The organism is Ketobacter sp. (genome assembly GCF_003671495.1).
Lineage (GTDB): Bacteria > Pseudomonadota > Gammaproteobacteria > Pseudomonadales > Ketobacteraceae > Ketobacter.
Window position 1 is genome coordinate 56,798 of sequence record NZ_RCHN01000022.1, and the last position, 57,671, is coordinate 114,468.

A 57,671-nucleotide genomic window follows, 5' to 3' on the forward strand; every position below is an offset into this window, starting at 1 on the left:
CGGTGACATCGCCGGCGGCAAACACCCCTTCCACGTTGGTGGCAGTGGCGTTGCCGTTAATGCCGCTCTGGATTTTCAGGTAGCCATTTTCCATTTCCAGTTGACCTTCGAAAATGCCGGTATTGGGGGTGTGGCCGATGGCGATGAAAACGCCCTGCAGGTCAATCTCCTTAGTGGCGCCGGTCTCGACGTGCTTGATGCGCATGCCGGTGACGCCCATATCATCACCCAGCACCTCATCCAGCACATAGTTCAGTTCCAGGGTGACGTTGCCGTTCTCAGCCCGATCCAGCAAGCGATCCCGCAGAATTTTCTCGGAGCGGAAAGTGTCCCGACGGTGAACCACCACTACTTCCTTGGCGATGTTGGCCAGATAGAGGGCCTCTTCCACCGCGGTATTGCCTCCGCCGATCACCGCGACCCGTTGATTGCGGTAGAAGAACCCGTCGCAGGTGGCGCAGGCGCTGACGCCCTTGCCCTTGAAGGCTTCTTCGGAGTCCAGCCCCAGATAGCGCGCACTGGCACCGGTGGCGATGATCAGCGCATCACAGGTGTAGGTGGCGCTGTCCCCATAAAGGGTAAAAGGGCGTTTGCTCAAATCGGTCTTGTTGATATGGTCGAACAGGATCTCGGTTTCGAAACGCTCCGCGTGTTGCTTCATTCGCTCCATCAGCTCTGGGCCCTGTACGCCGTTCTGGTCCCCTGGCCAGTTATCCACTTCTGTCGTGGTCGTCAGTTGGCCGCCGGGTTGGATGCCCGTTACGATGACGGGGTTGAGATTGGCGCGGGCGGCATAGACCGCGGCAGTGTAGCCGGCGGGGCCAGAACCCAGAATCAATAGACGACAGTGTTTGGTTTCGCTCATTACTTCAATGTCCGGTTGTATGGCACGGGAGTTGCCATGGTGAAATGGTGGATTAGATCAATTGCACACTTATACTTAATTTACCATGGTACAGGCAAATAGTTCCTCTGTATCAGCCTGATAGGAATCGACACCAATTGCATATGAGGACAAGGGGTAGCGCATGAACAAGATGTTGAAGGTGGGTGTTCTCAAGGAGATCAAACCCATGGAGGCCCGGATCGCGCTGGTACCCCATGCGGTGGCTGAGTTGGTGGCGATGGGCTGTGAAGTCTGGGTGCAGAGCAGTGCCGGTGAGCTGAGTGGGTTCAGTGATGAGGCGTATCTGAAGGCGGGGGCCAGGCTGGCCACAGGCGCGGAGGAACTGTTTGCCAAAGCGCAGCTGATTGTGAAAGTGAAGGAGCCGGTGCAGGGGGATCTGGATCTGTTGCAGGATCACCATCTGTTGTTCTGTTACCTACATTTGGCACCAAATCCGACACTCACAGCTGCCTTGTGCGATATCGGTTTGACCGCGGTGGCCTTCGAAACCGTGCAGGAAGGCAAGCGCCTACCATTGTTGGCGCCCATGAGTGAAATTGCCGGTCGGGTGTCCGTGCAGGCGGGCATCCACTACCTCCATAGATCCATGGGCGGCAAAGGCATCCTGCTGGGTGGGGTGCCTGGCGCGGAACCGGGCAAGGTGGTGGTCATCGGCGCCGGCGTGGCCGGGCAGAATGCGGCGATGGCCGCGGCGGCCAGCGGTGCCCAGGTGGTGGCGTTTGATCGCTCGGCGGACGCATTGCGCAGTATTGAGGCTCTGGCTCCCAACATTACTGGTGTGTACTCCTATCAGGGCGCGATCGCCAAAGCCATGGAGGACGCTGATCTGGTGGTGGGGGCCGTGCTGATTCCGGGCGCCAGGGCTCCCAAAGTGGTGAGCCGAGAGATGGTCGCTGCGATGCCTGATGGCGGAGTGATTGTGGATATTTCCATTGATCAGGGAGGTTGCATCGAAACCATGCGGGCCACGGATTACCGCAACCCGGTATTCACCGAGGAGGGTGTGATTCACATGGGGGTCACCAATATGCCCGGCGCGGTACCCCGAACGGCCTCCGAGGCACTTTCTGGTGCTATTTTGAGCTATGTCCAGCGACTGGCTGCGGGCCAGCTCCGCGAATATGGTCCATTAAGTGACGGAATCAACGTTTCCAACGGTAAGATTGTGCTGCCGGCTCTGTTAGAATGAGCGGACGTTACGGCCGTAGTCTGCAGTTGTACTAATCTCTTAAGGCAGTTTTTGCAAAGTTTGTGCAACTGGCTGATTTGCCGCTAAAATAAAGTTCGTCTCATTTCCGTTGACAGGGTGGCCTTTGAAAAAAGATCAAGCCCAGAGGCAGGTGGAACCTGCTCCCTGGATCGTGTTGCTGGTGCGTGGTGTCCGCGAGGGGGCCATGATCCTGCTGTTCTTCCTGTCGCTGTATCTTATGGTTGCGCTGGCGTCCTTCGATGTCCACGATCCGGGCTGGAGCAGCCTGGGCAGCGGTCGCAGTATCCATAACCTCGGTGGCCGCGCAGGGGCCTGGTGTGCCGATGTGTTGATGTCTCTGTTCGGGTACCTGTCTTACCTGTTTCCTCTGTTGGTAGCTTACCGGGCCTGGTTGGTGTTCCGCGATGTAGACAAGCACTGGAGCTGGCTCATGGCGGGGCTGCGTTTTCTGGGTTTTGCCATGACCATGGTGGCGGCCACCGGCCTGGCCTATATCCACTTCGACGTGACCCCTGGCTCGTTGCCCGAGATCGACTCCGCCGGCCGCAATTCCGCCGGCGGTATTCTGGGAATCGAGGTGGGCAGCGCGGCGCTTCATGGGTTGAGCACATTAGGCTCCACCCTGGTGCTGTTGGCGGTGTTTCTGATCGGTCTCACCATGTTTGCGGATGTGTCCTGGATCAAGGTCATTGACGGCACCGGGAAGCTGGCGATCGGTTTCTATGAATGGTTGGGGGCTTTGGGCGCGCGCTGGGCAGAACGCCGTGCCGCCCGCGAGGAATTGAACCTGAAGAAGGCAGAGGAGAAGGCTGTCAAGAAGGCCGTCAAACAGCGTCAGGATGCCCTGAAGAAAGAGCAGGCCAAACAGGAAACCCGCAAGCCGCCAGTGATTGAGTTACCCAAACCCAAGAAAGAGCCCAGTGTGCGGGTGGAAAAAGAGCGGCAGAAGAGTTTGTTCGACAGCCCTGTCACCGGGGATCTGCCGCCATTTGGGCTGTTGGATGCGGCCGATAAGCACAGCAAGAGAGGGTTTTCCGCAGAGACTCTGGAGAGCATGTCCCGCCTGCTGGAGATCAAACTGCGGGATTTCAACGTGGAAGCGGAAGTGGAAAACGTGATGCCCGGCCCCGTGGTCACCCGGTTTGAGATTCAGCCGGCGCCCGGGGTCAAGGTCAGCCGCATCACCAATCTGGCGAAGGACCTGGCCCGGTCACTGGCGGTGATCAGTGTGCGGGTGGTTGAGGTCATTCCCGGTAAAACGGTGGTGGGGATCGAGATTCCCAATGAAGACCGGGAAATGATTCGGCTGGGTGAGGTGGTGTCTTCCCAGGAATACGAGCGCGTCCAGTCACCGCTCGCCCTGGCGTTGGGCAAGGATATTTCCGGAGAGCCCGTGGTGGCGGATCTGCAAAAAATGCCGCACCTGCTGGTGGCGGGAACCACCGGCTCCGGTAAATCGGTGGGCTTGAACGCCATGCTGCTGAGTATGTTGTTCAAGGCCACGCCGGAAGAGCTCAGGCTTATCATGATCGACCCCAAAATGCTGGAGCTGTCGGTCTATGACAATATTCCCCACCTGTTGACGCCCGTGGTCACGGACATGAAAGAGGCGTCCAACGCCTTGCGTTGGTGCGTGGCTGAAATGGAGCGCCGCTATCGCCTGATGGCCGCCATGGGGGTGCGGAATCTGGCTGGTTTTAATAAGAAAGTGAAGGATGCCATCAAGGCCGGTGAACCGATTGCGGACCCGTTGTTCAAACCGGAACTGGACAGCCAGGAGCCGGAAGATCTGGAACCCTTACCGTTTATTGTGGTGGTGGTGGATGAATTTGCCGACATGATGATGATTGTGGGCAAAAAGGTGGAAGAACAGATTGCACGGATCGCCCAGAAAGCCCGGGCTGCCGGTATTCACCTCATTCTGGCTACCCAGCGTCCATCGGTGGATGTCATTACCGGCCTGATCAAGGCCAACGTACCCACCCGCATGGCGTTCCAGGTGTCCTCCAAAGTGGATTCACGTACCATTCTGGACCAGGGTGGTGCGGAGCAGCTGCTGGGTCATGGTGATATGTTGTACCTGCCACCGGGCACCGGGTTGCCGATCCGGGTTCATGGCGCGTTCGTGGCGGACGAAGAGGTGCATCGTGTATGCGATGACTGGCGACGCCGGGGGGAGCCGGATTACCTGGAAGAAATTCTGGAGGGCACCCACGAAGCGGGGCCGGCCCCAGGTGATGAAGATGGCGGCGGGGATGGTGACTCCGAATCCGATCCGCTCTATGATCAGGCGGTGGCGTTTGTCACCGAATCCCGGCGGGCGTCCATCTCCTCGGTACAGCGCAAATTGAAGATCGGCTACAACCGGGCGGCCCGCATGATTGAAGCCATGGAAGAAGCCGGAGTGGTTACCGAAATGGGCAGCAATGGTCAGCGGGAAGTCATCGCGCCGCCTCCACGTTAGTCTTATCATTCATCCACGGTTCAGCTCCCGGTGTTACACTGGGCAGCGGTGGTTGCCATATTGGTTTATACGGAAGCATTCTATGTTGAAATACATTCTGGCCTGCTGGATGACCTGCATGAGCCTGCCGGGTTTTGCCGGTGAAGTGGAGCCGGCAAAGGCACCACAAAAGCTGACTGAGTTTCTGAACGGTATCCAATCCATGGAAGCCACGTTTGAGCAATGGGTAATGGATGCCAAGCAAAATGCCCTTCAGCATGTGACCGGCACTATGTGGATTCAGCGCCCCGGCCAGTTCCGCTGGAACACCGATGATCCATACCCACAGCAGATTGTGTCCGATGGCGCAGAGCTTTGGATCTATGACGAGGACCTGGAGCAGGCCACCAAAAAAGTGCTGGATAAGCAGGTGGGCAACACCCCGGCGTTGTTGCTGAGTGGCGATCCGTCCCGTATTTCTGAAAATTTCACTGTCTCCGGCTATCTGTTTGATGAAACGGGGGAGTGGCGTTTCGATCTCAAACCCAAAGACAAGGACGCCATGTTCGCGCTGTTGCGGGTTCACTTCCTCAACAAGCACCTCCGCGATATGTACCTTGAGGATAGCCTGGGGCAAACCACCCGTATCGAGTTCAAACCCGTTACGGTCAATAAGCCGATTCCAGAGTCCAGGTTCAAGCTGGAGCTGGATGACAGCGTCGACGTGATTGAGGAAAGCTGAGCCGGTGGCCGGTTTGTTCGAAGAGGAAAAAACCTGGCAACCCCTGGCTGCGCGCATGCGCCCTACGACGCTGGACGACTACGTGGGTCAGCAGCATCTGTTTGGACCGCAGCAGCCTCTGCGGCGCTCCATCGAGGCGGGGCATGTTCATTCCATGATCCTGTGGGGACCGCCCGGGGTCGGCAAGACCACCCTGGCGATGATTCTGGCCAGCTATGTGGATGCCCAGTTTCTCTCAGTGTCCGCGGTGTTGAGCGGGGTCAAAGAGATCCGCGCCGCCATCGACCAGGCCAAGGAACAGCAGCGCTTCGGGCGCAAAACCATTCTGTTCGTGGATGAAGTGCACCGATTTAACAAATCCCAGCAGGATGCATTTCTGCCCTATATTGAAGACGGCACGGTGATCTTTATCGGCGCCACCACCGAAAACCCTTCTTTTGAGCTGAACAATGCGCTGCTCTCCAGGGCCCGTGTTTACGTTCTCAAAACCATCGCCGATGAAGACATTCAAACCCTGTTGCAACAGGCCTTGGGTGATAAGAGTCGGGGTTTGGGGGAAGAGGGCGTTGCCGTGTCCGAGGACGTGATTGCCCGCATGGCAGCCGCGGCAGACGGCGATGCCCGCCGGGCGTTGAATCTGTTGGAAATCTGCGTGGAGCTGGCCAAGTCCGAGGGCAAGGGCCAGGTGGACGATGGCATTGTTGGGCAGGCGCTGGGTACAGAACTCAGGCGCTTCGACAAAGGCGGTGAGGCCTTCTATGACCAGATCTCTGCGCTCCATAAGGCGGTGCGGGGGTCATCTCCCGATGGCGCACTGTATTGGTTTGCGCGCATGCTGGACGGGGGTTGTGACCCTTTGTACATCGCTCGGCGGGTGGTGCGCATGGCCAGTGAGGATATCGGCAATGCCGACCCCAGGGCCCTGCAGATCGCGCTCAACGCCTGGGATGTGCAAACCCGGCTTGGCAGCCCGGAAGGGGAGCTGGCCATTGCCCAGGCCGTTGCCTATATGGCGGCAGCCCCAAAAAGCAATGCTGTTTACGCCGCTTTCAATCAACTGCGGCGGCAAATAGCAGAACAGCCCAGCTACGAGGTCCCGCTGCATTTGCGGAACGCACCCACCAAGCTGATGAAGCAGCAGGGCTATGGTGAGGAATACCGCTACGCCCACGATTATCCAGAGGCCTATGCAGCCGGCGAGAACTATCTGCCGGAGGCCATCAGCCAGCAGCACTGGTATGAGCCGGTTCCCCGGGGTCTGGAGATCAAGATCGGCGAAAAGCTGAAATACCTGAAAACGCTGGATCAGGCCAGTGCGTGGCGCCGTTATGGGAGAAAACCCTGATATGCACTGGACTCAGTTTTTGTGGGTGGGCCTGGGTGGGGCTTTGGGTGCAAGTGGGCGCTTCTGGCTCTCCGCCTGGTTGAATGATCTGAATCGCACCCAGTTTCCCCTGGGCACCTTTGCGGTCAATGCCATTGGATCGTTTCTGTTCGGCGTTTTCTTCGTGGTGGTGTTATCCGGCACCAATCTCAAGGAGCCCCTGCGACTGTTGGTGTTGGTGGGTTTTTTGGGGGCATTCACCACGTTTTCCACCTTCTCTTTTGAAACCGTAAGGTTACTGCAGGAACAACAGGTCATGATGGCGGCTGTCAATGTGGTTGCGAATTGCCTGGTCTGTTTTGCCGGCGTCTGGCTGGGTTCGGTGCTGGCGAGAGCCCTGTTTTAAAAACCGCTAATTGGCGCAAAGGGGCGGCTTCCCGCAACGGTTTCGGGTACAATTCCGCTCATCCTATGAATTCCCCAGAACAAGAGAAAGATACACGTCATGCTAGACCCCAAATTGTTACGGAACGAGCTGGAAACCGTGGCGCAGGCACTGAAGACCCGTGGTTACGAATTGGATTCTGCCGCTTTCCAGGCCCTGGAAGACCGTCGCAAGGCACTGCAGGTGGAGACCGAGAACCTGCAGGCGGAACGCAAGCGCAAGTCCAAGGAGATCGGCATTGCCAAAAGCAAAGGGGAGGATGCTTCTGCCATTCTGGCGGAGGTGGAAACCTTCGGCGCTAAGCTGACGGAGTGTGAGCAGCAACTCAATGCGCTGCAGGGCGAATTGCGTGACCTGCAGATGGGCATCCCGAATTTACCCCATGCGTCGGTTCCCGCCGGTGAAGGCGAGGAAGACAATGTGGAGATCCGTAAATGGGGAGAGCCCGCCGAGTTCGGGTTTGAGCCCCTGGATCACGTGGATCTGGGCAGCAAAGTTGGTGGGATGGATTTCGAGACCGCCGCCAAGATCTCCGGCTCGCGCTTTTCCGTGATGTACGGACCGTTGGCGCGAATGCACCGGGCCCTGATTCAACTGATGCTGGATACCCACACTCAGCTACACGGCTACAAGGAAGTCTATGCACCCTATCTGGTGAACCCGGAATCGCTGCAAGGGACCGGTCAGTTGCCCAAGTTTGAAGAGGACCTGTACAAGCTGCGGGGCGATCGCGAACTCTACCTGATCCCCACGGCGGAAGTACCGGTGACCAACATCGTGCGGGATGAGATCCTGCAGGAAGCGGATTTACCCCTGCGCTTTACTGCTCATACGCCTTGTTTTCGCAGTGAGGCCGGTTCCGGCGGACGCGATGTGCGCGGCATGATCCGGCAGCATCAGTTCGAGAAAGTGGAAATGGTGCAACTGGTCAAACCGGAACAATCCTATCAGGCGCTGGAAGAGTTGACCGGTCATGCGGAAGCGATTCTGCAGAAGTTGGGATTGCCCTATCGGGTGGTCGTGCTGTGTACCGGCGACATGGGCTTCTCCGCCGCCAAGACATACGATATTGAAGTCTGGCTGCCAGGGCAGGGTAAGTACCGCGAAATCTCCTCCTGCAGTAACTTCGAGGATTTCCAGGCCCGCCGCATGCAGGCCCGTTATCGTCCCGAAGGCAGTAAGAAGCCGGAATTGCTGCACTCCCTGAACGGCTCGGGGCTTGCGGTGGGTCGCTGCCTGGTGGCGGTGATGGAGAACTATCAACAGGCAGACGGAAGCATCCGGGTGCCGGAAGCGTTGCAGCCCTACATGGGCGGCGTTGAAGTGATTCCCGCTGTGTGAGAAAACCGATGGACTATCTACCGCTTTTCTATCAATTAAAAGGCCAAACCTGCCTGGTGGTGGGCGGTGGTGAGATCGCCTCGCGCAAGGCCGCCATGTTGCGCCGGGCGGGTGCCCACGTGCGGGTGGTTGCCCCCGATATATCACCGGTGATGCAATCGCTGTTGGATGAAGATGCCGCCTCTGTGGCGCATGTTCGTCAGTATGACAGCCGAGATCTGGATGGCGCGCTGCTGGCCATCGCTGCCACCGATGATCAGGCGCTGAACGCCTGCGTCTCGCAGGATGCGAAAGCCCGCAACATTCCCGTGAATGTGGTGGACAACCCGGCCCTGTGCACCTTTATCCTGCCTTCAATCGTGGATCGCTCGCCCATAGTCATGGCCGTGTCCAGCGGGGGACAGTCACCGGTGCTGGCCCGTTTGATCCGCGCCAAGCTGGAGTCCACCATACCGGCTAGTTACGGTCGTCTGGCGCACATCGTTGGCCGCTTTCGTGACCAGGCCAAAGCCCGGTTCAGCGACGTTAATCAGCGTCGAGGGTTCTGGGAGGAGGTACTCACCGGCCCCATCGCCGAATTCGTATTTGCCGGCAAGGAGCAGGAAGCGGAACAGATGCTGGCGCGACAGTTGGCGGCGGCCAGTGCTGATCGCCCCGCTGTAGGTGAAGTGTATCTGGTAGGGGCAGGACCCGGAGATCCGGATTTGCTGACTTTCCGCGCCTTGCGCTTGATGCAACAGGCAGACGTGGTGTTGTATGACCGTTTGGTGAGCCCTGGGATACTGGACCTGGTGCGTCGCGACGCTGAGCGAATATACGTAGGCAAGGCTCGCAGCGAGCACGCGGTACCGCAGGACCAGATCAATGAGTATCTGGTGAAACTGGCGCAGGAAGGTAAACGGGTGTGTCGCCTGAAAGGCGGTGACCCTTTTATTTTCGGACGCGGCGGAGAAGAGATCGGTCGGCTGGCCGAGGCTGGAATCCAGTTTCAGGTCGTGCCAGGCATCACGGCAGCATCAGGCTGTGCCAGTTATGCCGGCATTCCTTTGACTCACCGGGATCATGCCCAGTCTGTGCGTTTTGTAACCGGACACCTCAAGGATGGCTCTCTGGACCTGGATTGGGAGACCCTGGCCAAAGAGCGCCAGACGCTGGTGTTTTATATGGGATTGGTGGGGCTGCCGACGATTTGTACGCAATTGATTGGCCACGGCCTGGCTCCTGACACGCCCATCGCTTTGATACAACAAGGGACCACCCGACACCAGAAGGTGCTCACGTCCACTCTGCAGAACATGCCAGAACAGGTTAAAAAACAAGAGGTTAAGGCGCCAACGTTGATTATCGTCGGCTCTGTGGTGACGCTCCACGATCAACTTTCCTGGTTTGATCCGGAAACCAGTCGATCCGGCTGAGCTCGAAGTCACTTTAAAATTGCCGGCTTAACTTTCCAAATAACTCCCTTCGGCTAATCTTAATACAGTATATGAGATTTCCATATGGTGGGAGCTTTGAGGATGAATTGGTTTAATCGGATCTCAATAAAATACAAGCTGCTTTTTATACCGTTGGTGGGTGTTTTAGGATTCGGTGCCAATTTGGCATACAACTTTTCAGTGAATACCGAGACCAGCGTAAGTCTGGAATCCGTGAGGGACCAGTACTACCCGATTCTGGAGAAGGCCAACAATATGATTGTGTTGTTGGACCGGACGACGGAAACCCTGAACTCCGCCGTCAGTGCCGGTGAATTGGATATCATCAACACCGCGGATGAAAATGCGGATAAGATGCGGGCACTCGAAGATGATATTTACAAGCTGGAGCCCAAGCGCAAAGCCGAGGTGGAACAGCTCAAAATTCAGTTCGATAAGTACTATTCAGCGGCCAGGGCCTTGTCGGAAGGGATGATCACCGGTGCTATTGACTTTTCCACACTCAATGACAAGGTTGAGGAAATGGGAAAACTGCAGTCGACCCTGAAAACCAACCTGCAGGATTTCCGAGACGAAAGTCATCAGTTGTTCACCTCCAATATCTCCGATTCCATCGAGAAAGCCCGTGAGGCGCTCACTGTGGGCGCGGTCATCGCGCTGATCATTACCATCCTCCTGATTGCTGTGGCCATGTACATCACCGCGTCCGTGACCTCGAATATCGCCCGGGTGGTGCGTTCGCTCAAGGACATCGCCAGTGGGGAAGGGGATCTTACCAAGCGCATCAAACAGTCTTCTGAAGACGAAATGGGCGAGTTGGTGTTCTGGTTCAATTCCTTTATTGAAAAGCTGCAGAGCATCATCAAGGAAGTGGTGGACAGCATTGGACCACTCACCAGCACCAGCCGCGAACTGGGGTCATTGGCGCATGAGAGCGAGAACGTCTCCAACGAACAACTGGAGTCCACCGTCAGTGTGAACCGGTCTATGAACGAGATGTTCGAAAGCCTGAACGAGAATGCGTCAAACACCGCCAATGCCGCGGAAGCCGCCTCCTATGCCAATGAACAGGCCAAGACCGGCCACGGCATCGTGAAAGACACCATCAAAACCATCAACGACCTGGCTCAGGAAGTGGCCAAGGCCGGTGAAACCATTCATCAACTGGAAGCGGACACCGCCAATGTGGGCGCGATTCTGGATGTGATTCAGGGTATCGCCTCGCAAACCAATCTGCTGGCGCTGAATGCGGCCATTGAAGCAGCCCGCGCCGGCGAGCACGGTCGTGGCTTCGCTGTGGTGGCGGACGAAGTGCGTACCCTGGCTTCCCGCACCCAGGAGTCCACAGAAGAAATCCACGGTGTGATCGACCAATTGCAGAAGACCGCGCGGGTGATTTCTGAAGTGATGGCAGCCGGACAATCGAAAGCAGAGCAGAGTGTTGCCCAGGCGGGCAGTGCCGGCAATTCGTTGGAGGCGATTACCACCCGCGTGGAGGAAATCAACGTGATGAACACTCAAATCGCATCCGCTTCCGAAGAGCAGCAGCAGACGTCCCAGTTCATCCAGCAGGCCATTGATGAAATCAGCAATTCCGCCAGGCTGGCAGCAGAAGGGTCCGCCAAGGTGGCGTCATCCACCGAGCAATTGCAGAGTGTGACGCAAAGGCTGGACACCGTGGCCCGTCAGTTCAGGGTGTAAAGCCGGGGCCTAGAGCATGCTCTTGTTGCGCTGGGCCCAAAGATCCGATGCCATCTCAAAGGCGCGGTCTTGCTGGTCTGCCTGGCCCAGCAGCTTAAGCGCAATCGCCGTAGTGCCCACCACGGCAGCCTCACCATACTCGTGTTCTTGATCACCACGCCATACGGCTGCAAAATCCCTGAGATCCAACTCTGATTCCTTGACATGGCGTTTGCCGAACAGCGGCGGCCAGGTCTCGTCAAACAGCTCACCATCGCGAACGGATTGCACCAGGCACTCGATGTCCGGGTTACGCTCGATCTCACCAGCCTCACCCTTGATCACATCCACCCGGGCATAACCCAGGGCCTGCGCCGCCAGCTGGTGGACAGGGCGATACCCGGGGTGGAAGATGCCCTGAATGACGGCTGGCGCGTCACCGGGGTTCAGTAGCCTGGACAGGGTGTGAACCGGAGACCGCAACCCCATCACATTACGCAACTCGATGATCCGGTGCAGGGTGGGGCAGAGGTGCTCAAGGGGAAAATAGGTAAATCGGTGCTCGCGGATCTGGCTGGCGCACTCGCTCCAGCTGGAGGCAACGCCCAAGCCCAACTCCTGTAATACATCTTCGGTGTAAATCCGGTCGATGGTGTGGCCGCTGGCGCCGTGGATGAATACCGAATGGCCCTGTTCAGCCAGCAAAAATATGCTGAACAAATACCAGGGAAAATGCCGTCGTTTACCGGCATAGGAGGACCAGTCCAGGTCCACCTCGATTTTGACTTCCGGTACGATGGATTCCCGTACCGCTTTTACGAAACCGAGCAACTCTTCCGGGCTTTCCTCTTTCACCCGCAGCAACATCAGGAATGCCCCCAGCTGCACATCCTGCACTTTGCCCGCCATGATCATCCGCATGGCATCATAGGCTTCCACCTCAGTAAGGGAACGGGAGCCCTTTTTGCCTTTCCCCAGGATGCGTACGTACTGCGCGAACGGGTGCTCGTGGGAGGGCGGTATGCTGGTCTTCATGGGTGTGGTCATGGCTACTACAGACAGTTGGTTGGTCGAGGTAATCCGGCCACCTTCGCAGCAAGCTTGGCGGGGCTGCCGGGGAACAGATGCATCAGGTAGATACTGTTGCCCTTGTCTTCTCCTAGCTTCTGTTTCACATACTTTACCAGTATTCTCATGGCGGGAGAATGCTCAAATTCGCTGTGGAATTGTTGCAGTAACTCGATGATTTCCCAGTGGCCTTCCGTTAATTGGATGCCTTCTGAGCGGGCAATGGTTTCGGCGACCGATGCGCTCCAGTGGGTCAAGTCCTGCAGGTACCCTTCTTTATCCACCGGGATGCTCTGTCCGTCCACCAGCATGATCCCCATGGTCAGAGCCAGCTCATGGTTTTCTGGTGCTGTGTCACCAGCTCGACGAACTGCGGAAACCCGACTGCAGTAGCAATATCCGGATCAATGCCAAGGCCGCGGGCATCAGCATCCGGCTGCAAAGCAAAAAGCCGGACGGCTGGGGGCAGGTCAGGGGTGAAAGCGGGGTTGGTGAGCAGCAGCACGCCGTCCTCAATCAGGATCAGGCTGTCCTCTGGCCCGAACGCACGCAGGCATTGGGTGAGCGCAGTATGCGTGAAAGGGCTCTGGTTAACGATGTGCAGAATCATTCCCATGGTGTGTATTTCAAAAGCTCAGCAGGTTGTCATAGGAAGCCAGCAGAGGGGCAATCTGGCTGGCCGGCAGCAGTGTGACATCGATCAGCAGGTCCTCCTGGCACAGGCCCCGGCTATGCAGATCCTCTTCGCATACATAAACGTCGGAAATCTCATAAAGCCCCAAGGACTGGAAAATGGGTGCCGTTCGTTTCAGGTCTGCGGTGCTGGGTTGTTGCCCCTGTTTGAGCTGGAAAACCCCGTCTTCCAGGAACAATAACCCCACCGGCACCCCAAACGCCGCGCTGGCCAGGGCCGCATCCAGGGATTCCCGGGTGGCCTGGCTGGAATGAGGGCCCTTGGTGTTAATAAAAAGTGTGCTGCGCATGGGAGTACTGCTCATATTGATTATCCGATTCAGGCGCCAAAGGTAACCAGGCGATCTGATTCCAGGCCGGCTTCCACCAACTGCCCCAGACCCGAAAGCAGGAAGCCCTCAGCCAGATTGTGGGATGACTTCTCATAGCGTTCCGCTTCGCTGGCGTTGATGATTCCCCGGCGCAGGCAGGCGGAAATACAGACCACAAGCTCCACCTGGTGGGTGTTCGCCAACACCTGCCACTCCCGATAGAGATCGGCTTCGTCCTGGGGTGGCACTGCCAGCCGGGTGCCCACCAGCACGCCATCCCCGGAGAAAAATACCCGCTTGATGCGGTGCCCGGCGGCCAGGGTGGCCTGGCAGAAGCGCAAGGCAGTGAGCGCGCTTTGGTGGCTGTAAGGGGCTGTGATGACGTGAATGGCGAATATCATGGGCTGGTTCGAGTCGGTGTCCGATTTTGGCGGTTTACGTATCCGGGATCTTTTCCGTTCTGCCATAATAGGTTCCGGAAATTTGAAATCAAGAGTGAAGACCAGGCTCCCTGGACTGTAAAGCACCGGAATTTAAAGTTTTCCTTCACAGAATCATGGGTTTGCTATATTATTTGCGCCTCCTCACCGGTGAGCTGGCTGAGTGGTTGAAAGCAGCGGTCTTGAAAACCGCCGTAGGTTAATAGCCTACCCGGGGTTCGAATCCCTGGCTCACCGCCATTTTCCTTTCTTTCGTTGTCCATAAATCCAAGTTGACTATACTGAAATCTGGTCACCCCGTTTGATTTTGGGGTGTATTTGCTCGCTAAGTGTCTGCCCTGGCTGAACTTTACCGGTTCTTGGGTAAGACCTGCCAAATTGGGTGCATGGATTTCCGGTAGTATGACCCATACTTTCGCTGGCGGTTGCCGGCTCGCGCTTCTATTCAGCCTGATGGGCTGGCTCAGTGCATCGGCTGCGTTTGGCAGTGCGTTGCATGTGGACACCACTGCACAGCAATACGCGGTGGAATCCCACGTTGATTACATTCTCGATGAGGGGTGGGATTTACAGAGTTTTCGGGCGCGCGAAGGGCAACTGTCATTCTCACGCAGCTCCACCGGTGCCCTGACCTTCGGCTATGTGAACGCGGCTTACTGGATGCGACTCCGATTGCATAACGACGATCAGCTGGATCATCGCTGGTTGTTGGAGCTATCCGGGCTGAGCCGTGCCGTGGACCGGATTGAAGCCTACATTCCTGACCGGTTCGGCGTGTATCAACGACATCTTTCCGGCGATACGGTACCGTTCCACCAGCGCACCATCCGCCACCACAGTGTGCTGTTTCGGGTTGAGTTGCCGGCAGAGCAAACCCGCACCGTCTATCTGAAGGTGACCACCAACGGCACGCTGCAGTTACCAATGACGTTGTGGTCAATGGATGCTTACCTGGAGTCCGAACACCACGATACGCTGATGGAAGGGATGTTCTACGGCATCCTGGTGATCATGCTGTTTTACAACGGCTTCATTTATTGGTCGGTGAAGGATCACAGCTATCTGTACTATGTCTGTTATCTGGTGTGCGTGCTGGGGTTCTCTCTGTCCATCAAGGGTGTGGGCTATGAATATCTGTGGCCGGACTACCCGCTGTGGAACAACAAGAGCAATCTGATTTTTGCCACGGTTGGGATCTGGTTTGTTCTGCTGTTTGCCCAGAGTTTTTTGAAAACGGCGGAATATACGCCCCACATCCACACCGCTATTCGGGTGCTGCTCTATACCGGCGCCAGTTGCACCATTTCCCTGGTGGGGTTGAGCCACTATCACGCGGCGGCGATTCTGGCAGTGCAATGCAGTGCTTCCATCATTGTGGTGATCGTGGCGGCGTCGCTGTCGCTGAAGCGGGGCTTTACGGCGGCCCGCTATTATCTTCTGGCCTGGCTCAGCGTGCTGGTGTCCATTCTGTTGTGGATTCTGAACAGCGCGAATGTTTTGACCTCCTATTGGGCGGGGGCCTATCTGTATCAGATCGGTATTACATTGCAGGTGCTGCTGTTTTCATTCGCGTTGGCGGATCGAATCAACCTGATGCGTTCGGAGCGGGAGGCGGCCCTTAAGCTGCAACTGGATCATTCCAGGAAGCTGGTCTCCATGTCGGAAATGTTCGAGCGTTTTGTTCCCAAACAGTTCCTCAACAAGATCGCCCGTTCGGGAATCGAAAATATCGAATTGGGGCGAGCGGATGTGGCAGAGGTGTCCATCCTGTTCGCCGATGTGCGGGGTTTCACCGCCATGTCGGAAGCGCTGCAACCCCAGGAACTGTTGAATTTCCTGAATGCCTATCTGGAACGGATCGATAAGGTGATTCACGATCACGATGGATTCATCGACAAGTTCATCGGTGATGGCGTGATGGCCCTGTTCGAGAATGAACAGAGTCAGGTGGGTGCGCTCAACGCGGTGAATGCCGCCATCCGAATGCAGAAAGCGGTGGAACTGTACAATGAGCATCGGGCCAATTGTGGCTATCCGCCCATACGTATCGGCATCGGCGTGAACACTGGTGAGGTGGTTTATGGCACGGTGGGTTCCCATGACCGTATGGATTCCACCGTGCTGGGAGACAACGTGAATGTAGCCGCCCGCTTGCAGGACCTGACCAAGCTGTTGCGGGCGCGGGTGGTGATCTCCGATCACACCCTGGATATGGTGGGCAAAGGTCATGGCCTGATTGTGCGCGAGGTGGGGGACGTCCGGGTAAGGGGGCGGCGGGAGCCGGTGCACATCTTTGAGGTGCTGAATGCGGACAGCGAGCAGGATAAGGCTGCCAAGCTGCACACCCTCAGCGACTACCGGCTGGCGTATGACAATTATCGGAACGGTCGTTACAAGGAGGCTGAACGGCTGTGGTTGGATTGTCTGGACATCAACCCTACCGATACTGTTGTGCAGTATTTAATTGAACAATGCCGCACCAAAATGGGCTAAACCACTAAGGCTGTTACGGTGCAATCATCCGAATCACCAATAATTAAGCAGTCCGATTGTGACTTTTTTACTAAAGCCGTGACACCTCCATCGTTATGATTTTTATTGCCCATTGGGACTGTGTCAGGTGCTACAGTCACCACGCCGGTATTCGGCAGCGGATGAATTTTAGATTACAATTATCGTAATTGAACCGGTTAAGGATACCGGGCTTGTTGGTGTGGGGTTAGTGTGTGATTAAGGTTTTTATCGTTGATGACCATGATCTGGTGAGGACCGGCATCTCCCGAATGCTGGCAGACGTGGCGGGTATCAAAGTGGTGGGTGAAGCCGCCAGCGGCGAGGACGCCCTCAAGGTAATTCGGGACCTGAACCCGGATGTGGTGCTTATGGACGCCAAGATGCCCGGCATTGGTGGCCTGGAGGCGACCCGGAAGCTGTTGCGGCAGAATGCCGATGTGCGTGTAATTGCCGTGACGGCCTGCGGTGAAGAGCCATTCCCAAGCCGGTTTCTGCAGGCAGGGGCGTCAGGCTACCTGACCAAGGGCGCGGCTATGGATGAAATGGTGAAAGCCATCCGGCTGGTGCACTCCGGGCAACGTTATATCTCCCCGGACGTGGCTCAGGAGCTGGCCCTGAAGCCATTCCGTAATGATTCCGCGTCGCCCTTTGATCAGCTCTCGGAACGTGAGATGCAGATTGCAATGATGATCGTCAACTGCCAGAAGGTTCAGGAGATCTCAGACAAGTTGTTCCTGAGTCCGAAGACCGTGAACAGCTATCGTTATCGCCTGTTTGAGAAATTGGGCATCAATAGCGATGTGGAATTGACCCTGTTGGCTGTTCGCCACGGTATGCTCGATGTAGAATCCCTGCCCAACAGCTAGTTGGGGCAGCCTCATTAATATCGACGCTTTTCTAAAATCACTGACAACCCACCCCGGGGTCTATCGCATGCTCGATAGCGATGGGGAGGTGTTGTACGTGGGCAAAGCCAAAAACCTCAAAAACCGCGTCACTTCCTATTTCCGCAGCCGCCAGCAGAGCCCGAAGACAGCAGCCCTGGTGGAAAAAATCGTTCAGATAGAGGTGACCGTCACCAACAGTGAGACGGAAGCCCTGCTGCTTGAGCAGACGCTGATCAAGTCGCTGAAACCCCCTTTTAATATCCTGTTACGGGACGACAAATCCTATCCCTATATCTATCTGTCGGACCAGGAGTTTCCCAGGCTCGCGTACTATCGAGGCGCGAAAAAGCTGCCCGGCCGTTTTTTTGGTCCTTACCCCAGCGCCGCATCTGTACGTGAAACCCTCAACCTGCTGCAGAAGGTGTTTAACGTCCGCCAGTGTGAAGACAGTTTCTACCGCAATCGTTCGCGCCCCTGCCTGCAGCACCAGATCGAGCGCTGCAAGGCGCCCTGCGTAGGATTGGTGTCTGCGGAGGAATACGCTGAAGACGTACGCCATACCATCATGTTCCTGGAAGGCAAGAGCCGGGAGATTCGCGGGGAACTGACCCGGGCCATGGAGGCGGCATCCCAGGCCCTGGAGTTTGAAAAGGCGGCCAAATACCGGGATCAGTTGGAGGCCTTGACCCACATTCAATCCCAACAGTTCGTGGAAACGGACTCGGGCAATGCGGATGTGTTTGCGGTGGCGCTGAAGTCCGGGTTGGCCTGCGTACAGGTGGTGTACGTGCGCGGTGGGCGTGTTATGGGCAACAAAACCTACTATCCGGGCCTCAAGGCTGAGTTGTCTGTCGCGGAGATCCTGGATGAATTTGTACCCCAGTATTATCTCGGTGGCCAGGGGGGGCGGGATTTACCACAGACCATCATTGTGTCCGAGCCTTTTGAATCACAGGGTGCACTGGTGGATGCGTTGCGGCAGCAGCAAAACGTTAACATCAATGTCAGTACCAATGTGCGTACCGCCCGCCGGGGCTGGTTGCGTCTGGCTCAAACCAATGCCGAACAGTACCTGTCCAGCCACCTGGCAAATCGGGAGAACCTGTTCAAACGCTTCGAGTCCCTGCGCGATGCACTTGCTTTGGATGAAACGCCGCAACGTCTGGAATGTTTTGATATCTCCCACACTCAGGGCGAGCGCACCGTGGCCAGCTGCGTGGTGTTTGAGCACAGTGGCCCGGTGCGCAATCAGTACCGTCGCTTCAACATTGAGGGCGTCACCGCGGGAGATGACTATGCTGCCATGGAGCAGGCGCTCACCCGGCGTTACACCCGTCTCAAGAAGGGTGAGGCCAAGCTGCCGGATATTCTGATCGTGGATGGGGGTAAAGGTCAGCTCAAGCAGGCCAGGGGGGTCCTGTCCGATCTGCAGGTGCAAGGGGTGCTGCTGCTGGGTATCGCCAAGGGAGAGACCCGTAAGCCGGGCCTGGAAACCCTGTTTCTGGAGGATTCCGGCCCTGGATTCGAGCTGGAACGGGATTCCCCGGCACTGCACTTGATTCAGCATATCCGGGATGAGGCCCATCGTTTCGCCATCATGGGGCACCGCCAGCAGCGGGACAAAAAGCGCACCCGCTCGGTATTGGAGGATATACCCGGGATCGGCCCCAAACGGCGCAAGGAACTGCTGACGCATTTTGGTGGTATGCAGGGCCTGGCGCGGGCCAGCCAACAGGAAATTGAGAATGTGCCGGGCATTAATAAGAAAATTGCAGAAGACGTTTATGCTGCGCTCCACAATGTTTAGAATGCTGTGTTCAATGTGATCAGAAGAGACCAGTTAATGCAGCAGGTTGCTGGAAAAGCTACATTACTTACCATTCCTAACCTATTGACTTTGCTAAGGATTGCATTGATTCCGGTGTTTGTGGTGGTGTTCTATCTGCCCTATCACTGGAGTGCCCTGGCGGGGGCGGTCATCTTTGCCCTGGCCGGTATAACCGATTGGGTAGACGGTTATCTGGCCCGTAAAATGGGGCAGAGCACCAAGTTGGGAGCGTTTCTGGACCCGGTTGCTGATAAGTTGATGGTGGCGGCCGCCCTGGCGCTGTTGGTGGAGGCCCATGCCACTGCGCTGTTGTCCATTCCCGCTATCGTGATCATCAGCCGAGAGATCACCGTCTCCGCCTTGCGCGAATGGATGGCGGAAGTGGGGAAGCGGGCCAGTGTGGCGGTGTCGTTCGTTGGCAAGGTGAAGACCACGGTGCAGATGATTGCCATTACCGGATTGTTGGCCAATGAGCCGGATATGGAGTACTGGGTTGTGTGGTTGGCCTATTTGCTGCTGTATGTGGCAACCGGCCTGACATTGTGGTCCATGCTGGTGTACCTGAAGGCGGCCTGGCCAGAGTTAAAGGAATAGTATTGAAGAATCAAGTTATTGAGAAATAATAGAAAATTTTCAGTTGACTCCGTTTGATCGGCAGGTAGAATAAGCAACCCACAAAGCAGCAAGCCAGATTTTTGTGGCCATTCGTTTTTGTGGTCTGTGTGCGGGAATAGCTCAGTTGGTAGAGCACAACCTTGCCAAGGTTGGGGTCGCGAGTTCGAGTCTCGTTTCCCGCTCCAAATTTCAAGGTATTAAGGCGCGATAGCAAAGCGGTTATGCACTGGATTGCAAATCCACGTAGGCCGGTTCGACTCCGGCTCGCGCCTCCATCCTCTCAGCCTTTGATGACGTTCTTCTTTTCCTTGAACGCTTTCACGTGATCCATCAGGGCCCGTTCCATATCATCCATTTCGACGTTTTTGGTTTTCAGCACCTTTTCGCCGTCTTTTGGTGATTGGCCTTTGTAGATGTAAAGGCTTTCCAGCATGATTTTTCGTACCGGGGAGTGCTTGTCCAGGCCACGTTCCTTGCAGATGATGTCCACGGACATCTCGAACGCCTTGTCATAGCCGTGACGATCAATGGATATGGTGCGGAACTTGGGTTTCGACAGGCCTTCGGTATTTACCCGGATTTCAAACACATGGGCAGGCTTGCGGCCTTCGCGATAGCGGACCCTTTCCTTCAGGCCGACAATCTTGCCGTCCGCGTGAACCAGGCGTTCGATGGTAAGGTCTTTACGCATGAAATGGGCCCGCTGCCGCTGCGCCAGTTCCAGGTCTTTGGCCTGGGCTTCCTCCAGCGTGGACAACAGTTCTTCCTCATTGAGGTAGCGCCCGTTTTTCTTCAGGGGGTAATAGACTTGGTGCTCTTTGCTGTTCCAAGCGCGATAAACGCGGATATAGTCTTCGCTGACTGAAATCGCCATAGTGATATAAATACTCTAACGAATTGAAATTAGATCATCCCTTTCTAAAGACATAATTGCCAACAAAAAGAGATATTTCAACTGTTGCAATAAAGCGTTGATTACTCAGGGGGTACTCCATATAATTCCCAGCTCTTTGAAAGCAGCTACCGCTTCATCCCGCCCGGGTGGCGAAACTGGTAGACGCAAGGGACTTAAAATCCCTCGGTGGCAACACCGTACCGGTTCGATTCCGGTCCCGGGCACCATTCCCCAGCGGCCCATGCTCCTGATTCACCCGCTCCCCTGCAATGGCCAAGCGCCCCCTGTCGAAACTCCATAATCTCAGATCAGGCCAGTTCTTTTAAGTGAATTTTCAATATTTTAGGCACTACTATCATCTTTATCCGCCGATCACTTTGTGTTGTGGAGGCGGCCAGGGCCAGCTCCACACCGCTGCGGGTCAGGATAATGGTCAGGAATCGGACTGATACTGCTGCTTCAACCGGTTCAATTCTTCCAGTATTTCCGGTGGCAGGTGTTCACCACTGGACCCTCCATAGTAGAAGTAAAGATGGTTTTCGTATTCATTCAGGCACTTACCTGAAAAAGGGGAAGCCTTGAGGTGAATGCATTCCTTCAGGTAAAGATGGGCCAATGACAAATCGATCTGATCCCCCAGGGCCCGTTCCAGTATGGATAAGAGATACAACGCACGGGCGGTATCGTTGCGACTCAGTTTGGTCCGCAAGGTTTGATGCAATTGTTGCCGCCAGAGTAACGCTTTGGGGCGGTTCTCTTCCTTAAAGATAAACTCGTGTTCCAGGGTGAATTGCTCACTGAAGGCCTGATAAATTTCGGTTTCCAGCTGCGCCAAAGTAGGGGCGCTGAATGAGAGCTGGACCAGGCCGGTGAGCCAATGCTGAATGACCTGCTTGGTCTCCAGATTCAATTGTTGCAGTTGCAGTGCTTGGTCCAGCATGGTCTTGGCCGGTTGGGTATCCTTTCTGGTGATCAGCGTAATATCCAGGAGTCGCTCCAGGGTCTTGCGCGACTGAATTCTTGAGCGCTGGATTGCCGGTTCCTTCAGATAGTGTTCATAAGCCGATTGCGCCTGCTGATAGTTGCGCAGGTAGTAATTAAACTCGGCAAAACTGTAGTCGTTGGCGAACTCGGAGCGGTCCAGTGACAGGTTGACGGCACTGGGGCGTCCATCCTGAATGTGGCAGCTGCTGCACACCACCGGGACCCCGGACAACAAATATTGCGACGTGGCATAGGCTTGGCTCTGGTAAAGCGATTGCGCCTGTTTGAGGGTGGTCAGCAGGCTTTGCTGGGAAATCTGCATGGTGATGGCGTGGTCGTTGAGTAACCTGGGCGTGGCCTCAATTACCTGGATCAGGCTGTTTATATTTTGCTCTATGGCTTTCTGATTCTTTTGGTCCCGAAAGGCGCTGTCGTTGTAGATGAAGGGCATCAACTGGGTGAGCGAACGGGCGGCTGTTTGCATTTCGTTTTGCAGTTTCTCGCCCGCAGCGTGGAGCCCATTGGTGGACAGGGCCAAAACGAGCAGGCAGAGCAGGTGGATCGGTTGTTTCAGCGTCATGGTGGTAATTTGCCCTTGAGAAGTTGGTTTTATCGGGGTTAATGGGCGTATGATTAACAAATAAATAGAATAATTTGTAGCGGCTACGGTCAATATTTCGTGTAAAAGCGATAAATATCCTATATTTAGATTGAGGATACATGAGGACGTGACCATGAAAGCAACCGGTTTAGAGCGGGTTCATATGCTTCAGAACGTGCCAACGTTCGGCGGCATCAATGATGACGTGCTTTCTTTCCTGTTGAGCCACTCCAAAACCAAGGAGCACAAGGCCGGTGAGGTGATCTTTCGAGAGGGGGATTACACCGCGTCCATGTATGTGATCGAGGATGGCGAGGTGGCCATCTATAAACAAAAAGCCGGTGAAGACTGTTTGATGGTGATCCTTGGGGAAGGGGATTGCCTGGGGGAAATGGCCCTGTTTGATTACATGCCCCGCAGTGCGTCTGCCCTGGCCAAGTCCGATTGCCGCCTGATCGAAATCACCTCCCAGAACCTGTACGAAATTTATAAAAAAGATATGGAGCAATTTGCCCTGATTCAAATGAATCTGGGGCGTGAAATTGCGCGCCGTCTTCGTAAGGCCGACGAGCTTTGTGTGAAGTGCCCGTTAAGGTCTGATGCCGAAGTGAAAACCTTCCGTCAGTGTCAATAAGAATGATAACAGGGGTACCAGAATGGACGATGTTAAAGACCAGAAAAAGGAAAACAAGGCGTTGTTTGCACCCAGCCGCAGATTGGAATGGTCCGCGCCGTTTCGCTGGCTGAAATTGGGTTGGGAGGATTACAAGAACGCCCGCCAATTAAGCATTGCCTATGGTCTGTTTTTCGCGGTGGGTGGTTTGCTGTTGTCCTCGTTAGTGGTGCGTTATTCCAGCACCATTTTTTTGTTCAGCGTGGGCGTGTTCTTTATCCTGTTGGGTCCGCTGATGGCATTTGGACTCTATGATGTTCCCAGGCAAATTGAGCATGGTGAGAAACCGACACTGAAGCATTCGTTGTGGCAGATCCGCAATAGTGCACCCAATCAGTGGATCTTTGCGGTCGTGGTGTTTGTGCTTGCGTTGATCTGGATGCGGGCGGCCACCATTATCCACGTTTTCTATCCGGAAGGGTCAGAGCCTACGCTCGAAGAGCTGCTCACTTTTTTTGCGGTGGGCACATCGGTTGGAGCGTTTTTTCTCGGGTTGGTTTTTGGTATCAGTGCGTTCTCGTTGCCCATGATGGTGGATCGCAAAGTGGATGCCATCTCGGCTTCTTTATCCAGCCTGGGCGCCGTGATGAATAATATGTGGGTGTGTGCCCTGTGGGCGTTCCTGATTTTTGCGTTGGTGGTGTTCGGTTTTGCTACCGCGTTTCTGGGTTTTATCCTGGTGCTGCCCGTGATTGGCTATGCAACCTGGCACGGTTACGAGGATGTATTGGAGTGAGCCAGGCAAGGGGAGCGGCCCGGCTCATTTGTTTCCCTGCAGGGCATTGAAGGCGATCAGCTCTGTGAGTTTGGGGATCAGTTGTTTGGGAAAGTCGTGGCCCATACCCTGAATCAGTTCCAGCTTCGCGTGTTTGATGGCCTTGGCGCTGGCTTTGCCGCCTTTGCAGTGCACCAGCGGATCATGGGTGCCGTGAATGATCTGGGTCGGGCTGTTGATCCGTGATAGCAAACGCTTGAATCCACCGGTGGCAATGATGGCGTGACTCTGGCGCAGGTAACCTGCTGGCCGATAGGATCGATCGTAGTCTGCCGCCATGCGTTCCAGCACTTCAGATTCCGGGGTGGGAAATTTGGGGCTGGATACTTTTTTCCAGAACTGCAGGGACCGTTTGATGGCGGTCTCTTTATCATGTCCTTTCTTGACGCCGTAGCCTGCCAGATTCAACAAAATATCCCAGCGCGGCAGTGGCAGGCCCGGTTCGTTGGTGGTGGACATAATGGACGTCAGGCTCAGGGTGCGGTGGGGGTGGAGTGCGGCAAACAGTTGGGCGATCATGCCTCCCATTGAGGCTCCCACGATGTGGGCCTGGCGAATTCCAAGTGCATCCAGCAGCCCTGCCGTATCACTCACCATGTCATAGAGGGTGTAGTTGCTGTTGATGGGCAGACCCAGGCGTGAGCGCAGTAAGGCATTGGGCAGGTCCGCCCGCAGGCCGCTGTTCACTACGGCCGACAAGCCGATATCCCGATTGTCAAAACGGATCACCCGAAAGCCTTCGTTGACCAGGTTGTCCACCAGCACCTGGGGCCAGAGGGTTAACTGAGAACCCAGCCCCATAATCAGGAGCAACGGTGGGTCTTCCTGGTAGCCCTCGTCCTGGTAGTGAATCTTGATGCCGTGGGCCAGGGCTTCTCCCCGGCGGACAGTGTGATGTGGGCTAAATGCGGCCTTTGCTTCCATTGTTCGATGTTCCACCGTGGGTGGCTGCCAGCATGTAGCTGACGGCAGTGGATTGAGTTGTGGCGTATGTCTTGGTGAATGGGTTTAACGATACCCCTGTCTGCCATACGGTGTCCAGATTATGGGTCTTTAACAGGGTGTGCAGGTTGGCGGGGGGCACAAACTTGCGCCATTGGTGTGTTCCCCGTGGTAGCAGATTAAGGATGTATTCGGCACCCACAATACCGATCAAATAGCTCCGGATCGTGCGGTTAAACGTGGAGATGAACATGGTGCCCCCCGGCGCCAACCGCTGGCAGCTGGCGGCCAGGAAAGCATCCAGGTTGGCGACGTGTTCCACCACTTCCATGTTGAAAACCAGATCAAAACGTTCATCCAGGGAATCCACTTCCTGGTGCAGGTAACGGATGTCAAGTCCGCTGCTGGCTGCGTGTTGGCGTGCGATCGCAACATTGTTTTCGGCCATATCCAGGCCTGTTACCTGGGCACCCAGGCGGGCCAGGGATTCCGATAAAATGCCGCCGCCACAGCCAATATCCAGCGCCGTCACCCCGTTGAGCGGTTGTGAGTGTGCTGCATCAACAACACCCCGTTGTTGCAGTACATCCAGGATCACCTGCACCCGGAACCGGTTCAGCAGGTGCAAGGGCCACATGGGCCCTGTGCTGTCCCACCAGGTGGAGGCCAGCCGGTTGAATTGCGCAATCTCTTTATCGTCTGTGGTGCCTGGTGATGTCATGTCACCACTCGGTAGCAAGGCGTATAGGTGCTGGTACCGATTTTCATGCGGTTCTGGCTTACGAAGGTTCTCAGCAGCATGTCCAGGGCCTGCATGATTTCCGGGTCACCACTCAGTTCGAATGGACCTTTTTCCCTTATCTGGATCAGACCCTGTTCCTTCACGTTACCGGCCACGATGCCGGAAAACGCCCGGCGCAGATTGGACGCCAGCGTGTGAATTGGCTGATCTTTCCGCAAATCCAGCTTGGCCATGGATTCGTGGGTGGGCTCGAATGGAATTTGCAGATCCGGAGGAATGTCCAGCTTCCAGTTAAAATAGAAAGCATCTTTTGAGTTGCGGCGGTATTCCAGCACCTGATCAGCGCCCTGGCGTACGGCGCGGGCCACTTCACTGCAATCAGCCGTGATCACCTGGTAGCAGGATTGGGCTTCTGCACCCAGCGTGGAACCGATGAATTGATTGATGGTATCAAAATAGGCTTTGTTGTCAGCGGACGCAGCGAAGATCAGGGGCAGGGGGATTTCCCGATTGGTGGGATGCAGGAGCACACCCAGAATATACAGAATTTCCTCCGCGGTACCGACCCCGCCCGGGAACACAATGATGCTGTGGGCGACCCGGACAAACGCTTCCAATCGCTTCTCGATATCGGGCATGATCACCAGTTCGTTGACAATGGGATTGGGCGACTCGGCGGCAATGATGCCCGGCTCTGTAATGCCGATGTAACGGCGGTTTGGTATATGTTGTTTGGCATGACCGATGGTGGCTCCCTTCATGGGGCCTTTCATGGCGCCGGGACCGCAGCCGGTGATGATGTTCATATCCCTGAGCCCCAGTTGGTAACCCACCTCTTTGGTGAAGTCATACTCCTCGCGGCTGATGGAGTGACCACCCCAACACACCACCAATGGATTGATATCGCCTTTGCGTACGATGTTCGCGTTGCGCAGGATGTGGAAGACGGCATCCGTGATGCCATCCTGGGTGGTGAGGTTGAAGCGGTCGGAGTTGCGGATCTCGTTGGTAATGTAGACCACATCCCTCAACACCGAGAACAATTGTTCCCGGATACCCCGTATCATCTTGCCATCCACAAAGGCGGAGGCCGGGGCATTGGAAAGCTGTAATTTGAGCCCTCTGGCCTGGCGGATAAAGCGGATATCGAAATCCTTGAAGTGCTCCATGATTTCGCTGGTATCGTCCGTGTTGTTGCCGGTGTTGAGTACGGCCAGGGCACAACGGCGGAAGATTTTGAACAGCTCAGCATCAGTCTGGTTGACCAACTGGTTCACCTCAGTGGGTGAGAGCAGCTCCAGGGCCGCTTCCGGAGACACCGTGGTAAAAGGAACTTTATCGATCTCGGTCATGTGGAATTTGCGTCCTTGTTGAAGTAGGGATGCACGGAAAGGGATGCAATGTAGAGCCAATTATTCTAGGATCTAGTGAGCGATTTGCCCCTTAACTATAGCAGTTTGGGGTTTCAATTTCTGTATCATGCACCTGGGGATGTGAACTGACAATGGATATTCAGGCAGTAGCGACGCAACCATTCGACGGGCAAAAACCTGGAACTTCCGGTTTGCGCAAGAAAGTTGATGTTTTTCAGCAGCCGCATTACGTGGCGAATTTTACGCAGGCCATTGTGAACGCATTGTCACCGGAGCAGCGCGGCCGTCTGGTGGTGGGTGGCGATGGTCGGTATTTTAATGCCGAAGCGATCCAGGTCATTTTGAAAGTGTTGGTGGGCAATGGCATCCGCGAGGTCCTGGTGGGGGCCGATGGGATACTCTCCACTCCGGCTGTTTCCAATCTGATTCGAAAAAGTAAAGCGGATGGTGGCATTGTGCTTTCTGCCAGCCACAATCCCGGTGGTCCCGGTAAGGACTTTGGCATCAAGTTCAACAATGCCAGTGGCAGCCCTGCACCGGAGAACATCACCCAAGCCATTTATGACCAGACCCGTTCCATCAGCGAATACCAATGGGCGGATCTGCCGGAACTCAAACTGGAGGCGGGTTCCGAGTACACTTTCCTGGACACCAAAATTCGTGTTGTGGACAGTGTGGATGACTATGCCGCCTTGATGCAGACCTTGTTCGATTTTGACCGGATTGGTGATGCCATTCGCTCAGGAGGGCTCAGTGTGTGTTTCGATGGCATGCACGCGGTGACTGGCCCTTATGCCCGCAGGATTTTTGGCGATCTGCTGGGCGTGTCCCAGGATCGGTTGTGGAATTGTGATGCGTTGACGGATTTTGGCGGTGGACATCCGGACCCGAACCGGGTGTACGCGAAGACCCTCTACGATTTTATGATGGGGGAGAGCGCCACGGATTTGGGTGCGGCGTCGGATGGGGATGGTGACCGCAACATGATCATGGGGCGAGGGGCGTTTGTCAGTCCCAGTGACAGCCTTGCGCTGATCGCTCAACACCACCAGAGTATTCCCCAGTTCAAGTCCGGTTTGGTGGGGGTGGCCCGTTCGATGCCAACCAGCACGGCGTTGGATCGCGTAGCGCAGCACCTCAACATTTCCTGTTATGAAACCCCCACCGGTTGGAAGTTTTTCGGCAACCTCCTGGACCAGGGCCTGGTGCGCCTGTGTGGAGAAGAGAGTTTTGGGACCAGCGGAGATCATGTGCGGGAGAAGGACGGTGTTTGGACGGTGCTGTGTTGGCTGAGCATCCTGGCGGACAAGCAGGTTTCGGCTCAGGAGTTGCTTGCGCAGCATTGGACCAGCTTTGGTCGCAGCTACTACTGTCGACATGATTACGAAGGCCTGGACGCGGATAAGGCCCAGACCATCATCGATCAACTGGCTGGCGCTAAGGGCAAATTGTTGGGGCGCAAGATGGGGGCGATGTCAGTGGCGGATGTGAACGTATTCCGCTATGAGGACCCGGTGGATGGTTCTGTGTCCGAAAACCAGGGTGTGCGGGTGGTGTTTGATGATCATTCCAGGGTGGTGTATCGACTGTCCGGGACTGGCACGGACTCGGCGACGCTGCGGGTTTATCTGGAGCAGATCGAGCGGGATGCGCAGAATCAGGGGGCCGATGCCATTGTCTACAACGAGTCTCTGGGGCAGTTTGCCAACGACATTGCCGATATCCAGGCAACCACCGGCTTGTCTGAGCCCACCGTAAAGACCTGACGCAGTTGACTTGACGGGGCGGGGTGGTTTCAACACAATCCGTCTCTCATTGATTGAGGATTGATTACAATTGTATGAAGACAAGTGAGTTGACAGGTCGGGCGCTGGATTACGCCATGTACAAGCATGCCTGCAAGGTATCCGGCAAGAATCCAACAGATGCCGAATTCGATCAAGGCTATAAAAGCGGGCAGTTCCACTTTCATCAGGATAAGGCGTTACTGCTGGATCTGGTGGAGACATACAAGATCAATACCCAGTATCTGGCGCAGGAATGGCTCGCTTCTACGGCGCAAGGCAGCTCCTGGGGGGAGACGCCCCTGGTGGCGGTCTGCAGGCTGGTTCTGACCCTCAATCGATAACCGGGCAGAATCTCAGCACTGTGGGTAGGGGATTGCTATACTGACTTATTGCATAGACCTTGTTCAGAATCAAACGCTTGATTGAGGCTTTGGGTGAGTCATTCTTTACTTAGAATTCAACTGCTTAAGAAACTCTGGGTGCACCTGACCCCACGAGAGGTGTTTGGGCTGTCGTCGCCGGACAAAATCCAGCGGGCAGGCCAGTCTCTGGGGGAGGTGCGCCGTAGTGAGCTGTCCCACATTCTGAATGTCGAGCGTCAACTGCATGAGCTGCGGCGGGGCCATGCCACTCTGGATCCATCCGGCAAGATCATCCGCTCCGCCGAAATCCGTGATATCCGTGAAGTGAAGTTCGCCTCGATCATCGAGAGCAGTGAGCAGGTGGAGGTCGAGCAACAGGCCCTGCCGGACATCGCCAAGCTCATCGACAATGCGGTGGAGGTTAATCGTTATGATGCTTTGGAGCGAATGCTGCGCTTGCAGAAGTTGGTGCTCCTGACGGAACGTATCATCCTGGGCCTGGAGCTGGCGGAAATCGACAAGGGCGCGCTGGATCGCCGCTGGTTTACCCGCTGGAAACTGAATGCTGGTGAGGCCTCCAACGGCGCGCTCCAGCAGTTGTGGGCGAGAATCCTGGTGCGGGAGCTGATCAATCCCGGCACCACCAGTCTGCGGGCGCTGGAGCATCTGTCCTGTTTCAGCCTGGAAGACGCGGAAGGGCTAAGTAAGCTAGGGGCCTGGGTGTGTGGTGATTTTATCTACCGCAGTGCCTTGCAGGGGTTGCCCCGTGAGTTCGATATGGACCTGTTTGAACGCCTTGAAGAGCAGAACATTCTGCGGGGCGTGCACGGTAAAGTCCTGAGCAAAACCCTGTTGAGCCAGTCTGAATCCCACTTTGTGCATGAGGTTACTCTGGCTGATAAAACAATCAGGATTGAGTCACCGCAACCGCGCCCAGAACTCCATGTGCCGGCTTACATGATCTCGAGAGTTGGCCGGGAACTCATCAGTTTGGTGAGTGTGGCCGCGGATGGCGCCTATCTTGAAGCCATGGTGCAGGATCTACATGCCCGGGGCATGAGCGTTTCGATAGCCCAGCAGCCTGGCCGCTCCAATCACACCAATATCATCTAATACCGTAAATTCCCTACGTTTTTCCCAAAACTTACTAAACTTACAAAAATGACTAATCAGTTGGTTTGGGGTGTGGTTGTGGAAAAGCGCGAGTTGTCTCCTGACAGAGTTGATATCGACGCCGTCCTGAGCTTCGGAGAAAGCGAAGGGGATCTATGCAAAATCAAAGAATATGATCAGGAATCGGTGATCGTTTCGATCCCGGATCAGCGCTATCTGCAATTTATTCAGCAGAGTGTGACCGAGCTTGAGTCTATAGTGACCGTGACGTTCAAAGCCAGAACCCGTTACGTGGCATTGGACTGTATCGTATTCAAAAAGAATGCGGCTGAACTGAAGCTCAAGTTTGTACATCCGAATCCCAATAATCAGGAATGGTTCAAGCAAGCGGTGCAGGCCAGTGAGCAGAGCAAATCCAGTGAAGCACAAGGCAGTCAGGATCTGAGTACGAAAAATCTCGCCGCTGCGAAAAAATCCAACCTCATCAAGCTGACTAATGGCCGCGCCAAAGCCTTTCTTGAAGATCGCTTCGGTGATTTCCTAACGGTGCTTAACGAAACCCTGCTGAGTGACGCTGAAGTTCAGAGCAATGATGCCGCACAACACCAGTATTTTGATGCCATCGCCGGCTTTAAGAAGCTGGCCCCCCGCATGTTGAGCCAATTTGAAGGTGCGATTTCTGCGGATGCCTCGGATGTGGCGAATGGGCGTTGGCGCCCCAAAGATAAAGAAATGCGTGAGGACAGTGATGCGGCTTTGTCGTTGGTGGAGAAAGATGAGTTTGAAGACTGGCTGATCGTGCGGGTGGCAACTTCCCGTACGGAATTGCAGTTCCGCGACATATTGATTGAACTGCAGTTGCGTCTTGATGTGGCGTTCGGCGGGGAGGGTGGTGGACGCATCTACAATCCTTACGGACCTTCCGCGTACTGTCACAGCTTTTACCAATGCATCCGCCCTTTGCGCCTGTCCCATAAAGTGGAACGCCTGGTGTTCAAGGTTTTCCAGGAACGCATCCTCTCCGATCTGGGGACTTTGTATAAAGCGCTCAACAACATACTGATTGACGCTGACGTGCTTCCTGACATTAATGTCACCAAATACCTGGCCAACCAGGCGTTCAAAAACCGCAACGGAAAAACCACTCAACAGCCCACTGAGACAGTCAGCGGACAGGATCAGGCCGAGGCGCTGACCAATCTGAGTAGTGCGGCGAGCAATGCAGCCACTGCAGGCACCCCCGGGTTGGACAGCAGTATGGCAGCGCAGGCGGCGTTGGCTAGCACTGCGGCGGGTTCGTTCAGCTCTGTGCAGGAAGGGCTCGCCCGGGCGCGCAATGCCTATTCCACTGCCAGCCGGTTATGGCGTTTACACAGCGATCAGTCCAGTGGTGATGCGGCGCCGGCGCGAAATGAATCTCCGGAAATGAACGCCAGCATCGCCAACGAGTATAACCAGGCCCTGCAATCGGTGCGCAGCCAGGTCGTGGAAGGGGTGGCGAACCTGGATTCGCCGGGTTCCCTGAAGCACTATATTGCCCAGGCCGCTGGCTCCGGTTCTCCGCTTTCGGAGCAACACTTGCAGTCAGCCGATATGGTGGAGACGCTGTTCTCCAATATTGTGGAAAGTGATCGTATTGATCAAAGTCTGCGGTCGGACCTGCGTAAGCTGGAAGTGCCCTTACTGGAGGTTCTGCTCAATGATCCGTCCTTGTTCACCGCCGATTTCCACCCCGCTCGCCAGGCAGTGAACTACATTGCTCTGTTGTCTGATCGAGGCAGCATTAATCTAAATCAGAACAAGCCGGTTATTCGGGAATGCATCAATGAGCTGGTGAATACCGGGTGCAATGATGCCGCAGGCATGCAGCAGGTGGTTGAAAGGCTTGATGCCCTGGTTGAGAAAGAACGTAAGCTGATTGAGCGCAACCTGAGTCGTGTTACCGAAGCCTGCAGTGGCCAGGAAAAGGTCAAGATGGCCAATGTCACGGTTGAACGCGAGCTGCAGCGGCGATTGGAAGGCACGCCAATCCCGGTGGCCATTCTGCATTTGATTGATAACGGATGGCGCGATCTGATGCGTTTGTGTTATTTCCGTGAAGGTATGGGAAGTCGAGCCTGGGACATGACACTGATCGTGATAGATCAGCTGTTGTTACGGTTGATGCCGGGCGCGTTCGACGCTGAAAAGATTCTGTTCAAATCGGAAGAATTGATCAAGTTGATTCGAAAAGGCTTGTCCAAGGTGGAGAAGGGCGGCGGCAACGCCGGATGGGTGGTGTCTGAGCTGGATAATCTGCTGCATGGTGAAGCGGGAGAGAAAGTGCCTGTCTCCAGCTACACCGGCCAGCATGGCCTCGAGGAAAATCAGTCGCAGCGCCTGGAGAAGCTGGGCGTTGCCGATGATGATAAATCGGTACACCGCTGGATGCGGCGCGCCAAGAGCCTGAAAGAAGGGCAATGGCTGGAATTTGATGTTAATACTCCAAAGTCGGTTTTGAACCAGTTGGCCTGGATTTCAGAACAGTGTGATCGCTTTGTGTTCGTTAATCATCATGGCATGAAGGTGCATGACATTTCGCTGGAAGAACTGGCACTCAAGTTGAAGACCGGAGACGTTCTGGTGTTAAGCGACGAAAGCATGCCGGCGGTAGAGAAAGGCTTGGATGCGTTGATCCAGAAGATATACGACCAGCTGGCGTTCGACTCTGCCCATGATCAGCTGACCGGCCTGAAAACCCGCAAGGAGTTCGAGCGCTGCATCGCGCAATCGGTTGCCAGAGCCAAGAAAAACGACACCTATTACGTACTTATTTTTGTGGATATCCTCCAGTTCAAAGTCATCAACAACACCTGTGGTTACGAGGTCGGGGATAATTTCCTGCGTGAGATCGCCAATCGCATCAAGAGTGTTGTGTATGAAGAAGCCATGATCGGGCGCATCGGTGGGAATGAGTTTGGTGTTCTGATCCCTATCGAAAATGAGAAAAAAGGCTATTTGATTGCATCGGAAATCAAGACGGCAATCGAAGAAAAACGGTTTGTGTCCGGAGATCAAAGCTTCGCCATCACAGCGGTGGTATCCCTGGTAGGCTTCGACAAGGATAATAACCAGGTTCTGGAATTGTTGCGGTCGGTGGAATCCGCTGCCGAAATTGGTAAAAAAGCCGGCTACAAAGATATCCAGTTGGTTCGCCCTGGTGACGAAAAAATGGAAGAACGGGATGAGGTAATGTCCTGGGTGGCCCGTATTAATCGCGCCCTGGATGAGGGTAACCTCAAAGTACGTTGCCAGATGATCTATCCCATCATGAGCGGCACCCGTGGCTTGCCCCATTTCGAAGTATTGCTTACCGTAGTGGACAAGAACGGTGAACATTTACCCCCCGCCGACTTTATCAAAGCGGCGGAGGAATACAGTCGAATGGGGTCCGTTGACCGTTGGGTTATCGAAAGGGTACTCACCTGGATGTTGGACAACAAGGAGATCGTCAACCAGCTGGGTGGATTTTCGATTAACCTGTCCGGGCATTCCCTCAACGATGAAACCTTCCTGGATTTCATATTCGAGTCCCTGGTGCGCTACCAGGTCCCAAGGGAAAAGCTGATCTTTGAAATCACAGAAACGACCGCGGTCGCCAACCTGGAGGATGCGGCGGATTTCATTAATGAAATGCGTGGCATCGGCTGTCGGTTCTCCCTGGATGACTTTGGCGCTGGCCAGTCCTCCTACGCTTACCTGAAACGGCTGCCGGTGGACTTTATCAAGATTGATGGGGCCTTTGTTAAGAATATTTCGGAAGACGATGTGGATTATGCTCTGGTGAAATCCATTACCGAAATGGGGCATTTCCTGGATAAGAAAATTGTCGCGGAATTCGTGTCATCCGAAGAGATTCTGGAAGTGGTACGTGACATTGGTGTGGATTACGTGCAGGGCTTCTATCTTGGCAAACCCGTAATGATTGAAGACCTGGAGCACTCTCTGGAGCCCAGCCATATGGTTGCTTGAATACCGACACGCTGGTCAATGGCGGCCGCTGTGGGTAGAGTATAGGAAACTCCATTACCAGCGCGGCCACCATGAAAGTTAATATCGACAACCTCAAGCGCAGCCACCAGATCACGCTGTTCGCAATCGACGGCGTTATGCTGTTACTCATATCCTTGAACCTGATCTGGATTATTTTCGATACGCTTTTTGCCAGTGAATTCATCCGCCATGGATTAACCTGGTTGATGCCTGGCTTCTCGCAGTTCTATGGTGAGAAAATTCACCCTGATTTTGTCACCTATGACCTGATTTTCGTGGCGATTTTCCTGACCGAGTTCGTGATCCGGTGGATTGTTGCGATTATCCAGAAGACTCACCATCGCTGGTTCTTCTTTCCATTTGTGCATTGGTACGATCTGGTGGGGTGTATTCCGGTAGGCTCCTTCCGTTGGTTGCGACTGTTGCGGGTGATATCCATCCTGTATCGGCTGAACAAGTATGGTGTGATCGACTTAAAGAACTCGGCACCGGGCCGCTTCCTGATCAAGTACTACAATGTACTGGTGGAGGAAATTTCAGATCGGGTGGTGGAAAACGTGTTAAGCGGGGTACAGGACGAAGTCCGACAGGGAAGCCCGGTTGTGGATAAAATCCTTACCGAAGTCCTGATTCCCCAGAAAACCATGATTGCCAACTGGCTGACTGTGAAGATCAACGAAATATGCGATGACGTTTACCTGCCAAACCAGGCCGCGCTCCGAGCCTATATCGAGGATTCCTTTTCAGATTCCTTGTCCCAAGACCCGAAGGTGGCTGCCCTGGAGACCGTTCCCGTGGTGGGGCCAAAACTGGTGGAGGTAATTGACCAGACCATCAGCGACGTGGTGTTCAATATAGTGAATGGTCTGTTGCTGGATATCGGGAAACAGGAGACCGATCAACTGGTGACAGAACTGCTGGATGGCGTAATTCATAAATTGCTGCAACCTTCCGATGAACTGAATGCCGCCAGCAAGAAAGTGATGCTGGAGGCGATCGACATCATCAAGGATCAGGTGCGTATACAGCGTTGGCGGCAGGAAGCGATATCATGATGAAATTTGACGAATACCGGGCCATGGACGCCACGGACCTTGCGGGTCAGATTGCCTGCGGGAATCTGTCAGCAGAAGAGGTTCTGGATTGCGCTATTGATCGTGCGTTGGCGGTCAACCCCAAGATCAATGCGATCGTGACCCCGTACTATGATGACGCCCGCCAGTATGTAAAGGCCAGGCCATTAACGGGAGTATTCGCCGGCGTCCCCATGCTGCTGAAGGATTTGGTGGGGGAGTGGAAGGGGCATGTGACCGGCAATGGCAGCGCCGCATGCCGTTATGATGTGTCCACGCGCACCAGCACCTTGTTCCAACGTTATTCCAGCATGGGGACGGTTTTTATCGGTAAAACCAACACGCCGGAGTTCGGGTTGTTGGCTACCACAGAGCCCCTTGCCAACGGTCCCAGCCTGAATCCCTGGGATCTGACCCGATCCAGTGGTGGGTCCAGCGGCGGTTCGGCTGCGGCCGTGGCAGCAGGCATTGTACCAATGGCATCTGCCGGTGACGGCGGTGGTTCCATTCGCATTCCCGCTTCTTGTTGTGGGCTGTTCGGTTTAAAACCCAGTAGAGGGCTCATTCCTTCAGGCCCCTATGGCGAATTATGGGATGGCGCTGTGTCTGAGCATGTCATTACCCGTTCGGTACGGGATTCCAAAGCCGTTTTGGCCGCCAGCATCGGAGCTGACTACTTCTCCCATAGCCCCAGCCTGGTTGACTGGGAGACGCTGTCTGCGCGTTATGACGAAAAGAAGCCCCTGAAAATCGGTTATACAAATCAGTCTTTCTATGGAGGGACCGTGCATCAGGATTGTGTTGATGCGGTTTCTCACGGCGTCACAATTCTGCGGAATCTTGGGCACGAAGTGGAGGAAGTTGAATTGACGCTCGACGCAGAAAAGCTCATGAACTGTTATGGGGACATTTATACTGCACACGTTAATGCGGATGTCACGGAGTTGATCCGGCGCTTTGGAAAAAGGTTCGTGCGGGACCACATTGAACCGTTGACCTATTTTATCTATCAAATAGGCACGCGTTTTCCTGCTGGAAAGTTTGTGCTCTCCAAACGCCAGTGGAGCGCATTCAGCAACACGATGGAGGAGTGGCATAATCTGTATGATGTTCTGGTCACCCCTACCATGGCGGTGCCACCTTACAATATCGGTGAAATGGCCGGTACGACACTGGAAACGGCGTTCCTGAAATTGTCCAATCGCCTGCATGTGTCTGGCTGGTTTCCACCGGAATTATTGTATGCCGTCAGCAAGCAGCAGCTGCTGAAAGTGCCATTCACGCAACTGGCCAATTTGACGGGGCAGCCTGCTATGTCCGTCCCCTTGTACTGGAACGACGCTAACCTTCCCATCGGTGTTCAGTTTCTTGGTCGGCGCCTGGACGACCTGCGATTGCTGGCTTTGGCTTCGGCGCTGGAGGAGGCTGCACCCTGGTTTACAAAAGTTCCCGATCTTTAGGTAATGGCGAACTCTGATGTGGCATGCTCTGGTAAAGCCCGTCCCGGAAGATGGGTTTTAATATGTTCCTTGAGATTTTTATCCTGCACAGAACAGTCCACCAGAAACCCATCCAGCAACTTGACCACGCGTTTTAACTGCCATTCGAGCTCGTTAAGGATGAACAGAACGTCGGCTGTTTCCCGATAGGCGAAGGACAGCTTTTCCTGCTTCACTTGTTGCAACCAGCGCATATAGCCCTCATCCAGCACCCCTGATCCACGGACGATTCGGGTTACCTGATTCAGGATTGCGCGAGAACTTTGCAGAGGGCGGTGTTCAGTCTCGTCATCGATCTCGGCCATGATTCTTTCCAGGCTGCCCAGTAGCGAACACAGCTCACCGCTTTTCAATTCCAGCTTACTGATTTCCATTTCGATATTGCTGTCATTCAAGTGCGTGTCTTCACTCAATGAGGCCTTTTTCAACACGTTCACCAGAGCAGTGTAGGTTTTGTAGAAATGGCTTTCGCTATTGACCTGGATGAAGGGCAACAAATCTCTCAGACCGCGCTTATGCTTGATCAGGTTCCTTTGCAACACCGCAAACACACTGTCACACAAAGCCAGTATCTGGCTCTCCGGGGTGAGTTGATCGTCGAATTTACCCAGTGGATAGCCGGTGCCATCACAGCGTTCGTGATGCTCCAGCACGATGCGGGATACTCTTTTGCTGAGCTTGGGTACCGATTCCAGCACCCGCTGCCCGATCACTGTATGGGCCTGGATCTGACGCCACTCTGCCGGCGCCAGGTCCTTTTTGTTGAGTATGTTGGGAGCGATGTGCATCATGCCGATGTCATGACACAGTGCCGCAATAAAACATTCTTCGATCTGTTGCTCGCCAAGCTTCATCTGGCGGGACGTGGCCAGGCTCAACCAGGTAATACAAAGGGTCTGGTTATAGAGGTCGCGCATCTGCTCCCGCATAACGGTGAGCTTCTGGCGCACTACCGGATACTTCACCAGTTCCAGTGAAAGCTGTTTGAAGGGCTTTTCCAGAGCAAGTGCATCGTGGATCTGCTTTATTTCAGGATACTTCTGAATTTGTTCCTGCAAATCCCGATACAGCTCCTGGGGTGTCAAAGCGTTGTCCACATTGACGCTGGACTCAATGGGCTTCAGCAGCTTGAATTTGACGATCCGGTCCGACATCTGTCGGTTGATTCGAGTCCCTTTTTGAATCACCAGTGCGCCTTGGGCGTTGTATATATCCTCACTGGCAATCACCTCACGGGTGTCGCCGAGTTTGGCTAAGCGTCGCGCATACGTATTTTCTGCGCAGATATTGGAATCATTCATACTGCGATGGAATCAAGAGGGCGTTCATCTAAAGTTAGTCAATATTAGGTTGTCTATCAATTGAACAAAGCAACCGCATTAAAATTATGGCTATTTGTCGGAGAGGGAAACCCGTTTGGAATCAGTGTCCTGGCAATTTGTTTAGCCAGGCAGCCTGGGTAAAGCGGGATTTTGACTATGTAGAATTATGTAATCATCGTCCTACCTGGGGGCGGATCAACGGTCGTTGATGATGCGTGCCAAGCTCAGCAGGTCAGAGCTGATCAGGAGTCCATTCTCGATGGCCTTGCTAAGGTTGATTTCAAACTGCTGTTGGTCTGAGGTGCGCAGGATATTAACAACGCCCCCCTTACGGGCGAAATCCTTCACGTTACCTATGCTGAGTACAAACAGGTGATTCAGGTTTTTGAAAAAGACATCCAGTTGATCATGGTGTTCTATGCCAACGAACAGAATGTGACACCCGCTTTGAATTCTGGAATAGTCCGTGGTACGAATCACTTCCAGGGTTCTGTCGCGCACCATTACCCCATTCACAATATCCAGAAACTCCCCAAACGGAACTGCGCCGTACAGACACATTTTTAGCGTGCTGGACTGATCTGCAAATGCGTCAGCCGGCCACTCAACAAAATTGGCAAAGTTATATAGGAACAGGGCTTTAACCTGATACTCCTTCGCCAAATCAAGATCACTGCGGGTAGCGGCGTGGGTCGGCATCGAGGCGATGGAGGAAAGCATCAGCAGAGCAAGCAGAAATAGCCTCATCGGCTTACGGGAGAGGGTGTCAGTAGATCTGTCTGAAGGTTTAAAAAGCATAACTTATATATCCATAGATTATGAGTTCAGACGGCTCCTCAGCCAATTCCTGGCTAAGGTCTTCAGCAATCGGAACGCCAAACGTGATTCTGGACGTCAGCGACGAGCTGAATACCATATCCAATCCAATGCCCGCGCCCGTGAAGGCCCCATGGTCATTGTTCTCCGAGTTTTGTTCGCCATAGGCATAGTCCAGAAAAGCAAATGGCAATACCTTCAATTCATCAAACACAGCGATGAATTCCAGAGAATGCTGCACCGTAACACTATAGACAGAATCGGCACTGAAAAGTGCCGGTTCGTAACTGCGTACTCCGTAGGGCCCTGTCATGACCATCCGTTCCGAGGATGGCAAAACCCCTGGGCTGTAACTCAGTTTGATATCCAGCGTGGTGACCTGTGCCGACGGGTTGCCGGCTTTCCAGCGTTGCTGATACAGGTAACGCAGCTTGGCGATGGACAGATGGTCATCGAGCGCTTCATCGTCGGTCTCAGTAATGACACCCAATACCAATCCCAACTCCAGAGCCTGCTTGCTGCGACCGTTGGAGGGAATCACTGCAGCGTTGAACAGCAGATCCAGCGTTCCATAGCGCGTGGTTTCCGCCAGGATGTCAGAGAATTCGTCGCTGGAAATCACAGAATTCTTAAACGCCAGATCCCCATACAGAGACGCAATGGCGTTGTCCTCTTTGAGCAACCCCCATTGATAGAATCCGGAGATCGCGTCCAGGTGGCCAGACATGCCCAGGTCTTCGAAGTCCCCAACGATTTCAAACTGGTTTCGGTAGAGCGATAAGCCCGCGTAGCTGCTGCCGGAGGAAGTGGGCCGCTTGTATCCGATTACGCCATTCAGATTACCGATCTCGTTGGTGGACACCAGCGTGGTCGACAGAATATCACCGTGCCCGGTGAGATTGTTTTGTGAGTATTGGCCGATAACGCGGTACACCCCGGTATTGTTGACCCCGAAGTTATCAGCCCGTAGGGTGGCCTGATGCTTTTGCTCGCTGATCACGTGCAGATTGAGGCGCACCTGACCTGGATGTTTACCCATTGAGAAAAAGCCAAAGAGCTTCAGGCCCTGAATCATATTGGCTTTCTTCATGGCATCCTGAATGGCCGGTTCGTACACCACGTTACCTAACAGGTGCAGGAACGGCTTTTTGATTTGCTCCTCGGTATATAGCTGATTGTTCTTAAGATGGATCTCAGTAATTCTTCCGGGCAGGACGTTCATGATCAACGTGTTGCCTGTAATCTCACTGGGCACGATGAACACCTGGTTGAACGTCAGCCCCTTCTCGTGATACGCCAGGGTCATGGTATCCGCCAGGCTGTGCATGTCTGAAATGGTCATCCAGGGGTCCATGTTTTTATACGCGGCATTCAGTTTGCGCGCGATGTATTCCTGTGTGACGCCATATTGTGGAAAAAGCGAATTGCCTTTCAATTCAACCGTTTTAATCAATGCTTTGCCATCAACCAGGTTGGTCTTTCTACCTTGCCCCGGGGGAACGGGGATCGCGACCGGTGCGGGTGTGGGGGAGGCTGCCTGCTGCTGGATATTCAATGCTGCGGGCGCGGGCTCAGCTCCCAGGCTTGATAGATGTGTCAGTGTAAGACAGAGGCACGTGAACCACTTGAGCAAAAGCGACCATTTCGGGGGGATTGTCTGGGTGGGTGTGATGAGAACCCGAAATTCAATCGGTCTAATGATGAAAATACCGCAAAAAGTTAATTAATTGTTTATACTCAGTAAGTATATATTCTTCCAGAAAAAATGTAGCAATTCGATTCTCAGCAAATGTTTATTTGTGTATCACTCCACTGGGGGAAGGAAGCCAGTCAACACTGGTATCAGGGTGCGCTGTAGATTGCGATGATGGAATTCAGAAAACTAAAAATTAAAACAAAACTCATCGTAGTGGTACTGCTGACCAGCACAATCGGTTTGCTATTCACCGGTATGGGTATCCTCACCCTGGACCGTTTCAAACAGAAAGAAATCCTGGCGGAAGAAATGTCCATCCTGGTGAGCGTCATTGCCTCCCGCAGTACCGCTGCTTTGAGCTTTCGTGATCAAACCCGCGCCAACGATAATCTGACATCTTTGCTGGTACGGGAGTCCGTAGAGTTTGCCTGCATGTACGACATGAACCGGGCGGTGTTTGCCAGCGTACAGCGCAATTCCGAGACGCCCGCCAACTGTCCGGACAGCCCCCGGGAGCCCGGGGAGTATTTTTATGAGGGTTACCTGGAGGCCTACCAGGCCATCGAACTGAATGGGCTGGCCATCGGCAGCGTCATGGTGAGGACCAGCCTGATTGATCTGGATCGCAGACTGCAGAGTCAGTTGATTGTCAGTGTCGGGATTCTGGGATTGTCGCTGATCACGGCCTTCCTGATGACCCAGAGCCTGCAGCGGGCGATCTACAAACCCATCGTGGACCTGGGCGATGTAGCCAACAAGATCACCGAGCACAACAACTTCTCAATCCGCGCCTCCACCACTAATCAGGACGAGATCGGTGATGCCATAAACGCCTTCAATTCCATGTTGAACAAGATTGAAGCCGACAAGGAGGAGTTAACCCGACTGGCGTACTATGACCCGCTCACCAAATTGGCGAATCGACGCATGTTCAGTGAGCGTCTGGTGTTTGCCCTGGAAAACGCCCGCCGTTCCGGGGAGCGCATGGGACTGATCTTTCTGGACCTGGACAAGTTCAAGGTGGTGAACGATGAGCTGGGCCACGACATCGGTGACTTGCTGCTGAAATCTGCGGCCAAACGACTTGAAGCGGCATTACCCGCTAATTGTACCGCGTTTCGTTTGGGTGGCGATGAGTTCACTGTGTTGCAGGTGGGTGTGACGGAGCAGGACTTGCAACAAACTGCGGAGGCCATTTTACGCGGCTTTGCGGAGCCCCTTATTTTGGCTGGTAAGCAGCTGACGATCTCCTCCAGCATCGGGATAGCCATTTCCGATGGTAACGACAACGTATCCTCGATTATGAAAAGTGCAGACATTGCGCTCTATCAGGCGAAGGACGCCGGCCGCAGTAATTACAAAATCTTTGGGGAGAATTGATTCCGCCCTAGTCTGGCAAACTCCCACCTATCAGGAGCTTGCCCAGGTAGCGTTTGATGGCATTTTGACGAATGCAGTCCTTGTCCGATTGATCCTTGGGAATACAGCTTTCCATGATGCTGTCGAGGGATCCTCGATTCAAAGACGACGAATCCCCCAGCAGCGTGCTGTCGGATTCGTCCGTTTCTTCCGCCAGTGAATCCGTGACGGTGTTATCCAGCTCGTCCAGGGTCGCCTCGTCGGCCTCGCCAGGCAGGACCACGGGGGTGGACACGATTCGTATGGGTTGCCCACCATCGCCGATGGTGCTGATGGATTGGCTCCGGTAATCGATGCCTGGCCTTGCCACTGTGCCTGCGGCCACCGGCAACGCGGCATCATAGGCTACTTCGATATTGATATTGCCGTTGACCGCGAGCACATTGGCGTCCGTCGCGCTTTCCGGTATTTCAAACAAAAGGTCGTGCCCCGGGATCAGGTTGGTTACCGGAGAGGTGATCTCAACCCCATACAGTCCATTGGGATCAGTGACCAACACAGTGCTGCCGGCAGACAGCATCGTAATATTGCCGCCGGGATCATTAGGCACCCCCACGCTGGTGACATCCCCTTCAATGTAGATATATTGGCCGGTCATGGTGATCCCGTTCTGCCCAACCGTCTGAATCGTACCCAATACCTCGATGCCACCCGCCGCCAGGTCGGCATCGCTGAACGGCAGGGACCAGTTCGCCTGGCCGGCAATGGATTCGAAGTTGCGGGCGTCTTCATCGCTGGTGTTCAGATCGCTTACCAGTAGCCCACCCACGTTGATGGTGGCACCGGATCCGATGAGCACACCGGCAGTGTTCAGAAGAAACACATTGCCGTTGGCGTCCAGGCTGCCGAAAATCTGGCTGGGAGAGCCGGAAAAATCCCGGTTCAGCGCAATGGAATCGGCGTTTGGCTGGGCAAAGACCACAGATTCATCCACTGCGATATTAAAACTGTCCCAGTCGATGGCGGTATTCTGACTGGTCTGGGTGATGACCGTGCGGGAGGCGTCGGAGGGGTCAATATCAATGGATGCAACGCCCGAGATCACGTTGCCGCCGGTGGGGCCTGCCATCAACACGCTGTGACCGAAAGGCCAGGCCACCAGTACACTGAGGAATAGTTTGGTTGTCGATGCCATGGCTCATTCCAGACCGATTTATGTTTACCTGCAATAAGTGTAAATTCTCCTGCCGAAACCGTCTATTCGGAGAGCAGGTCTTTGGTAATTTTCTGTAACCCCCGTGCCCATGGGAGGCTGTATGTCCGATGTCAGTGAGTTCCGGCGTTGGTTGCAGGCGTATCTGCCCGGCGCGGATTTGAGATTTCAAGCGTTGCCCGGGTGTCGGGGATTGGAGCTGCTGCTGATTGCGCCAGGCTATGCCGTGCATCTGCTCAGTCAACAGCAGATCGAGCGATTGAGTGATGATCCCCCTTACTGGATTTTCTGCTGGGCCAGTGGTCTGGCATTGGCCAGAGCGATTCTTGATGGCGAGGTTCTGGTGAAAGACAAAGTGGTCGCTGATTTTGGCTGCGGCTCCGGGGTGGTGGCCATTGCTGCCAAGATGGCGGGTGCGCGCCGGGTTTATGCCTGTGACATTGATACCCGTTGCTGCCGTTTGGCCGGTCTCAACGCGCAGCACAATGGCACGGAGATCAACGTCATATCCGCGCTCACGGATATCGCTGAACCCGTGGATCTGGTACTGGCTGCGGATGTGCTTTATGAGAGAAAGAACCTGGTGTTTCTGGATCACATGCTGGATGTCTGTGGGGACGTGCTGGTGGCGGATTCCCGGCTAAAGACCATGCCGGATGGGCGCTTTGTCCCCGTTCAGACGGTGTACACCCCATCCTTTCCGGACTACGGAGAGGCGAAAGAGAACAGCAGAGTGTGTTTGTACCGGGCTGGTGGTGGGGCTGTGGCAGAAACGGCCGGCCATTGAGCTGGCCGACGTTTCTGCCGGGTGTTCAGGGTCAGAACCAGAGCATGATGCCCACGTGACCGCCTTCATCTATCTTGGCTTTACCGGGGGCTTCGGTCTTGGCTTCCGCATTGCGATAGCCCAGGTAGATCCAGGCCTGCTCGATGATGCGGTATTGCACCCGGGCGCTGAAATCCAGATATCCCTCGATTTCATCAAATGCCAGTACATCCGGTGCATAGTAGATATCCGAGCGCAGACTCAGATTGGTGACGTTGGGCAGGTCCCAGTTCAGGAAGCCCCCCAGGCCAATGGCGGTACCGGACTCATCTGAGCGGTCCACGTCCATGTAGTAGGCGCGGCCACCAATACCGGCCAACAGGCCGGACTGCTTGTTCACGTTATCAGCGACAAAAAAGCTGCCATAGTAGACGTCACCCAAATCCTGGTTGTGCAGGAGCCCGGCACCCACATTCAACTCGGATTTCTTGATCTGTGTGGTGTAGTCGACAGCCACCGCATCGTCGTTCAGGTTCAGGTCCAGGGTGTGGCAAAACGCGCTCCCGGATACCGCCAGGCAGGCTACCGACAAGAAGGAATAGATGTAATTTTTCATAAAAATGTGCTCCAAAAGGGTCACTGGGTCTTAACAGCCCGCAATTATTCACGGGTTGCTGCCGACATTCAATGTGCACATGTCATATTTTTAAGGTATTTCAATCAATTGCCCGAGGGCGACAATGCCGTCACAGGCCGTGATGGTAATTTGGCGCAAAACAGGTGTCGATTACGGCGGTTTTTTAACAAGTCTATTAATTTGCAGTTGTAAGAGTATAATTTTGTGGGAATAATCCGTTTTGCATATTCATATTGGACTATAGTTGGTACATAGCCGGTGGAATAAACACCCATTTCGAAGGATTTAGACTCAGTTTGCCATGATTCACGATTTCGCCACTGCACCGCGTACTCCCAGGGAGCTGCCTACCCGGCGTGAGCCCCCGACCGTACCTGTGGTAAAAAAGAGCCGCAAATTACGGGGTGGTTTGCTGTTTCTGGTGGTGGTGTTGGCGGTGTGGCGGATTTCCACGTCCGCGCCGGTGGAGGTCGCCGAAGATCTGGCCCCCATCGTTGAGGCAAAGGCTGAGTACCTGCAGGCTGCCACCACCGAAGAGGTGTTATTGCGGGGCCCCGAATCGGAGATGAAGCAAACACCAGCGGATACCGCGCCCAAGCCGGACCCCAAACTAAGGGAGTTCGAGCGGAAAGCCATGGCCAGCAAGCAAGGGGGCGTGGAGAACGATTACGGCTTCTATGACTCCCTGCAGGCCAGCGCCTGGCGTGTGCCGGTGCAAAGGGGGGTTTATCTGACGGCTGAAGATCGTAAGCGCGCCAGTTATACCTATATCCTCCAGGCTGCCTCATTAAAGAGTCGTTCCGAAGCGGTGGCCCTGGTTGCCAAACTGCAGCAGCGTGGGCTGGCGGCATCCTACTCCGAATCCGAAGGTGGTTTTGGTGAAGTGTCCTGGTACCGGGTTAACGTCGGCCCGTTCAACAATGTGTCCATCATGAATAAAGCGGAAGATGTTCTCGTGTCCATGCACATGATGCCGCTGAAACGTCGAGTCCAATAGTCTAAATTCTCCCGAATTAACCGCATTACTGCACAGATGGGCTTGAGTTCCTGTAGTACCCTGTTGTTCAATGCCCGTGCGGGTGCAGGCGTTCCTTTGTTATCCCTGACCTACCCTGGTGTACAAGCCGGGCTGCGAGTTCGTGTATTCATTTGAAGATACTGCAGACAAAATTGGGTATCATCTGGGCTAGTTACTTGTCGGGCAACAGTTCCTAAATAAGAAATCTGGAAGGGGATAGAAATGCGAGTTTCTTTGATTTTGTTGATAAGCATGGCGTTGGTGGCCTGTGCAAACTCCGGTTCCAAAGAAGTGATTCAACCGGAAGACGCCGTCTCCATGAGCAGTAAGATCTATAAAATCGGAGTGGGGGATTCGTTGAGTATATCGGTCTGGCGCAATCCGGAGCTCACCGTGGTCGTGCCAGTGCGCCCCGATGGCAATATTTCTGTACCTTTGATTGGCGATATTGCTGCAGCCGGCCTGGAGCCAGAGGGGTTGGCTGACCAGATCCGAGCGGAGTTGGTCAAGTATATTAAAAACCCTCAGGTTACCGTGGTCGTGACAGCAGCCACCAGTTCCGCATTTTTACACCGGGTTCGCGTGACCGGGGCAGTGAATTCCCCCACATCCCTGGAGTACAGCCAGGGTATGACCGTTATGGACATCGTGCTTGTGACCGGTGGAGTGACCGAGTTTGCTGATGCCAATGGGGCCAAGCTGTACCGGACCACTCAATCCGGCGTGAAGGTGTATCCGATTCGACTGGAAGACATTCTGGAGAAAGGGGACATCTCCACTAACTACCAACTGCAGCCCGGTGACATCGTGACAGTACCTGAACGCCTGTTCTGAAGCGTTGCCGGGGCTGAGGTTACTCTCTCAAATGTCGAAAAGGGTTTGGTATGCCATTGGGAAATAAACTGGCCACAGTGTTAGTGTCGGGGTGCTTCACCATCGCGTTCAACTGTTATGGCGCCATGGACAGCGAAGTGAGCGTTGGTACCAGCGCCCGCTGGATTGATAACGTATTCTTTACCGAAACTGATCGGCTGAGCGATACGCTGACGACCGTCTACACCAATATCAGCCTGTCCCAGGTGGCAGAAGCCACTGAGTTTGATATCAACTATGAGCTCTTCCGTGAGATCTATCTTGAGGACAGCTTCGACAGTCAGAATTATTATCAGGGCTCTGCCAATTTCAATGTTCATTTGTTGCCGAACCGACTGTCCTGGATCTCCAGCCTGAGCTCTGGCGTCACTCAGCGCGATAGCATCGGGGTTGATATCCCAACCAACAGGGATCAACGCAACTACGCTGAAACCGGTCTGGAGTTTGTGATGCTGAATAGCGGTAGAGACCGGGTAGCCCTGTTGCCTTCGGTGTCTGCCACCCGCTTTCGGGAGGCCTCTTTCAACGATAACGATCGTGCCGCTTTGAACGTTGGCTGGATTCATCGCATTTCGAGTATCCTGGAAACCGGGGTCAACTGCGATGGTGAGAAAGTCGATTTCAAAGACGGTGAGGGCGATTACGATAGTGCGCGATGCAATGTTCATCTGCAGCGTACTTTGCGTCAAGGCGTCATCGCGATGGAGCTTGGCAAACGCAAGATCAATCCGGCGTTGGGTGAACCCATTGATGGTACCGCCTATAACGTTGATATGAACTGGGTCGAGAATCGTCACAATTTTCGTCTGTCCGCGGCACGGGATATCGTGGACAACACCCAAAGCTTTTTTGGTGAAGATTCCCAGATAGGGGATTTTCCAACGGAAGTGAATACGGATTTGAAATCACTGTCGGTCCGCAAGCGTGTGGATGTCCGGTATGGGTACGCCATATCCAGGAACGATCTGGTGGAGCTGGGCGCGTTTCTGGACAGTGATGATGTTTACGACTCCAACCAGGATACCGATAGGACCGGGGTGAACCTGAATTACACCCGCGCACTCTCCAGGCAGACAGACGCCCGGTTTAGCTACGCTTTTCTGAAAACCGTGTTCGCGGATGCCACCGTCGATGAGAATGTGGATTACGACGATTCTTATCAGTTCACCTTGACCCGGGCGTTTTCCCGGCAGCTGGATGCATACTGTGCACTTTTAGCGGAAACCAGACGGGCACAGCAGGATGGCCAGGATTATGAAGTGTACTCATTCCAGCTGGGAGTGGAGTACACCTTCAGATAATTGCTTTTAGATCTCCTGGATATGAATGCAATACTTCTTGATCAGATCGTACAGGGTAGGGCGGGTAACACCCAGTAATTTGGCGGCCGCCGATATATTGTTTTCGGACATATTGATGGCCCGAATGATGGCAGATTTCTCCGCCTCCTGACGAACTGCCCGCAGGTTCAATGAAAGGTCATCGCTATGGGGTAACCCCAGATCCAGAATCCCGATGTTCTTCTGGTCGCACATAATGACCGCGCGCTTGAGTTTGTTTTCCATCTCCCGGATATTGCCTGGCCATTCATAGCCTTCGATGGCAGAGACCGCTTCCGGTGTAAACCCCTTGATGTTCTTGTTCAACTGGTCACAGAATTTGGCCAGCAGACTGCGGGCGATGAGTGCTTTGTCTCCACCCCGATCCCGCAATGCCGGTAGCTCGATCACCATTTCACTGATGCGATAAAACAGGTCTTCACGAAACCCGCCATCCGCTACCATTTGCTCCAGATTCTTGTTGGTGGCGCACACCACGCGAACATCGACGGGAATTTCCTCTCTTCCCCCCAGACGCTCCACCACCCGCTCCTGCAGGAAGCGTAACAACTTGGCTTGCAGGGCCAGGGGCATGTCCCCGATTTCATCCAGGAACAGGGTGCCACCGCTGGCTACCTCAACCTTGCCCAGAGTACGTTTGGTGGCTCCGGTGAAGGCGCCTTTCTCGTAGCCGAACAGCTCGCTCTCCATCAGGTTTTCTGGCACAGCGGCACAGTTGATGGCGACAAAACGCCGATCGCAACGGGAGCTCAATTGGTGTATGGCCCGGGCGATGACCTCTTTACCGGTGCCGGATTCTCCAAGAATGAGGGAGGTCATATCGGTGGGGGCGATCTTTTCCACAATGCGGCACACCGATGCCATGCGTTCGTCGCTGGCGATCACTCCCGGCAGAATGTTTTGTTTGTTATCCTGCAAACGGCGGTTTTCCTGTTCAAGCTCCCACATGTGATAGGCGCGTTGAACGATCAGGTCGAGCGTGTCGGTGTTCACCGGCTTCTGGTAAAAATCGTAAGCGCCCATGGCCACAGCTCGCAGCGCATTGGCGTAGTCGTGATAACCGGTGACCACGATGATTTTTGTATTGGGGGCAATGCGTAACGTTTCCTGAATGGTGGCAAATCCTTCTTCCACACCTTCCTCGTCCGGTGGCAGACCAAGATCCTGCAGGACCACCGCGGGTTCATGCATCCGGATCGCGGCAATGGCGCTGTTCCGGTCCGGGGCCACCACCACTTCGTACTTGTCAAAATGCCAACGTAGCTGGCTTTGCAGGCCAGGGTCGTCTTCAACAATGAGCAGTACTGGTTTGCTTTCCGTCATAGATTTTCAACTTTCGCTGTCGTATTGGTTTCTTCAATGAATCTGGGTATGCGGATCGTGAATGTAGTGCCGATGCCGGCTTCACTCTTAACCAGGACATCGCCACCCAGGTTGCGAATGAATTCCCTCGTCTGGTAGACGCCGATGCCCATCCCCTTGCCGGATTTTGTGGTGTCGAAGGGTCTGAACAATCGGTTTTTCAGGAACTCACTGTCCATGCCGCAGCCGTTATCTTCTACTTCTATTATGGCTTGATTGTCGTCTTCGGAACGTAGAGTTACATCAACATAACCATCGGCCGGTGTCGCTTCCTGTGCGTTTTTGATGATGTGTGTGACAATCATTTCCAGGTTATCTTCATCGGCAACAACTTTAAGGGAATCCTCCATGATTCTCAATGTCGGCGGCGGCATTCTGTCCTGACATTTCTTCACTGAATTAATGATGACGTTTTTCAATTCCAGTTGGCGCCCTGAGCTGGGTTGGGTCTGCTGCAGCTTCTTGAGCAGGTTGCTCATTCTTTGAACAGAGTTGTCGATGGTCCTGATCATATCGTCGATGAACGCGGGGTTTTCTTTATGCTTGGCGGCGTTTTCCACCACCAGGGCCTGCTGTGCGATGAGATTCTTCAGGTCATGCATCACAAAAGCGGACAGCTTGTTGAAGGCGTCAAACTGTTTTGACTGGGCCAGCAACTCGGCCGCCTCGTTACGGGAAATGTAACTGGCAACTTCCCGGCCCACTGTTTTGAACAGGTCCAGGTCCTCCCAGGTCAGCTCGAACTCTGCTGGTGGCGAGCTCAGCAGCACAAACCCGATTAAATTGCTGTCCACCAGCATGGGAATAATTAGCCAGAGGTCGTCAATTTCCTGAGCCCAGCGGGGCAAATGCTCATTGAAGTTGCTGAGCTCGTGATTGGCGGAAGCTGACGGGGAAAACACCCACTCCTGCTCCCGGAGTATCCGGCAGAATTCGCTGTCAGAATCTTCTTCAAATTCCCGGGTGGGATATTTCATATTGAGGGTGGCAATGGGGATGAATCGACCAAACTGGTTGTCCATCCAGAGCATACCGCCTTTGCATTTGACCACGTCGGTGATGGCGCGCAATGCTTTCTGGTGTGGGTCTTCATCGATGTCCGGAGTGGACGTAAGGTGATGAATCAGGCTCAACCACTGCGAACGATAATCGTATTTATGCACAAAGAAATGCTTGTCGATGAACACACTCAAGTTGGCGCGGGCGGACTCTGACCCGAAAACCACGGCAATGCTGATCAAGGCGCTGAAAATGAGTGTTACCTGGATGACGGTGCCCCAGTTTCCTCCGTAGACCTTGATGTAGTAACCGCCTGCAGCCATTAACGCCAGAAAGAACCCGGCCGTGGTCAGGCCCGTGGTGTAGAACGCCAGCGGGCGGGATATAGCCACTTTGTTCTGACGTGGTGACCCCTGGGAGCTCACGGCCAGGAGGCCGAACGAGAGAAAAATGGCAGCAGCCCCGTTCACCGCTCCTCTTGAGCGCCAGATTTCCGCATCCAGTTTTCCGAATAACAGTGCATAGGAGAATAGGTAAAGGTCGTACAGTAAAAAGGCTGCCAGCCCCAGGCTGTAGACTTTGTTGATTCGATTGTGGGGGGAGTTGCGGAATAACTGCTCCACCGACACAATGGTCAGGATCGACAGCAGCATGCAGGACCACACGTATAACTGGTACGCCTGGTTCTTGTTGTCCACCAGCGCTGGCAGCACCACCACGAAGAGTATGGATGAGGAAATCCACAGGAACTGAATCAACAGGAAGGGGCCGCGGTGTAACTTGCGGTTCTGATTGCTGTGTTTGAGTTGTTGAATAATACCCAATATCCAGCTGCCAAAGCGCAGTGTTTCGCAGAGGATCAGTTCCTGTACGGTCAGGGTGGGTTGATAGGAATCCCAGGCCAACACCGCCGCCCATCCGGTTGTGATGAAAGCGGCAACCGCCAGAGACAGGGTGATATGGTGCCTGATGACCAGAAAGCAGGATATCAGTGACAATGCACTGAGTAGAAGTGTGCCGCCCAGGTAACTGGTGAAGGTGACGTTTTCTAATAGCATCAATTTGGGCTTAAGTGGGCCTTATCCAGCTAACTTTTTGAGTCTGTCGGTGATGTTGTCCATGGCGCGATCAAACAGAATCCCGTTTTCCAGGAGCTTGACGTGGCCACTTTGCATGTCGCCGGCAAACTCTTCCAACTTCTTCTCAAATACCCTCAAACCAAAGCGGTTTACGAAGACGTAGGTTTCCCCGGGGTCGGTGATCAAAGCCAATTTGCAGCGGAATGATTTCGCGCTGTTGGCTGGCGTGTAGTCCATCCAGGTGCCAATGCGTATCTTGGATACCTGGCTGACATATTGTTTGGCTGCGGCCTGTTGTTTCAGTTTCTGCTTCTGCGCCGCTGTCATGTTCTCCCAGTCGTCCACGGAGGTACCTTCCATCTGGCCCAGGGCAACCAGGTGCTCGGGCCGCAGATCGGTCAGGTCGGCATCCTCCAGTCGTTGCTGCAGGGCCTGGTCGAAGAACTGCTCAGCGATACTGAGGGAATTCAGTATGCTTTCACGGGAGGCGTTGATGGCTTCCAGTCCATTGGAAATCTTGAGCAGCACTTCCACCTTGATTTTTTCCAGTCGTTTCAGGGAACGTTCATCGAAGTGTGGCCGCAACCCCCAAACCAACTGGTCCACCACCTGCTTGGCTTCCAGCCATTCAGTACTGTCAATACCATGTTTCAGGTGGATGTAGAGCAGGACCTTCTGCCAGTCATTGACGATAAACTGGATGATGGATTCTGGCAGACGGCTTTCTTTCAGTCGTGAATAGATGGTTTCCCGGGCTTTGGTTTTGGCGTGCTCCGCTTTTGCCTTGCCGAGCGCGGCTTCCTGGGTGCGCTTCTCCAGGATGTTGGCTTTGTTCTGATCCAGCTTGGTTACGCTCTGGAACTTAACCAGGGCGTGTTCGAAAATGCTGATGTCACCGGTAAAGTTCTCGATGATGTCGTGCACGATGCGATTGACTTCTTTATAGAGTTTTTCCTGACTGGTTTCGCTGCTCTCATCCCAGCCCAGGGCCGCCGATGCGATTTCATTGATCAGGCGACGGGATGGGTGGGTGTTGTTTTTGAAGAAGCTCTTGTCTTTCAGGGCAACTTTCAGGATCGGAATCTGCAAGCGGCTGATCAGGGCCTGGAAAGGCACCGGCAGGTTGCGATCATCCAGTATGAAATCAAAAAACATCGCCACCAGGTTGATGATGTCTTCATCGGATTCATGGAGGACATCTTCTTTACCTGAGCGGTTGTTTTCCTCCAGAATCTGCGCGATGACACTGCGCACGTCATAATTTTGCGGTGACTGCAGGTACTCGCTGGAAAGCTGGGTGGCGGTCAGTGAATCCAGCAGGATTTCCTGGGGAATAGGGGAAGAGTGGGCTCGGCCGGAGCTGGCGGAGACCGCACCCGGAATAGACACCCCGGTGTTGCGCAGCTGGCTCAACAGGTCAAACACCTGGCTAAGCGGAATGCCCGCAGCACCCGGTGCTGCGTAGGGAGTTTGGGGCGCTGCGCCTGGTACCCCTCCGGCTGCAGCGGCGGAGACATTGGCGAAGTGCTCGGCTTCTTCTGCCAGGCCCTGGGCAAAGCTTTGCCCATATTCCTGTCTGGCGGCATTGCTGCTGGTGTGTTTCTTCCGCACGTCAAAATGAATCTGTGGCAGCACACCTGCGCTCACCAGCAGGTCATTCACCAGGGAATAGATGTTGCGCAATTCCACGATGACGGTTCGGTCCAGATGCTTGAGCAAAATAACCTTGCATTTGATGTCCAGATCCAATGCAGTCAGTGCCTCGGTGACCGAAGCGCAAATCTGCGCCGGGTCCAGGGGGTTATTGGTTTCGCTGACGCGTACATCCGGCATGAGATAGTCAAAACGACAGTTCAGCTGATACAGCAGTTCCTGGTTTTCAATGCGGGCCCGGGTGACAATGCCAGTCACGGCCACATCCTGCTCCATGTCATCTTTACCCACCAGCTGGATGGACTCCAGGCTGAAGGCATCGTTATCAGGGGGCTCTTTCTGGAACTCGCCACGGTGGCTGCTAATGCGGTTGTTCAGCAGCACACGGAAGTTCTCTTCATACCGGCGCTTGAACAGGTTCCAGACCTCGGGTTTTTTGATTCGCACTTCACGCATGGAATCGAAGTAAAGGTTCTGTTCATTGTTGGAGCCGGCTTTAGACGCGAGATCGAAAAACAGATCGTCACAGCTGCTGAAGAATTGGCTGAAATTATTGGATAATATGGAAAACGCGTTGTCTTTTACCTGCTTGATGAGCGCAGGCATCGTTGCGGAGACGTTTGAAACTGGTCTGTTCCGTTTGTCTTTATCGCTCATCATAGAATTATCCATATTGCAACACGGCCCCAATCCAGTTCAGATTCTGAACTATCGTCATCGCTGGTGGCAATGTGTAAAAGTCACGGTTTTAGTGATTCTTGTGATTGATAAGTATTCCGATTGTAATCCAATACGGGCATAGATTGCGACCAGCAAAACGTAGCCTTATCAGTTTAGATGGATTCTACGATTCTGTGGGCGGCAATGTAAGGAGTTGTTTCCCCCCGGGTGACTTTCAGTTGCATGTCGTTGCAGAGCTCCCGGGCGGCTTGGTCCCGCTTCAGTCTTCGGTCGATCAGTTCGTGCACAAGGCGCCACATCCATTCCTTGTTCTGGATGGCACGATTGTGTTCAAAGTGACCAACTTCCTGGGATTTGAGCTTATAGTCGGTGATCATCTTCCAAATGGTGTCGATATTGCCATTTTCCAGCGCTGAACACAGCACCACTTCAGGGTGCCAGAAACTGTTGTGCTGTAAAATACCTAAGGCATTTTGGTAGTGACGCTGAGTCTGCTGGGCCAGAATTCGATTGCTGCCGTCCGCTTTGTTGACGGCGATGGCGTCCGCCAGCTCCAGAATACCTTTTTTGATCCCCTGCAACTCATCGCCAGCATTGGGCAGCATCAACACCAGGAAGAAGTCCACCATGCCGGCCACTTCGTACTCCGACTGGCCCACCCCCACGGTTTCCACCAGGATCACGTCATATCCCGCGGCTTCGCACAGCAGCATGGCTTCGCGGGTTTTTTGCGCCACGCCCCCCAGGGCGCCGCCACTGGGGGAGGGGCGGATGAAGGCGTTCTCCTGCTGGGACAGGATTTCCATGCGGGTTTTGTCCCCCAGAATACTGCCACCGGTAATGGGGGAGCTGGGGTCCACAGCCAACACCGCCACTTTGTGCCCCTGGCGAATCAGGTGCAGGCCAAAGGCTTCAATGAACGTGGATTTGCCAACCCCGGGAATGCCGGTGATGCCGATGCGAATGCTGCGGCCGGTATGGGGCAGGATGTGTTCCAGCAGGGATTGGGCTTCGTCCCGATGGTGATCCAGTTTGCTTTCGGTCAGGGTGATGGCTTTTGCAAGGGAACGGCGGTTCCCCTGCAGCAGCTTTTCAATATCAATCGCCATGGAGGAATCAGGCTACCTGATTGATTTCGTCCAGTACTTTACGGGCGGACACCGGAATCTTTGTGCCGGGGCCAAAGATGCCCTTTACGCCGGCCTGATACAGGAAGTCGTAATCCTGGCGCGGAATAACGCCACCCACCACCACGATAATGTCGCTGGCGTCTTCTTTTTTCAGGGCTGCGATCAGGTCCGGCACCAGGGTTTTATGCCCGGCGGCCTGGGAGGAAACGCCGATCACGTGCACATCGTTTTCCACCGCCTGCTTGGCCACTTCTTCCGGGGTGGAGAAGAGGGGGGACAGGTCGATGTCGAAGCCCACATCAGCAAACGCCGTGGCGATTACTTTGGCGCCGCGGTCGTGTCCGTCCTGGCCCATTTTTGCCACCAGCATACGGGGGCGACGACCGTGGGATTGTTCAAAGGCTTCGATGTCCTGGCGCATTTGCTGCCAGTCAGAGTCGGTTTCATAAGAGCTGCCATACACGCCGGAAACCGTTTTGGCGCTGGCGTTGTAACGGCCCCACACTTTTTCCACCGCGGAGCTGATTTCACCCACTGAGGCGCGCAGTCGCGCGGCTTTCACCGCCAGGTCCAGGCCGTTGCCTTCGCCGGTTTCGGCCCATTTGGTCAGTGCAGCCAGGGCGGCATCGCAGGCAGCCTGGTCACGGCTGGCACGCATCTGCTGCAGGCGGGCGATTTGCTGCTCCCGTACCTTGGAGTTATCGATTTCCAGGACATCCACAGGGTCTTCGTTCTGCAGGATGTATTTGTTCACGCCCACAATCACATCTTCGCCACGGTCGATACGAGCCTGCTTGCGGGCAGCCGCTTCCTCGATGCGCAGCTTGGGTTCACCCTGCTCGATAGCCTTGGCCATGCCACCCTTGGTTTGGATGTCTTCGATAATGGCCCAGGCTTTGTCCGCGATTTCCTGAGTCAGGGATTCCATCATGTAGGAACCGCCCCAGGGGTCCACCACCTTGGTGATGCCGGTTTCTTCCTGCACGATGATCTGGGTGTTACGGGCGATACGGGCAGAGAACTCGGTGGGCAGGGCGATGGCCTCGTCAAATGCGTTGGTGTGCAGAGACTGGGTGCCGCCGAACACGGCCGCCATGGCCTCGATGGTGGTGCGCACCACGTTGTTATATGGGTCCTGCTCAGTGAGGGACCAGCCGGAAGTCTGGCAGTGGGTGCGCAGCATGCGGGAAGTGGGCTTCTTCGGGTTATATTCGCTGACGATGCGGTCCCACAGCAGGCGTGCGGCCCGCAGTTTGGCAATTTCCATGTAGAAGTTCATGCCGATGCCGAAGAAGAACGACAGGCGTGGCGCGAACTGGTCGATGTCCAGGCCGGTCTTCAGTGCGGTTTCGATGTATTCTTTACCGTCCGCCAGGGTATAGGCCAGCTCCAGGGCCGCGTCTGCGCCCGCTTCCTGGATGTGGTATCCGGAAATGGAGATGGAGTTGTACTTGGGCATGTTGGCAGAGGTGTAGCCAATGATGTCGGCGATGATGCGCATGGAGCCTTCCGGCGGATAGATATAGGTGTTGCGCACCATGAATTCTTTGAGGATGTCGTTCTGGATGGTGCCGGACAGCAGGTCCTGGCTCACGCCCTGTTCCTCGGCCGCCACGATGTACATGGCCAGTACCGGCAATACGGCGCCGTTCATGGTCATGGATACGGATACCTGGTCCAGGGGAATGCCGTCAAACAGGATTTTCATGTCTTCCACCGAGTCGATGGCCACACCGGCTTTACCCACGTCACCGGTAACACGGGGATGATCGGAGTCGTAGCCGCGGTGGGTTGCCAGGTCAAACGCAACAGAGGCACCTTGCTGCCCGGCAGCCAGGTTCTTGCGATAGAAGGCGTTGGATTCTTCGGCAGTGGAAAAGCCGGCGTACTGGCGGATGGTCCAGGGGCGCCCCGCGTACATGGTGGCTTTGGGGCCGCGCACAAAGGGTGCGAAGCCGGGCAGGGTGTCCGCGTTGGGAAGATCCGCTGTATCCTGCGCTGTGTAGAGGGGTTTGACGGAAATGCCTTCCGGAGTGTCCCAAATCAGCTCATCCGGGGAGCGGCCTTTGCGTTCTTTGGTGGCCAGCTCGGTCCATTGCTCCAGTGAAGGCTTGTTGTTCTCTGTCGTCATAACTACCTCGCGAATTTTTGTACGGTTGACCCCGTGGTCATTTTCATCCAATTCCCAGACCGGTTTAGCTAGCTAAAGTCTAAAAGGTAATGGGATAAAACGGAAAAGGTGCTGAGTCGTAAAGGGGGTTGCCCCTAAAGTGCGGGCTAGACTACCCAAATCCCGTTAAAAATTCATCCAAAAAAGCGTTACAGCCCTTAATTTTTGGTAAAAATCAATGGGTTGTGGCGAATTTGTCCAGCAAAATAAACGATTTGGCCAACCGGGAGCCCTGCCTGACAGTCAATCAATCAAGTTGGGTGACAAAAGTGGCAGCGGCCTTGAGCCGGTCCAAAGGCTAGCAGCGTTGGGCAATTTCATGGATGCGATTCCAGTCCCCCCGCTCCAACAGGCCGGCGGGAGACAACCAGGTCCCTCCGGCACAGATCACGTTGGGGAGGGCTAGGTAGGCGTTGACATCATCCTCGGTCACACCACCGGTGGGGAAGAATTTGATGGCCGGAAATACGGCCGCCATGGCCCGAATGAAATCGGTGCCACCGGCGAGGGCGGCGGGGAAGAGCTTCACCGTATCCAGCCCCAGATTCTCCGCCACCATGATCTCCGAGGGTGTCATTACACCGGGCACGACCGCCACGTTGCGTTCCTGCGCTTGCTGAATCATGGCGGCGTCGGTGCCGGGGCTGACGATAAACTGGGCCCCGGCATCCAGTGTCTGTTCCAGTTGCTGCCGGTTCTTGACGGTTCCGGCACCGATCACCAGCTCGGGCCGTGATTCCACCAGCAGTTTGATGGCATCCAGTGCGCAATCGGTTCTCAAGGTGATTTCAAGCACTTTGAAGCCACAGCTGCTCAGGGTGT

The 57,671-nt window shown here is 54.6% G+C and carries 47 protein-coding genes and 4 tRNA genes (2 of these 51 running past the window's edge); 29 read left to right on the forward strand and 22 right to left on the reverse strand.

Translation table 11 applies throughout. From position 1 onward, the window contains the following. On the reverse strand, nt 1-865 hold the 5' portion of the coding sequence (gene trxB, locus D9N14_RS11385; RefSeq protein ID WP_290579694.1) for a thioredoxin-disulfide reductase. 89 nt of this gene lie to the left of the window's left edge; the window shows 865 of its 954 coding nt (coding positions 1-865); it begins with the start codon at nt 863-865; the stop codon falls past the left edge of the window. Between the two features lie 163 nt (nt 866-1,028). On the opposite strand from trxB, the gene D9N14_RS11390 reads away from it, so the two are divergent. The 8 genes from D9N14_RS11390 to D9N14_RS11425 all read left to right on the forward strand — a co-directional run bounded on the left by D9N14_RS11390 (nt 1,029) and on the right by D9N14_RS11425 (nt 11,549). Next, nucleotides 1,029-2,096: an alanine dehydrogenase gene (locus D9N14_RS11390; RefSeq protein ID WP_290579696.1), complete on the forward strand. Its 1,068-nt coding sequence runs from the start codon at nt 1,029-1,031 to the stop codon at nt 2,094-2,096. A 124-nt stretch (nt 2,097-2,220) separates the two neighbouring features. Continuing rightward, a complete protein-coding gene (locus tag D9N14_RS11395; RefSeq protein ID WP_290579698.1) occupies nt 2,221-4,581 on the forward strand; it encodes a DNA translocase FtsK in 2,361 nt (786 codons plus the stop codon). A gap of 82 nt (nt 4,582-4,663) precedes the next feature. Then, nucleotides 4,664-5,302: an outer membrane lipoprotein chaperone LolA gene (gene lolA, locus D9N14_RS11400; RefSeq protein ID WP_290579700.1), complete on the forward strand. Its 639-nt coding sequence runs from the start codon at nt 4,664-4,666 to the stop codon at nt 5,300-5,302. A 55-nt stretch (nt 5,303-5,357) separates the two neighbouring features. After that, nucleotides 5,358-6,647: a replication-associated recombination protein A gene (locus D9N14_RS11405; protein WP_317622617.1), complete on the forward strand. Its 1,290-nt coding sequence runs from the start codon at nt 5,358-5,360 to the stop codon at nt 6,645-6,647. Nucleotide 6,648: 1 nt separating this feature from the next. Next, nucleotides 6,649-7,032: a fluoride efflux transporter CrcB gene (gene crcB / locus D9N14_RS11410; protein ID WP_290579704.1), complete on the forward strand. Its 384-nt coding sequence runs from the start codon at nt 6,649-6,651 to the stop codon at nt 7,030-7,032. Between the two features lie 99 nt (nt 7,033-7,131). Beyond that, entirely contained in the window at nt 7,132-8,412 is a 1,281-nt protein-coding gene (gene serS / locus D9N14_RS11415; protein ID WP_290579706.1) for a serine--tRNA ligase, read from the forward strand. Nucleotides 8,413-8,420: 8 nt separating this feature from the next. Then, on the forward strand, nt 8,421-9,827 hold the full coding sequence (cysG, locus tag D9N14_RS11420) for a siroheme synthase CysG (RefSeq protein WP_290579708.1): 1,407 nt from the start codon (nt 8,421-8,423) through the stop codon (nt 9,825-9,827). Nucleotides 9,828-10,010: 183 nt separating this feature from the next. Further along, nucleotides 10,011-11,549, forward strand: a complete 1,539-nt coding sequence (locus tag D9N14_RS11425; RefSeq protein ID WP_290579710.1) for a methyl-accepting chemotaxis protein — start codon at nt 10,011-10,013, stop codon at nt 11,547-11,549. 9 nt (nt 11,550-11,558) lie between these two features. On the opposite strand, the gene D9N14_RS11430 is transcribed toward D9N14_RS11425, so the two are convergent. From D9N14_RS11430 to tusD, 5 genes are read right to left on the reverse strand one after another with little or no spacing between them, the layout of a single operon-like run. Then, on the reverse strand, nt 11,559-12,563 hold the full coding sequence (locus D9N14_RS11430; RefSeq protein ID WP_290579711.1) for a glycosyl transferase family protein: 1,005 nt from the start codon (nt 12,561-12,563) through the stop codon (nt 11,559-11,561). Nucleotides 12,564-12,580: 17 nt separating this feature from the next. Continuing rightward, nucleotides 12,581-12,916 (reverse strand): TusE/DsrC/DsvC family sulfur relay protein, encoded by a 336-nt coding sequence (locus D9N14_RS11435; RefSeq protein ID WP_290579712.1) that lies wholly within the window; start codon nt 12,914-12,916, stop codon nt 12,581-12,583. A gap of 2 nt (nt 12,917-12,918) precedes the next feature. Further along, nucleotides 12,919-13,212, reverse strand: coding sequence for a sulfurtransferase complex subunit TusB (gene tusB, locus D9N14_RS11440; protein WP_290579714.1), 294 nt, complete (start codon nt 13,210-13,212; stop codon nt 12,919-12,921). A 10-nt stretch (nt 13,213-13,222) separates the two neighbouring features. Beyond that, complete coding sequence (gene tusC / locus D9N14_RS11445; protein ID WP_290579716.1) at nt 13,223-13,594, reverse strand: sulfurtransferase complex subunit TusC; 372 nt, start codon at nt 13,592-13,594, stop codon at nt 13,223-13,225. Between the two features lie 14 nt (nt 13,595-13,608). Continuing rightward, complete coding sequence (gene tusD / locus D9N14_RS11450) at nt 13,609-14,067, reverse strand: sulfurtransferase complex subunit TusD (protein WP_317622614.1); 459 nt, start codon at nt 14,065-14,067, stop codon at nt 13,609-13,611. 122 nt (nt 14,068-14,189) lie between these two features. Between tusD and D9N14_RS11455 the strand changes: the two genes are divergently transcribed. From D9N14_RS11455 to D9N14_RS11485, 7 genes are all read left to right on the forward strand, one after another. Continuing rightward, nucleotides 14,190-14,280 (forward strand) — tRNA-Ser (locus tag D9N14_RS11455). 162 nt (nt 14,281-14,442) lie between these two features. Further along, nucleotides 14,443-16,533 carry a 7TM diverse intracellular signaling domain-containing protein gene (locus tag D9N14_RS11460; protein ID WP_290579718.1) on the forward strand — a complete coding sequence of 697 codons (2,091 nt, stop codon included), beginning with the start codon at nt 14,443-14,445 and terminating at the stop codon, nt 16,531-16,533. A 233-nt stretch (nt 16,534-16,766) separates the two neighbouring features. Next, nucleotides 16,767-17,420: a UvrY/SirA/GacA family response regulator transcription factor gene (gene uvrY / locus D9N14_RS11465; RefSeq protein WP_290579720.1), complete on the forward strand. Its 654-nt coding sequence runs from the start codon at nt 16,767-16,769 to the stop codon at nt 17,418-17,420. A 13-nt stretch (nt 17,421-17,433) separates the two neighbouring features. Beyond that, the gene (uvrC, locus tag D9N14_RS11470; RefSeq protein ID WP_290579903.1) at nt 17,434-19,248 is read left to right on the forward strand and encodes an excinuclease ABC subunit UvrC; all 1,815 of its coding nucleotides are present in this window, start codon (nt 17,434-17,436) and stop codon (nt 19,246-19,248) included. Between the two features lie 36 nt (nt 19,249-19,284). Beyond that, a complete protein-coding gene (gene pgsA, locus D9N14_RS11475; RefSeq protein ID WP_290579722.1) occupies nt 19,285-19,863 on the forward strand; it encodes a CDP-diacylglycerol--glycerol-3-phosphate 3-phosphatidyltransferase in 579 nt (192 codons plus the stop codon). A 130-nt stretch (nt 19,864-19,993) separates the two neighbouring features. After that, nucleotides 19,994-20,069, forward strand: a tRNA-Gly gene (locus D9N14_RS11480). A 16-nt stretch (nt 20,070-20,085) separates the two neighbouring features. Next, nucleotides 20,086-20,159, forward strand: a tRNA-Cys gene (locus D9N14_RS11485). 5 nt (nt 20,160-20,164) lie between these two features. Here the strand turns inward: D9N14_RS11485 and D9N14_RS11490 are convergent. Next, nucleotides 20,165-20,758, reverse strand: coding sequence for a hypothetical protein (locus D9N14_RS11490; protein ID WP_290579724.1), 594 nt, complete (start codon nt 20,756-20,758; stop codon nt 20,165-20,167). A gap of 161 nt (nt 20,759-20,919) precedes the next feature. Here D9N14_RS11490 and D9N14_RS11495 point away from each other — a divergent pair. Next, nucleotides 20,920-21,006, forward strand: a tRNA-Leu gene (locus D9N14_RS11495). A gap of 206 nt (nt 21,007-21,212) precedes the next feature. On the opposite strand, the gene D9N14_RS11500 is transcribed toward D9N14_RS11495, so the two are convergent. Further along, nucleotides 21,213-22,343, reverse strand: coding sequence for a hypothetical protein (locus D9N14_RS11500; RefSeq protein ID WP_290579726.1), 1,131 nt, complete (start codon nt 22,341-22,343; stop codon nt 21,213-21,215). Between the two features lie 154 nt (nt 22,344-22,497). Between D9N14_RS11500 and D9N14_RS11505 the strand changes: the two genes are divergently transcribed. Both D9N14_RS11505 and D9N14_RS11510 read left to right on the forward strand, forming a co-directional pair. Next, a complete protein-coding gene (locus D9N14_RS11505; RefSeq protein ID WP_290579728.1) occupies nt 22,498-22,998 on the forward strand; it encodes a Crp/Fnr family transcriptional regulator in 501 nt (166 codons plus the stop codon). A 22-nt stretch (nt 22,999-23,020) separates the two neighbouring features. Beyond that, nucleotides 23,021-23,773 (forward strand): DUF2189 domain-containing protein, encoded by a 753-nt coding sequence (locus tag D9N14_RS11510; RefSeq protein WP_290579730.1) that lies wholly within the window; start codon nt 23,021-23,023, stop codon nt 23,771-23,773. 24 nt (nt 23,774-23,797) lie between these two features. Here the strand turns inward: D9N14_RS11510 and D9N14_RS11515 are convergent, their stop codons facing one another. From D9N14_RS11515 to ppnN, 3 genes are read right to left on the reverse strand one after another with little or no spacing between them, the layout of a single operon-like run. Beyond that, nucleotides 23,798-24,736, reverse strand: coding sequence for an alpha/beta fold hydrolase (locus D9N14_RS11515; RefSeq protein WP_290579732.1), 939 nt, complete (start codon nt 24,734-24,736; stop codon nt 23,798-23,800). Continuing rightward, on the reverse strand, nt 24,714-25,475 hold the full coding sequence (gene ubiG, locus D9N14_RS11520; RefSeq protein ID WP_290579734.1) for a bifunctional 2-polyprenyl-6-hydroxyphenol methylase/3-demethylubiquinol 3-O-methyltransferase UbiG: 762 nt from the start codon (nt 25,473-25,475) through the stop codon (nt 24,714-24,716). The genes D9N14_RS11515 and ubiG overlap by 23 nt, the downstream gene beginning before the upstream one ends. Further along, a complete protein-coding gene (gene ppnN, locus D9N14_RS11525; RefSeq protein ID WP_290579736.1) occupies nt 25,472-26,848 on the reverse strand; it encodes a nucleotide 5'-monophosphate nucleosidase PpnN in 1,377 nt (458 codons plus the stop codon). The genes ubiG and ppnN overlap by 4 nt, the downstream gene beginning before the upstream one ends. Nucleotides 26,849-27,000: 152 nt before the next feature. On the opposite strand from ppnN, the gene D9N14_RS11530 reads away from it, so the two are divergent. From D9N14_RS11530 to D9N14_RS11555, 6 genes are all read left to right on the forward strand, one after another. Continuing rightward, a complete protein-coding gene (locus tag D9N14_RS11530) occupies nt 27,001-28,635 on the forward strand; it encodes an alpha-D-glucose phosphate-specific phosphoglucomutase (RefSeq protein ID WP_290579738.1) in 1,635 nt (544 codons plus the stop codon). Nucleotides 28,636-28,709: 74 nt separating this feature from the next. Next, nucleotides 28,710-28,997: a hypothetical protein gene (locus tag D9N14_RS11535; RefSeq protein WP_290579740.1), complete on the forward strand. Its 288-nt coding sequence runs from the start codon at nt 28,710-28,712 to the stop codon at nt 28,995-28,997. A gap of 138 nt (nt 28,998-29,135) precedes the next feature. Beyond that, entirely contained in the window at nt 29,136-30,131 is a 996-nt protein-coding gene (locus D9N14_RS11540) for a DUF2806 domain-containing protein (protein ID WP_290579742.1), read from the forward strand. A 78-nt stretch (nt 30,132-30,209) separates the two neighbouring features. Then, on the forward strand, nt 30,210-34,142 hold the full coding sequence (locus tag D9N14_RS11545) for a DUF1631 family protein (protein ID WP_290579745.1): 3,933 nt from the start codon (nt 30,210-30,212) through the stop codon (nt 34,140-34,142). Between the two features lie 71 nt (nt 34,143-34,213). Beyond that, nucleotides 34,214-35,218 carry an ion transporter gene (locus D9N14_RS11550; RefSeq protein WP_290579747.1) on the forward strand — a complete coding sequence of 335 codons (1,005 nt, stop codon included), beginning with the start codon at nt 34,214-34,216 and terminating at the stop codon, nt 35,216-35,218. Then, on the forward strand, nt 35,215-36,696 hold the full coding sequence (locus tag D9N14_RS11555; protein ID WP_290579749.1) for an amidase: 1,482 nt from the start codon (nt 35,215-35,217) through the stop codon (nt 36,694-36,696). Before D9N14_RS11550 ends, D9N14_RS11555 begins: the two co-directional genes overlap by 4 nt. Here D9N14_RS11555 and D9N14_RS11560 read toward each other — a convergent pair. From D9N14_RS11560 to D9N14_RS11570, 3 genes are all read right to left on the reverse strand, one after another. Further along, nucleotides 36,693-38,036 carry an HD-GYP domain-containing protein gene (locus tag D9N14_RS11560; protein WP_290579751.1) on the reverse strand — a complete coding sequence of 448 codons (1,344 nt, stop codon included), beginning with the start codon at nt 38,034-38,036 and terminating at the stop codon, nt 36,693-36,695. The two genes, D9N14_RS11555 and D9N14_RS11560, sit on opposite strands and share 4 nt — an antisense overlap. A 216-nt stretch (nt 38,037-38,252) precedes the next feature. Next, the gene (locus D9N14_RS11565; protein WP_290579753.1) at nt 38,253-38,855 is read right to left on the reverse strand and encodes a YfiR family protein; all 603 of its coding nucleotides are present in this window, start codon (nt 38,853-38,855) and stop codon (nt 38,253-38,255) included. Continuing rightward, on the reverse strand, nt 38,845-40,215 hold the full coding sequence (locus D9N14_RS11570) for a ShlB/FhaC/HecB family hemolysin secretion/activation protein (protein WP_290579755.1): 1,371 nt from the start codon (nt 40,213-40,215) through the stop codon (nt 38,845-38,847). The genes D9N14_RS11565 and D9N14_RS11570 overlap by 11 nt, the downstream gene beginning before the upstream one ends. A gap of 522 nt (nt 40,216-40,737) precedes the next feature. Here D9N14_RS11570 and D9N14_RS11575 point away from each other — a divergent pair. Continuing rightward, the gene (locus D9N14_RS11575) at nt 40,738-41,949 is read left to right on the forward strand and encodes a diguanylate cyclase domain-containing protein (RefSeq protein WP_290579757.1); all 1,212 of its coding nucleotides are present in this window, start codon (nt 40,738-40,740) and stop codon (nt 41,947-41,949) included. 7 nt (nt 41,950-41,956) lie between these two features. Here D9N14_RS11575 and D9N14_RS11580 read toward each other — a convergent pair whose 3' ends face one another. Then, nucleotides 41,957-43,123, reverse strand: a complete 1,167-nt coding sequence (locus D9N14_RS11580) for a filamentous hemagglutinin N-terminal domain-containing protein (protein ID WP_290579759.1) — start codon at nt 43,121-43,123, stop codon at nt 41,957-41,959. A gap of 121 nt (nt 43,124-43,244) precedes the next feature. Between D9N14_RS11580 and D9N14_RS11585 the strand changes: the two genes are divergently transcribed. Next, nucleotides 43,245-43,928, forward strand: a complete 684-nt coding sequence (locus tag D9N14_RS11585; RefSeq protein ID WP_290579761.1) for a class I SAM-dependent methyltransferase — start codon at nt 43,245-43,247, stop codon at nt 43,926-43,928. Between the two features lie 31 nt (nt 43,929-43,959). On the opposite strand, the gene D9N14_RS11590 is transcribed toward D9N14_RS11585, so the two are convergent. Further along, nucleotides 43,960-44,523 carry a YfaZ family outer membrane protein gene (locus D9N14_RS11590; protein WP_290579763.1) on the reverse strand — a complete coding sequence of 188 codons (564 nt, stop codon included), beginning with the start codon at nt 44,521-44,523 and terminating at the stop codon, nt 43,960-43,962. Between the two features lie 322 nt (nt 44,524-44,845). Here D9N14_RS11590 and D9N14_RS11595 point away from each other — a divergent pair, with 322 nt between their 5' ends. From D9N14_RS11595 to D9N14_RS11605, 3 genes are all read left to right on the forward strand, one after another. Beyond that, the gene (locus D9N14_RS11595; RefSeq protein ID WP_290579765.1) at nt 44,846-45,541 is read left to right on the forward strand and encodes an SPOR domain-containing protein; all 696 of its coding nucleotides are present in this window, start codon (nt 44,846-44,848) and stop codon (nt 45,539-45,541) included. A 243-nt stretch (nt 45,542-45,784) separates the two neighbouring features. Next, a complete protein-coding gene (locus tag D9N14_RS11600; protein ID WP_290579766.1) occupies nt 45,785-46,396 on the forward strand; it encodes an XrtA/PEP-CTERM system exopolysaccharide export protein in 612 nt (203 codons plus the stop codon). Nucleotides 46,397-46,446: 50 nt separating this feature from the next. Then, nucleotides 46,447-47,736: a hypothetical protein gene (locus tag D9N14_RS11605; protein ID WP_290579767.1), complete on the forward strand. Its 1,290-nt coding sequence runs from the start codon at nt 46,447-46,449 to the stop codon at nt 47,734-47,736. Between the two features lie 6 nt (nt 47,737-47,742). On the opposite strand, the gene prsR is transcribed toward D9N14_RS11605, so the two are convergent. The 6 genes from prsR to eda form a co-directional block, all read right to left on the reverse strand. Next, nucleotides 47,743-49,098 (reverse strand): PEP-CTERM-box response regulator transcription factor, encoded by a 1,356-nt coding sequence (gene prsR, locus D9N14_RS11610; RefSeq protein WP_290579768.1) that lies wholly within the window; start codon nt 49,096-49,098, stop codon nt 47,743-47,745. After that, on the reverse strand, nt 49,095-51,194 hold the full coding sequence (gene prsK / locus D9N14_RS11615) for an XrtA/PEP-CTERM system histidine kinase PrsK (protein ID WP_290579770.1): 2,100 nt from the start codon (nt 51,192-51,194) through the stop codon (nt 49,095-49,097). The genes prsR and prsK overlap by 4 nt, the downstream gene beginning before the upstream one ends. A 21-nt stretch (nt 51,195-51,215) precedes the next feature. Further along, nucleotides 51,216-53,474, reverse strand: a complete 2,259-nt coding sequence (locus D9N14_RS11620; protein WP_290579772.1) for a DUF1631 domain-containing protein — start codon at nt 53,472-53,474, stop codon at nt 51,216-51,218. Between the two features lie 227 nt (nt 53,475-53,701). After that, the gene (meaB, locus tag D9N14_RS11625) at nt 53,702-54,658 is read right to left on the reverse strand and encodes a methylmalonyl Co-A mutase-associated GTPase MeaB (protein ID WP_290579774.1); all 957 of its coding nucleotides are present in this window, start codon (nt 54,656-54,658) and stop codon (nt 53,702-53,704) included. Between the two features lie 7 nt (nt 54,659-54,665). Continuing rightward, nucleotides 54,666-56,810, reverse strand: coding sequence for a methylmalonyl-CoA mutase (scpA, locus tag D9N14_RS11630; protein ID WP_290579778.1), 2,145 nt, complete (start codon nt 56,808-56,810; stop codon nt 54,666-54,668). A gap of 337 nt (nt 56,811-57,147) precedes the next feature. Further along, on the reverse strand, nt 57,148-57,671 hold the 3' portion of the coding sequence (gene eda, locus D9N14_RS11635; RefSeq protein WP_290579780.1) for a bifunctional 4-hydroxy-2-oxoglutarate aldolase/2-dehydro-3-deoxy-phosphogluconate aldolase. 94 nt of this gene lie beyond the right edge of the window; the window shows 524 of its 618 coding nt (coding positions 95-618); the start codon falls outside the window, past its right edge — the gene reads right to left on this strand; it ends in the stop codon at nt 57,148-57,150.

What these genes read in the sequence shown, in the direction of transcription:
- tusC (WP_290579716.1), bottom strand. Translation starts at nt 13,594, where the DNA reads ATGAGCAGTACTCCCATGCGCAGCACACTTTTTATTAACACCAAGGGC.
- ubiG (WP_290579734.1), bottom strand. Translation starts at nt 25,475, where the DNA reads ATGACATCACCAGGCACCACAGACGATAAAGAGATTGCGCAATTCAAC.
- D9N14_RS11460 (WP_290579718.1), top strand. Translation starts at nt 14,443, where the DNA reads ATGACCCATACTTTCGCTGGCGGTTGCCGGCTCGCGCTTCTATTCAGC.
- D9N14_RS11560 (WP_290579751.1), bottom strand. Translation starts at nt 38,036, where the DNA reads ATGAATGATTCCAATATCTGCGCAGAAAATACGTATGCGCGACGCTTA.
- D9N14_RS11435 (WP_290579712.1), bottom strand. Translation starts at nt 12,916, where the DNA reads ATGGGGATCATGCTGGTGGACGGACAGAGCATCCCGGTGGATAAAGAA.
- D9N14_RS11390 (WP_290579696.1), top strand. Translation starts at nt 1,029, where the DNA reads ATGAACAAGATGTTGAAGGTGGGTGTTCTCAAGGAGATCAAACCCATG.
- prsK (WP_290579770.1), bottom strand. Translation starts at nt 51,194, where the DNA reads ATGCTATTAGAAAACGTCACCTTCACCAGTTACCTGGGCGGCACACTT.
- D9N14_RS11585 (WP_290579761.1), top strand. Translation starts at nt 43,245, where the DNA reads ATGTCCGATGTCAGTGAGTTCCGGCGTTGGTTGCAGGCGTATCTGCCC.
- D9N14_RS11620 (WP_290579772.1), bottom strand. Translation starts at nt 53,474, where the DNA reads ATGCCTGCGCTCATCAAGCAGGTAAAAGACAACGCGTTTTCCATATTA.
- D9N14_RS11575 (WP_290579757.1), top strand. Translation starts at nt 40,738, where the DNA reads ATGATGGAATTCAGAAAACTAAAAATTAAAACAAAACTCATCGTAGTG.
- scpA (WP_290579778.1), bottom strand. Translation starts at nt 56,810, where the DNA reads ATGACGACAGAGAACAACAAGCCTTCACTGGAGCAATGGACCGAGCTG.
- prsR (WP_290579768.1), bottom strand. Translation starts at nt 49,098, where the DNA reads ATGACGGAAAGCAAACCAGTACTGCTCATTGTTGAAGACGACCCTGGC.
- cysG (WP_290579708.1), top strand. Translation starts at nt 8,421, where the DNA reads ATGGACTATCTACCGCTTTTCTATCAATTAAAAGGCCAAACCTGCCTG.
- crcB (WP_290579704.1), top strand. Translation starts at nt 6,649, where the DNA reads ATGCACTGGACTCAGTTTTTGTGGGTGGGCCTGGGTGGGGCTTTGGGT.
- D9N14_RS11580 (WP_290579759.1), bottom strand. Translation starts at nt 43,123, where the DNA reads ATGGCATCGACAACCAAACTATTCCTCAGTGTACTGGTGGCCTGGCCT.
- D9N14_RS11430 (WP_290579711.1), bottom strand. Translation starts at nt 12,563, where the DNA reads ATGAAGACCAGCATACCGCCCTCCCACGAGCACCCGTTCGCGCAGTAC.
- D9N14_RS11565 (WP_290579753.1), bottom strand. Translation starts at nt 38,855, where the DNA reads ATGCTTTTTAAACCTTCAGACAGATCTACTGACACCCTCTCCCGTAAG.
- D9N14_RS11505 (WP_290579728.1), top strand. Translation starts at nt 22,498, where the DNA reads ATGAAAGCAACCGGTTTAGAGCGGGTTCATATGCTTCAGAACGTGCCA.
- lolA (WP_290579700.1), top strand. Translation starts at nt 4,664, where the DNA reads ATGTTGAAATACATTCTGGCCTGCTGGATGACCTGCATGAGCCTGCCG.
- D9N14_RS11555 (WP_290579749.1), top strand. Translation starts at nt 35,215, where the DNA reads ATGATGAAATTTGACGAATACCGGGCCATGGACGCCACGGACCTTGCG.
- D9N14_RS11515 (WP_290579732.1), bottom strand. Translation starts at nt 24,736, where the DNA reads ATGGAAGCAAAGGCCGCATTTAGCCCACATCACACTGTCCGCCGGGGA.
- D9N14_RS11605 (WP_290579767.1), top strand. Translation starts at nt 46,447, where the DNA reads ATGCCATTGGGAAATAAACTGGCCACAGTGTTAGTGTCGGGGTGCTTC.
- ppnN (WP_290579736.1), bottom strand. Translation starts at nt 26,848, where the DNA reads ATGACCGAGATCGATAAAGTTCCTTTTACCACGGTGTCTCCGGAAGCG.
- D9N14_RS11550 (WP_290579747.1), top strand. Translation starts at nt 34,214, where the DNA reads ATGAAAGTTAATATCGACAACCTCAAGCGCAGCCACCAGATCACGCTG.
- D9N14_RS11590 (WP_290579763.1), bottom strand. Translation starts at nt 44,523, where the DNA reads ATGAAAAATTACATCTATTCCTTCTTGTCGGTAGCCTGCCTGGCGGTA.
- pgsA (WP_290579722.1), top strand. Translation starts at nt 19,285, where the DNA reads ATGCAGCAGGTTGCTGGAAAAGCTACATTACTTACCATTCCTAACCTA.
- D9N14_RS11595 (WP_290579765.1), top strand. Translation starts at nt 44,846, where the DNA reads ATGATTCACGATTTCGCCACTGCACCGCGTACTCCCAGGGAGCTGCCT.
- D9N14_RS11490 (WP_290579724.1), bottom strand. Translation starts at nt 20,758, where the DNA reads ATGGCGATTTCAGTCAGCGAAGACTATATCCGCGTTTATCGCGCTTGG.
- D9N14_RS11535 (WP_290579740.1), top strand. Translation starts at nt 28,710, where the DNA reads ATGAAGACAAGTGAGTTGACAGGTCGGGCGCTGGATTACGCCATGTAC.
- serS (WP_290579706.1), top strand. Translation starts at nt 7,132, where the DNA reads ATGCTAGACCCCAAATTGTTACGGAACGAGCTGGAAACCGTGGCGCAG.
- D9N14_RS11570 (WP_290579755.1), bottom strand. Translation starts at nt 40,215, where the DNA reads ATGACCATTTCAGACATGCACAGCCTGGCGGATACCATGACCCTGGCG.
- D9N14_RS11510 (WP_290579730.1), top strand. Translation starts at nt 23,021, where the DNA reads ATGGACGATGTTAAAGACCAGAAAAAGGAAAACAAGGCGTTGTTTGCA.
- tusB (WP_290579714.1), bottom strand. Translation starts at nt 13,212, where the DNA reads ATGGGAATGATTCTGCACATCGTTAACCAGAGCCCTTTCACGCATACT.
- D9N14_RS11530 (WP_290579738.1), top strand. Translation starts at nt 27,001, where the DNA reads ATGGATATTCAGGCAGTAGCGACGCAACCATTCGACGGGCAAAAACCT.
- D9N14_RS11500 (WP_290579726.1), bottom strand. Translation starts at nt 22,343, where the DNA reads ATGACGCTGAAACAACCGATCCACCTGCTCTGCCTGCTCGTTTTGGCC.
- D9N14_RS11405 (WP_317622617.1), top strand. Translation starts at nt 5,358, where the DNA reads ATGCGCCCTACGACGCTGGACGACTACGTGGGTCAGCAGCATCTGTTT.
- D9N14_RS11600 (WP_290579766.1), top strand. Translation starts at nt 45,785, where the DNA reads ATGCGAGTTTCTTTGATTTTGTTGATAAGCATGGCGTTGGTGGCCTGT.
- tusD (WP_317622614.1), bottom strand. Translation starts at nt 14,067, where the DNA reads ATGGCAGAACGGAAAAGATCCCGGATACGTAAACCGCCAAAATCGGAC.
- meaB (WP_290579774.1), bottom strand. Translation starts at nt 54,658, where the DNA reads ATGGCGATTGATATTGAAAAGCTGCTGCAGGGGAACCGCCGTTCCCTT.